This window comes from Streptomyces sp. NPDC050617 (assembly GCF_040654795.1).
Classification (GTDB): domain Bacteria; phylum Actinomycetota; class Actinomycetes; order Streptomycetales; family Streptomycetaceae; genus Streptomyces.
The window spans coordinates 1-55,474 of record NZ_JBFAIS010000017.1 but is presented as its reverse complement, the minus strand read 5'-3'; the positions used below and the strand labels follow the sequence as shown (position 1 = coordinate 55,474).

Sequence of the window (55,474 nt, the reverse complement as noted above, 5' to 3'; positions counted from 1 at the left end):
GGTCGCTGAGCCGGGTGGCGGCCTCGGCGAGCGCCAGGGCGGCGCGTTCGGCATCGGAGTAGTAGGGCGCCTCGTGCCAGGCCGCCAGCGCGAAGAGCCGTTCGTCGCTCATGCCGCCCTTCTTGGCGTTACGGGCGCCGCCGTCCACGCAGTAGCTGCAGCCGTTGATCTGGCTCACGCGCAGGTGCACCAGTTCCAGCGTCGCCTCCGGGACACCGCCCTGCTTCGCGGCCTTGGCCACGTCGAGCACGGCGGGCAGCGCCTCGGGGATGACCGTCGCGGGGTTCTTCATACGTGCCTGCATCGTCGTTCTCCTCTGCTCGTGCCTGATCTCGCTCGTCACATCCACCGGGGTGTGACCGTCACAGTGCTGACGGATCGCGACAGGAGAATGTGACTGATGCACGAGAACGACTTTCCGACGGACCGCTTGCCGGGGGACCGCTGGTCGGCAGACCGCTTGCCGGGGGACCGCTCGCCGACGGACCGCCTTCTGACCGACCACGTTCTTGAGGACCGCTTTCTGGCCGACCGCTTTCTTGCGGACCTCTTCGAGACGCACCGCGGCCGGCTGCGGGCGGTGGCGTACCGGATGCTCGGCTCGCTGGCCGAGGCGGACGACGCCGTGCAGGAGACCTGGCTGCGGCTGCACCGCTCCGACACCGGCGACGTGGCGAACCTCGGCGGGTGGCTGACGACCGTCGTCGGCCGGGTGTGCCTGGACATGCTGCGTACGCGCGCCTCGCGGGGCGAGCGGCCGCTGGACGTACGGGTGCCCGACCCGGTGGTGAGCGGCCCTGACGGGCCCGATCCCGAGCACCAGGCGCTGCTGGCCGACTCCGTCGGGCTCGCGCTGCTGGTCGTCCTCGAAACGCTGGGCCCCGCCGAACGGCTGGCCTTCGTCCTGCACGACATGTTCGCCGTGCCCTTCGACGAGATCGCGCCGATGGTCGGGCGCACCCCGGCCGCGGCGCGGCAGCTCGCCAGCCGGGCGCGCCGCCGGGTGCGGGGCACGGAAACGGCCCCCGACGCCGATCTCGCCCGTCAGCGGGAGGTCGTCGACGCGTTCCTCGCCGCCGCCCGGGACGGCGACTTCGACGCGCTGGTGGCGGTGCTCGACCCTGATGTCGTGCTGCGCGCGGACGCCGGCGCCGGCACCGGCGGTACGGCGGGCGGCTCGGGGGAGGTCCGGGGCGCGCGGTCGGTGGCGGGGCGGGCCCTCCTGTTCCGGCGGGCCTCCGCCCTCGATCCGCTGCCGGTGCTCGTCAACGGCGCCGCGGGGATCGTCTCGGTGCTGGACGGGCGGGCGGTGGCGGTCCTGGGCTTCACGGTCGCGCGGGGGAAGGTCGTGGAAATCGATATCCTCGCCGACCCCGAGCGGCTGCGCCTGCTCGATCCGGCCACCCTGGAGAACTGACGGGCCGCCTGTCCTCTGCGCCCGCGGTGACAGCGGGCGCGCCTTTATTAGGCGTATCCGGATAGGAGAAACCCTCCATACGGACCGCGCGAACTGCGTGACTTCCTGGTGATAAATCCGGTGAATTCCGCATTCCTCTTGCCTGTCCTGAATCGGCCGGTGAGGCTTGCGTCCCGATCCGCGTCGCGGACGGGATTTCCGGTCAACAGACCGACGCAGGAGGAGAATCACATGGCATGGACTGCCGGAGGTGGCACCATCGCACCAGGTGCCACCCAGGAATGGACTTTCGACTGGGGCGGCAACGGCGATGTCGGCCCGCAATTGATCCAGGCGCACCCGCTGAACCCCAACGGGTTGCTGTACACCATTGAGATCGGCGAGGTGCTGGTGGGAGCCCACCTCTCCTACCGGGCCAGGGTCCGCAACGCCGGCCCCCTGACCGTCTCGTTCAACTGGCGTGGCGGGGGCGTGTGACCATGGCGAAGATTCAGGTACTGCTCGACGAAGCGGGCAATGTGCTGGGCACCGCGCAGCAGCCGAGCGCGAGCGAGGGCGAGGCCGCACCGGAGCAGGTGGGGCTCGTCGCGGGAGCCGGACAGCAACTGGCCGAAGTGGAGGTCGCGGACGAGCTGTTGGAAGGCTCCTCGGCCGATCTCTACGCACATCTCAAGCAGAATTTCCTGGGCTGACACCGGCTCGCACCGCCGGATGACCATACGCATTTCATGAACCACGTGAATCATGCGGTGAATAGGAAACATCCGCACCTGGTGACGCCGTAACGGACGCCCCGCGCTCGGCTTGTGAACGAGCGCGGGGCGTTCGCCGCGCCCGCCCTCGCCGACCGGGCGACGCCGCCCATCGAGGACAGAAGCTGTCCTGTTTCACCTCTACTGTCGTTCTCGTCCACGCGACCGGAGGAGACCGGCAATGAGTCACGTCACCGCCAACCAGCCCGACGGCACCCCGACTTGGATCGATCTGAACGTCCCCGATCTGCGACGCGCCCTGGACTTCTACGCCGCGCTGTTCGGCTGGGAGTACACGGCCGGAACGCCGGAGACCGGGCACTACACCACCTGCCTGCTGCACGGCCGCCCGGTCGCCGGAATCCTGTCGGCGCCCGTGCCCGGCGCCGTCCGCCGCGCCTGGGACGTGTACTTCGCCACCGCGGACTGCGACGGCACGGCGGAGCGCGTCACCGCCGCGGGCGGCGCCCTCGTCGAGGAGCCGACGAACATCGCGAAGCAGGGGCGCGCGGCCATGGCCGTGGATCCGACCGGCGCCCGGTTCGGCCTCTGGCAGGGCCGCGCGCACCTCGGCTGCCAGATCGTCAACGAGCCCGGCGCGCTCGTCCGCAACGACCTGGTCACCCCGGACCCCGAGACCGCCCGCGCCTTCTACACCTCGGTGTTCGACTTCACGCTCGACGCCAACGAGGACCTTCCGGACCTGGACTTCACCTTCCTGCGCCGCCCGGACGGCCATGAGATCGGCGGCATCTTCGGCCTCCCCGAAGCCCCGGGATCCGCCTCCGCCGCCTCCGCCTGGGCGACCGTCTTCGAGGTCGCGGACACCGATGAGACGGTGCGGCGGGCCCGGGCGGCGGGCGGCGCGTCCGAGGAGCCGCAGGACAATCCGTACGGCCGGATCGCGACGGTCACCGACCCCTTCGGCACGGAGTTCTCGGTCATCACGAGGTTCCCGGCCGCCTGAGGAACGCGGCCGGCCCCCGCCGCCGGTCCCGGCCGATCGCCTTCCGGACAGGGGCGGCCGTCGCGACGACGAAGATCCCGAACAGGGTGATCGGCAGCAGCCCGACCGGGCGCAGCAGCCACGCGGGGTCTTCGCGCAGCCAGCGCCAGTTGATGACCCAGTTGCCCGCGACGTCCGTCGCCATCACCGCCGCCGCCAGCGGCGGCCCCCAGGTCCGTACGAGCAACGCCCCCGCCACGGCCAGCGGGTCGAGGACGACCAGGCTCAGGAAGTAGAGCTGCAGCGGCGCCGGCCCGAAGGAGGCGTAGACGTGGACGCCGCCGCGCACGATGTCGGCGAGGTGCGCGCAGGCCCCTTCGGCGAAGCCGAGCGCGTAGACGACGAGCGTCCACCGCACCCACCTCGGATGCCCGCCCCACCGCTGCCGCCACCACCCGTCCCCCGTCCCGGCGCCCTGATCCGAGCGCTCCCCCGGCCCGTTCCGCAGGCTCATGCCAGGACTTCCGCGCAGGCCGTACGGAGCCGGGCCGCGCCCTCCGCCAGTTCGGCGGGGCCGGCCGCCGCGGCGAAGCTCAGCCGGAGATACGCGCCGGTCGCCTCGGCGGCGAAGTACGGGCGGCCGGGGGCCGTCGCGACGCCCGCCCGGAGCGCGGCGGCCAGCAGCGCGTTCTCGTCCGTGCCGTCGGGCAGCCGCAGCCACAAGAAGCAGCCGCCTGAAGGGACATGATCGACCGTCACCTCCGGCAGCTCCTGGCGCACCGCGGTGAGCAGCGCCTCGCGCCGGGCCCGCAACTGGGCGGCGACGGTGCGCAGATGGCGCGGCCAGGCGGGCGAGCCGACGAGTTCGAGGACGGCTTCCTGCAAGGGGCGCGGGACGAAGAAGCTGTCCACGACCTGGGTGTCGCGCAGCCGCTCCAGGGCCGGGCCGCGGGCGACGAGGGCGCCCACCCGCATGCTGGGCGAGGTGACCTTGGTCAGCGAGGCGACGTGGACGACGATGCCGTCGGGGTCGTCCGCGCAGAGCGTGGGCGGCAGCGGCGGCGCCCCCTCGTGGACGAGGCGGCGCGCGAAGTCGTCCTCGACGACGAACGCCCCGGCCGCGCGGGCGGCCTGGACGACCTCGCGCCGCCGCTCCGCGCCGAGCATGGTGCCGGTCGGGTTCTGGAACAGCGGCTGGCAGACGAAGACGCGGGCGCCGCTCGCCCGGAACGCGGCGGCGAGCAGGTCGGTCCGTACGCCCTGGGCGTCGACCGGTACGGGCACCGGCCGTTGGCCGCAGGCGCGGGCGGCGGCGAGCACGCCGGGGTAGGTCGGGGACTCCACGAGCACGGGCGCGCCGGGCGGTGCGAGGGCGCGCAGGGCCACGGTCAGGGCGCTCTGGCCGCCGGCGGTGACGAGCACGTCGCCGGCGGCGACGGCGCCCGCCGGGCCGCCGATCTCGCGGGCGAACCAGGCCCGCAGCTCGCCGACGCCGTCGACCGGCGGCCGGTCCCACGCGCCGGGGCGGCGGCCGGCCCGCGCGAGGGCCGCGGACATGGCGCGCTCGGGCTGGAGGTCGGAGTGGAGGTAGCCGCCGTTGAGCTCGATGGCGCCGGGCGGCGGCACGGCGAGCGTGGCCAGCACCCCGGAGGCGCCGATGGAGCGCGGTATGTACTCGCCGCCGGTCTCGGCGCTGAGGGCCACCTCCTGCCAGGAGGTGTCGCCGGCGCGCCGCCCGCCGCTGTGCGGCCGGGCGGCCCGGTAGGCGCCGGCGCCGGGCCGGGTGACGACGAGCCCTTCGGCGGCGAGGGCGGCGAGCGCGCGGGTGACGGTCACGGGGCTGACGTGGAACCGCTCGACCAGCGCCCGACTGGACGGCAGCTTCTCACCTTCGCGATAGCGGTTGAGTTCATCGCGGAGGACTTGGGCCAGTTCAGCGACGCTGTTACGCTCGTGCATGACAGTACAAGATAGCGCTACTCGTCCAATTGCGATAGCAGTGAGCGGCGGCACCGTGCTCGCCGCCCTCGGGGTCGCCGCCTTCTCCCTCACCTTTCCCGCCACCGCCTGGGCCCTCGAAGGGCTCGGCCCGTGGTCCACGGTCGGCGCCCGGACCGCGCTGACCTCCCTCATCGCGATCGTCGCCCTGGCCGCGCGGCGCGTGCCGCCGCCCGCCCGCCGGCACTGGGGCGGGCTCCTCGTCGTCGCCGCCGGGGTGGTCGTCGGCTACCCGATACTGACCACGCTGGCCCTGGAGACGTCCACGTCGTCGCACGCCGCCGTGGTGGTGGGCCTGCTGCCGGTGACCACGGCCGCGTACTCGGCGCTGCGCACGGGGACGCGGCACTCGCGTACGTACTGGGGCGCGGCGCTGGCCGGGGCGGCCGTCGTCATCGCGTTCGCCCTCCAGCAGAGCGGCGGGGCCCTCTCGACGGCGGACCTCTATCTCTTCGCGGCCCTGCTGATCTGCGCGGCGGGCTACGCGGAGGGCGGCCGGCTGGCGCGGGAGATGCCGGGGTGGCAGGTCATCGGCTGGGCCCTGGTCCCGTGCCTGCCGGTGGGCCTGGCGTGCTCCGCCGTCGCGCTGTCCTTCGAACCGGCGCGTCTGACGGGGCACGTGGTGGCCGGGGTGGTGTGGCTGGCGGTGGGCTCGCACTGCTTCGGGCTCACGGTCTGGTACCGGGGCATGGCCGCCATCGGCGTCGCCAAGGCCAGCCAGCTCCAGCTCGCCCAGCCGCTCCTGACGCTCGTGGCGTCCGTGCTGCTGCTCGGCGAGCACCTGACCCCGGCGGCGCCGATCGCCGCCGTCGGGGTGCTGGTGTGCATCGTGGTGACGCAGCGCGCGAACAATCGTCCGGAGCGGGCGTGACGCGGCACCCGAGGCGCCGGGCGGAACCGGCGTCTCGCGGCGCGCCGAGCCGCCGCGACCGGCCCGGTCGCGGCGGCTCGGCGCCCCTCCGCGGCGGGCTGACCGGCGCTGTCCTGGCACAACGGCCCGAAGAGCCGATAGGCCCCGGCGTTCTCCTACCGAATACGCCTACGCCCCGTACAATTGCCGCCACTGACCGCATCCCTTCGGACGGAAGGTCGCCGCCGATGCGTGCGAGTGTGGGAGACCGGCTGGTGGTGCACGGCAGGATCGTGGGCCAGCACGACCGGGTCGTGGAGATCATCGAGGTGCTGGGCCCGGAAGGCGCCCCGCCCTACCGGGTCCGCGCCGAGGACGGGCACGAGGCGATCATGTCGCCGGGCCCGGACTCGGTCGTCCGGCACACGAACGAGCCGCAGCCGTAGGCCCTGTCGTCGAAATCCCGTCGTTCGCCCGGAGGGCGGGCTCCGCGGCGTCTGGTGCGTGCTCTCGCAAGGCGGAGGGTCATCCCTGTACTGGACGTACCGGGATGAACCCGACAACGCGGCGAGAGTGCGTGCCAGGCGTCGCGGAGCAGGCGGGATTTTGACGACAGGGCCTGGGCCGGGGCCGCGCCGCCCCGGTTCAGCGGGGCGGCCGCACCCGGTGCGGATAGTGGTCGGCGACCACTCGGGCCATCGCCCCGATCCGGTCGGCGACCACGTCCCGCGCGGTGAAGAAGACATTGCCGCGCACCTCCGGATACCGCCGGTCGAAGGTGAGGTGGCGGGAGAGCTCCGCCGGGTCCTGCCAGGGGGCGGGCTGCGCCGGATCGCCCGCCTTGTAGAGCGCCTCGCCGATGTAGAGGTGCACGCCGGTGCCGCGTACGGTCGCGGCCCACCAGGGCACGAGCTTGGCGTAGTCGGCGACGGCGAAGCCGATGTGCCAGTAGACCTGCGGGACGATGTAGTCGATCCAGCCCTCCAGGACCCACTTGCGGGTGTCGGCGCACAGGTCGTCGTAGGTCTGCACGCCGGCGCGGGTGTCCGAGCCGAGCGGGTCGGTGGCGCGGTTGCGCCATACCGCGAAGGGGCTGATGCCCAGCCGCGCGCGGCTGCCGCTCCGCCTGATCCGCTGCCCCGTCTCGCGCACCAGGCGGTCGATGTTGTCCCGCCGCCACGCGCCCCGGTCGGGGAAGTCCGCGCCGTGCCGCGCGTACGCGGCGTCGTCGTCGAAGACCTGGCCGGCGACGGGATAGGGGTAGAAGTAGTCGTCGAAGTGGACGCCGTCGACGTCGTAGCGGTCCACGGCGTCCAGCATCGCGTCCTCGACGAAGCGCCGGACCTCGGGCAGGCCGGGGTTGTAGTAGAGCTTGCCGCCGTAGGGCACCGCCCAGTCCGGGTGCAGCCGCACGGGGTGGCTCGCCGCGAGCTTGGCCGGGTCGGTGTGGTTGGCGACGCGGTACGGGTTGAACCAGGCGTGCAGCTCCAGCTCGCGGGCGTGCGCCTCGCGGACGGCGAAGCCCAGCGGGTCCCAGCCGGGGTCCCGGCCCTGGGTGCCCGTGAGGTACTGCGACCACGGTTCGTACGGGGAGGGCCAGAAGGCGTCCGCGGTGGGCCGCACCTGGAGGACCACGGCGTTGAGCCGCCGCCGGACGGCCGTGTCGAGGAGGGCGAGCAACTCGGCGCGCTGCTGCGCGACGCCGAGGCCGGGCCGGGAGGGCCAGTCGAGGTTGGCGACGGTGGCGAGCCACATGCCGCGGAACTGCCGCGCCCCGCGCGCCTCGGCGCCGCCCTTCGCCACCGCGTCCCCGGCGCCGAGCAGCAGGGCCGCCGAGCCCGCCGCGGCCGCCGTGAATCCCCTTCGCGTGATACGTCCCATCTGGCGCCCCCTGACTGCCGACCGGGTCACACCGTCCGGTATCAGCATGCCCGCCCCGGGCCCGTCGGCACCGCTGGGCGCGGGGTAACGTCTGCGCGGAGGCGTCCGTCGGCACCCCGGCGGCCGGCCGGTCGATGAGGATCAGCGAAGGGCACGAGGTGACGGACACGATGGCCGATATTGCACGCGTCGGAGTGGTGGGCTGCGGCCAGATGGGCGCCGGCATCGCGGAGGTATGCGCCCGGTCGGGGCTGGAGGTCATGGTCGCGGAGACCACCGGCGAGGCCCTGGAGCTGGGCCGCACCCGGCTGGTCAACTCCCTCGCCAAGGCCGCCGAGCGCGGCAAGATGACCGTGGCGGAGCGGGACGCGACGCTGGATCGGCTGAGCTTCACGACGGATCTGGGCGAGTTCGCCGACCGGGATCTGGTCATCGAGGCCGTCGTCGAGAACGAGCAGGTCAAGACGGAGATCTTCCAGGTCCTCGACCAGGTGGTCACGCGCCCGGACGCCATCCTCGCCTCCAACACCTCCTCGATCCCGCTGGTGAAGCTGGCCGTCGCGACCTCCCGGCCGGACCAGGTCATCGGCATCCACTTCTTCAACCCGGCCCCGGTGCAGAAGCTCGTCGAGCTGATCCCCGCGCTGACCACCGGCGAGGAGACCATCCAGCGGGCCGAGGCGCTCGTGGGGGACGTGCTGGGCAAGCACGCGATCCGGGCGCAGGACCGTTCCGGCTTCGTCGTGAACGCCCTGCTCATCCCCTACCTGCTCTCCGCGATCCGGATGTTCGAGTCGGGCATCGCCAGCCGTGAGGACATCGACAACGGCATGGAGCTGGGGTGCGCGCACCCCATGGGACCGCTGCGGCTGTCCGACCTGATCGGCCTGGACACGGTCGCCTCGGTCGCGGACTCGATGTACCAGGAGTTCAAGGAGCCGCTGTACGCCGCTCCCCCGCTGCTCCAGCGGATGGTGGACGCGGGCCGGCTCGGCCGCAAGACGGGGTCGGGCTTCTACCCGTACTGACCGTAGCGGACGGCCGTACTGGGCAGCCGCGTCGAGCGGCCGTGTCCGGCGGCCGGATCCCGGCTGGTTTCAGCGGCGCGCGCCCCTTGTTCACACGGGGCGCGCGCCGCTGACCCGCGACTGCACCCCGCACACGCTCCCGCCCCGCCTGGCCGCGCGGTTGACTCGGTTCGCCGGCACACCCACGTCCGCCGGCCATTCCTCGGATGATCTCCCGGAAGGGGTACGGACCGTGACCACCGATCCCGAGCAGGCCGTAGTGTCGGCGGAGCTCGCGGAAATCCGTCGGGACCTAGAGGTGGGCATCGCCCGCATCGACGGCCAACTGGCTCTCCTCGCCCTGCGCGGCGATCAGAGCGAGCAGGATCTGAGCACAGCGAACGTGCACATCAGGGCGTTGGAGCACGGCCGCTGGCCGCTGCCGTCGCTGGCCGCGCTCACCGGCCTGGCCGCCCTGGCGATCGCCTTGTGGCAAGCGCTCGGCCGATGAGCGCGGGGTGCGCCGCACGGGGGTGGGGCGCGGTGCACGCCGGTTCGCTCCGGCGCGCCGAATGCCTTTCAGCCGAGCCGCATATGGTGCAGCAGCAGAAGAGCGGCCGCCATATTGGCGGCCGGGACCTCACCACGCGCGATCAGGTCGGGTACCAGTTTCAACGGCACCCACTCGCGCCGGTCCGATTCGAAGCCGTCCTCGGGCTCCCCGGTGTAGACGGCCTCCGGAGCCCAGTAGATGTGGTGCCGGGCGTCGGTGAGGCCGTTGGACGGCTCTACCGTCATGAGGTGCCGCAGCGCGCCCGGTCGCCACCCGGTCTCCTCCTCCATTTCGCGCGCTGCCGCGGATTCGATGCCCTCGCCGTCCTCGACGACCCCGGCGGCCAGCTCCCAGCCCCAGTTGTCGGTGATGAAGCGGTGCCGCCACAGCAAGAGGACTTCGTTGGCCTCGTTGACGACCGTGGCGGCCGCGACGGGCCGCAGCCGGATCAGATAGTGGTCGAGGTGAGCGCCGTCGGGGAGTTCGACGTCTGCGAGGTTGACCCGGAACCACCGGTTCTCGTACACGGTCTGCTCCCTGAGATTCTTCCAACGCACGTGTGTGCCACCTTCCGTTCAGGTGGCCACCTGCCCGGCATGGCCCTCACAGGGGTACGCGCAGCGCCCCGTCGATCATTTCGGCGGCCTCGGTCGTCGCCGCGCACCCGCTCTCGATCAGGTGCTCGCGCACCGCCCTCAGCCGGTCCCTCAGCCGTTGTGATTCCATTCCGCGTGCCTGCTCGGTCATCTCCCTGGCGGTGGCCACCGCCTTGTCCGCGTCTCCTTGACGCAGTTCGATGTGCGTGAGCATGGCGAGCCGGTGCACACGGCCCCGGTCGTGGGCCGGGGAGTCGACCGCCTGGTCCGCGTGGACCCGGGCGGGTTCGAGGTCGCCGAGGCTCAAAAGCGCCTCGGCGACCTGCACATTGACCAGGCCGGGCTGTACGTACCCGGTCTCGACGGGCTCCTGGCCGGGGCGGATCCGCTCGGCCGCGGCCTCGGCGCGCCGGATGCAGGCGAGCGCCCCGGCTCCGTCGCCGAGCCGGGCGTACGCCTTGGCCTGCATCGCGTACAGGTCGGCGGCGAGCGCCGGGGTGATGTGCGCCCCGACGGCCCGCAGCGCCGACTCCGCGAAGGCCACCCCTTGCCGGTACTCACGCAGGAACAGAGCCTGATTGACGAGCAGGGCGACGACGTACGCGCCGAGCCCGCGGTCCCCGCTGGCCTTGGCGAGCCGCAGCGCCTGGTGGAAGTAGCGCTGCGCGAGTCCGTGCGCGTCGGAGTCGTACGCGCAGATGCCGGCGACGGCGACCAGCCCGCCGGTCGCCCGGTGCAGTTGGCGGCCGGTGGCGTCGGTGTAGCTGCCCCGCAGCAGCGGCGCCGTCTCGAAGTTGAGGAAGCCCACGACGCGCGCCCGCGTCGCGACGCCGCCGGTCTTGCGGTACATCTGTTCGTAATGCGCGCGGGCCGCCCGCAGCATCTCGATATCGGCCATGGTGACGCGGGTGAGGCCGTGCCGGGAGACGTCCGAGTCCTCGGGCGGGTTCTCCCACTCCCAGACCGGGATGACGGCCGGGGTGCCCGTGACGGCCGGCGCGCTGACGACGTGCGGCCGCTGCTGTTCGTCGGAGCGCCACAGGGCGGTGGCCCGTTCCACGAATCCGGAGAGCGGGGTGCTGGGGGCGCGCGGACCGCCGGGGGTGCCGAGCCCGATGTCGTCGAGGGTCAGCGCGCGGTGCAGCCGCTCGCCGAGCACCTCGCAGATCAGGTCGGGCACCTGGCCGCGCGGCCGCTGTCCCTTCAACCACCGTGCCACGGCGGTGTGTTCGTAGCGGAGCGACAGTCCCCGGTTCCGGCCCGCCGCGTTGACATGGGCGGCCAGACCGGCGTGGGAGATCCCTGCCTCGTCCAGCAGTGCGTCGAGCAGTGCGTTGGGCTCCATCTGCCCTCCTCTCGGGGGCCCCGGCCCAGCGGCCGGGGGCGCGAACGGCGTCCGGGGGCCGCGGGTGCGCCGCGGCGCGCCCGCCGTGCTCCGGGAATCGGCAGGGTCCGGTGGCCGCGCTGGGCCGCGACAGCCGGGTGCGAGGTCCGTTCGTACACGAGGGGGGAGGAGCCGACGCGCCCTGTCGTTCCGCTCGGTGAGGTCAGCGTAATCGAGCGGTCCTCGCACGGGGTGTGAAGTTTTTCCGCCGGAATATGTCGCGTGGTGCGGCGTGATCCGCGTACTGCCGGGCCGGATCGGGGCGGCGCCGGGTCAGCCGCCGCACCGGCCGGAGCCCGCCAGGTGGACCACCCCCGACCCCGTCGGCACCCGCTGCCGGTCGTTGCGGACCACGAGGAGGGCGGCGTCGTCGGAGAGTTGACCGCCGGTGTGCCGCAGCAGCGCGGCCCGTACGCCCGCGATGACCTCCGCGGGGACGATGGGCGCGCTCCGCGCGGCGCGGGCGAGGGCGGGGCCGAGGGGGAAGAACGCGCCCGTCTCGTCGCGGGCGTCCTCCACCCCGTCGGTGTGCAGCACGAGCGCGTCGCCGGTCGGCAGCGGCACGCCGTGCCCGACGGGCAGTTCGGCGGGGAGCGGGAACATCCCGAGGGGCGGCATCGTCTCCCCCATCGTCTCGACGGTGACGCGGCCGCCGCTCCCGGGCCGGGCGTGCAGCCGGTACGGCCAGGGGTGCCCGCAGTTGAGCGCGGCGACCTCGCCGTCCGGCCGGACCTCCAGCAGCAGCACGGTCACGAACTCCTCGGCGGCCGGATGGTGGTCGCCCTCGCCGGCGGCCGGGGGCTCGGCTCTGGCCCGCTCCCGCAGGTGCCGTTGCAGGGCACGCTCCAACCGGCGCAGCACACCGCCGAGTTCGGCCTCGTAGTGCGCCGCTTCCCGGAAGCTGCCGAGCATCGCGGCGACCGTGCCGAGCGCGGTGAGCCCGTGGCCGCGCACGTCGCCCATGACGACCCGTACGCCGTAGGGGGTGGCGAGCGCCGCGTAGAGGTCGCCGCCGATCAACGCCCCCTCGCTGGCGGAGAGATGGCCGGCCGCGAGGGCCAGCCCGTCGAGCCGCGACGGCGGGCTGCACAGCAGCGCCTCCTGCGCGGTGGCCGCCACCTCGCGGGCGCGGGCCAGCTCCGCGGTCAGCCGGCGGCGGCGGGCCGCGGCCAGCCAGCCGGCGCCGACGACGGCGAGGATCGCGCAGCAGGCGCCCAGTCTGCTGATGAGTTCGCCGCCGCTGACGGGCCCCAGCGGCACCAGCGGCACGAGGGCGAACAGCACGCACGCGCCGCCCAGGCCCAGGCACTGCCGGCGGCCGGTGCCGGCGCAGGCGATGGCCGGGGCGACCGCGAGGAACTGGACGGACTGCGCGCCGGACGAGGACAGCACGTCCCAGGCGAGCACGCCCAGCACCCACAGGCCGGGCAGCACGAAGACGAACAACCGTCGGCGGCGCGCCGCCCTCGGCCGCGCGCCGGCCGCCGTTCCATTACCGATCATGGTCGGCCCCCCTGGCAGCCAATGATGCGGTCGCCCGGACCCGGGTCCCCTCGCCGGGCCCCCGTATGCCCCGCGGCGCGCGGCACGCGCTCCCACGGCGTTCTCGGGTCCACCCCGTACGCCCGTACGGGGATGAGCCTCCGCCTTGCGAGAGCACGCGCCGTTCGCCGCGGGGTCCGTCCTTCGGACGGACGACGGGGTTCGACGACAGGGCCTGGAAGACCGATGGTTCAGCCCGGTGCGGGCCAGGACGACCCGCACGATTCTTGCGACCGTACGCGTCCATGTGACCACTTGGCGTAGAGATCTCACCCGATCGGGTGAGCTGTACGAGCGGGTTCGCGCGCGCGAAACGTCACGTTCCGTCGGTCGCGGGCCGGAGCGCCGGGCGCTCCACGGCGCTCAGGTGCGCTGTTCCCCGGCGTCCGAGGGCGGACGGCGGCGCGCCCCACGCGCGAGGGGCGCACCCGGCGGACCGGATGCGCCCCTCAGAGCCTGTGCGCAGTAGCCGCGCAGCGCGGTGTCACGCGCGACGTCACGCCCCGCGCAGCACCGCGCCCGTCCGCTCCAGCGCCGAGGCGACGGCCGCGTCGCGCGCGGCGGTGGCCTCCTCCGCGGTCAGGGTGCGGTCCGCCGCGCGGAAGCGCAGCGCGTAGGCCAGGGACTTCCTGCCCTCGCCGAGCTGCTCGCCGGTGAAGACGTCGAACAGTCGCAGCGATTCGAGGAGTTCGCCCGCGCCCGCGCGCAGCGCCGACTCGACGTCGGCCGCGGCGACCCGGTCGTCGACGACCAGCGCGACGTCCTGGGTGGCCACCGGGAACGTGGAGACGTGCGGGGCGCGCACCACGCCCGTACCGGCCTGCTCCAGGCGGTCCAGGTCGATCTCCATCGCGCAGGTGCGCTCGGGCAGGCCCAGCGCCTTGACCACGCGGGGGTGCAGCTCACCGGCGTTGCCGACGAGCACCTCCGCGCCGTCCACGACGGCGAGCAGCACGGCGCAGCGGCCCGGGTGGAACGGCGCGTGCTGGTCCTGACGGACGATCAGCTCGACGCCCGCCTCGCGGGCGACGGTGCGGCCCGCCTCGATGGCGTCCGCCCACGTCGCGGGGCGGCCCTTGCCCCACCAGCCGGCCTGCTCGCGCGCACCGGCGAGCACCACTGCGGCCCGGCGCGGCTGCGCGGGCAGCGCGGCGTTCAGGGCGGCGATCTCCTCGTCGGTGGGGCGGCGGTCGACGGGCAGCCGGACCGCGGGCGCCTCGTGGCCGGTGGGCCGGAAGACCAGCCCGGTCTCGAAGAGCGCGAGGTCGTGCTCGCCGCGGCCGTCGTTGCGGCGCAGGGCGGTGAGCAGCCCCGGCAGCAGCGTGGTGCGCAGCGCCGGCTCGCTCTCGGAGAGCGGGTTGACCAGCCGGATCACGGTGCGGCGCGGGTCGTCGGCCTCCAGTCCCAGCTGGTCGAGGACGTCCTCGCCCAGGAAGGGGTAGTTGAGCGCCTCGACGAACCCGGCGCCGGCCAGCGCGCGGCCGACCCGGCGGTGCAGCCGCTGCCGCTCGGTCAGCCCGCGGCCGGCGGGCGGCTGCGGCAGCGTGGAGGGCAGGTTCTCGTAGCCCTCCAGCCGGATGACCTCTTCGGCGAGGTCGTTCGGGTCGCCGAGGTCGGGCCGCCAGCTGGGCACGGTGACGACGAGCTCGTCCTGCCCGTAGACGTCGCAGCCGACCTCCTGGAGGCGGCGCACGACGGTCTCCCGGCCGTACTCCACGCCCGCCACCCGGTCCGGGTGGTTCGCGGCGATGCTGATGGTGCGGGGTCCGCTGGGCGCGACGACCTCGGTGACGCCGGCCTCGGCGGTGCCGCCCGCGAGCAGCACCATCAGGTCGACGGTGCGCTGCGCGGCCGCGGACGTGGCGTTCGGGTCGACGCCGCGCTCGAAGCGCCGGGCCGCCTCGGAGGACAGCTTGTGGCGGCGGGCCGTACGGGCGATGGAGAGCGCGTCGAAGTGCGCGGCCTCCACCACGATGTCGGTGGTGCCCCTGCTCTCGCCGGTCTCGGGGTCGCCGGTGACGTCCGCGATCTCGGTGTCGGCCCCGCCCATGACGCCGGCGAGCCCGATGGGGCCGCTGTCGTCGGTGATGACGAGGTCGTCGGCGTCCAGGACGCGCTGGGCGCCGTCGAGGGTGGTGAGCTTCTCCCCCTGCTGGGCGCGGCGCACGCCGATCGGCCCGTCGAGCCGGGACCGGTCGTAGGCGTGCAGCGGCTGGCCGAGTTCGAGCATCACGTAGTTGGTGACGTCGACGGCGAGCGAGATCGGGCGCATGCCGGCCTTCTGGAGGCGGCGCTGGAGCCAGATCGGGGAGCGGGCGTCGGGGTCGAGCCCGGTGACGGTGCGCGCGGTGAAGCGGTCGCAGCCGGCCGGGTCCGAGATTTTCACGAGGTAGCCGTACGAGTTGGGCGGCGGCACGTCGAGGAGGGCCGGGTCGCGCAGCGGCAGCCCGTAGGCGATGGCGGCCTCGCGGGCGACGCCGCGCAGGGAGAGGCAGTCGCCGCGGTTGGCGGTGACGGCGATGTCCAGGACCTCGTCGACCAGTTCGAGCAGCGCGATGGCGTCGGTGCCGACCTCGTACTCCGGCGGCAGCACGATGATGCCGCCGGTGCCGTCGTCGCCCATGTCGAGCTCGTCGCCGGAGCAGATCATGCCGTGCGAGACCTTGCCGTACGTCTTGCGCGCGGCGATCTTGAAGTCGCCGGGCAGCACGGCGCCGGGCAGCACGACGACGACCTTGTCGCCGACCGCGAAGTTGCGGGCGCCGCAGACGATCTCCTGCGGCTCGCCGGTGCCGTTGGCCGTGCCGACGTCGACCGTGCAGAAGCGGATGGGCTTCTTGAAGCCCTCCAGCTCCTCGATGGTCAGCACCTTGCCGACGACCAGCGGGCCCTTGAGGCCGGCGCCGAGCTGCTCGACGGTCTCGACCTCAAGACCGGTGGCGACGAGCTTGGCCTGCACGTCGCGGCCGGTCTCGGCGGCCGGCAGGTCGACGTACTCGCGCAGCCAGGAAAGCGGGATACGCATCAGATCTCCATCCCGAACGGCCTGGTGAAGCGCACGTCACCCTCGATCATGTCTCGCATGTCCTCCACGCTGTGGCGGAACATCAGCATCCGCTCAATACCGAATCCGAAGGCGAAGCCGCTGTACTTCCGCGGGTCCACGCCGCAGGCGGTCAGCACCCGCGGGTTGACCATGCCGCAGCCGCCCAGCTCGATCCAGCCCTCGCTGCCGCACGTGCGGCAGGGGCGGTCGGGGTCCCCGACCGAGGCGCCGCGGCAGACGTAGCACTCCATGTCCATCTCGGCGGACGGCTCGGTGAACGGGAAGTAGTTCGGCCGCAGCCGGGTGGACATCCCTTCCCCGAAGAGCGCCCGCACCATGTGGTCCAGGGTGCCCTTGAGGTCGGCCATGGTCAGGCCCTCGTCGATGGCGAGCAGCTCGACCTGATGGAAGACCGGGGTGTGGGTGGCGTCCAGCTCGTCCGTGCGGAACGTACGCCCCGGGCAGACGACGTAGATGGGCGGCTCACGGTCGATCATCGAGCGGATCTGCACCGGCGAGGTGTGCGTGCGCAGCACGACGCCGGACTCCTCGCCCGCGGGCCCCTCGGCGCCGTCGGCCGTCCGCACGAAGAACGTGTCCTGCATCTCGCGCGCGGGGTGGTCCGGCGGAAAGTTCAGCGCGTCGAAGTTGAACCACTCGGCCTCGGCCTCGGGCCCCTCGGCGACCTCGTAGCCCATCGCGACGAAGACGTCCTCGATGCGCTCGGAGAGCGTCGTGATCGGGTGCCGGGCGCCGGCGAGGGCGCGGTCGTGCGGCAGCGTGACGTCCACCGCCTCCTCGACCAGCACACGCGCGTCGCGCTCCGCCTCCAGCTCCTCCTGGCGGGCCGCGAACGCCTTGTTCACCGCGGCGCGGGCCTGGCCGACCCGCTTCCCCGCGTCCGCCTTGGCGTGCGGCGGCAGCGCGCCGATCTCGCGGTTGGCGAGGGCCAGCGGCGAGCGGTCGCCGCTGTGGGCGGACTTCACCTCGCGCAGGGCGTCGAGGTCGGCGGCCGCGGCGATCGCGGCTACCGCCTCGTCGCGCATCCGCTCGATCTCTTCCGGTTTCAGGGCCTCGACCTCGACCGGGTCATACGACTTATTGGGTGCGGACATCTCTTCCCGTGCTTCCGATTGGCTGCGCTTCGCTTCGCCTCGGCTCTTGACAAGTGCTGTGGATGCCGAGCGGGTGCGCCGCTTAGCCCGACGACATTGATGCCAAAGGTGCCAAAGGTCGAGTCTAAAGGGCGCGGCTGGAGGGTGGGCCCGTGGGCCGCTCAGGCCAGGAAGGCCGGGGCGCCGACGGGCAGCGTAAATCGGAACTCGGCGCCGCCGCCGCGGGCCCTGCCGACCGTGATCGAGCCGCCGTGCGCCTCGACGATGCCCTTGACGATGTACAGCCCGAGGCCGGTGCCGCCGCGCTTGCTGCCGCGCCAGAAGCGGGTGAAGACGCGGCCCACCGACTCGTCGGGGATGCCGGGGCCCTCATCGCTCACGGTGACCGCTGTCCTCTCCACGACGGGGGCCCCCGGGTGGGCCCGCGCCACCACTGGTGACACCTCTATCGTGACCGTTCCCTCGCCGTGCCGCACCGCGTTTTCCAGCAGGTTGCCGAGCACCTGATCGATCTTGTCGGGGTCCGCCCAGAGCGCGGGCAGCGGCTCCCGGACCCGGATCAGGAACCGGTCGGTGCGCTGGCCCGCGGTGGTGTGCGCCTGTACGTGCCGGCGGACGGCGGCGGCGATGTCGACGGGCTGCTTGCGGACCTCCAGCCGGCCCGAGTCGATCCGGGAGATGTCCAGGAGCTCGGCGATGAGCCGGGTGACGCGGTTGGCGTCGGCGTCGACGGTCTCCAGCATCAGCCGCTTCTGGTCGTCCGTGAACCGCTCCCACTTGGCGAGCAGCGTCGCCGTGAACCCCTTGACGGAGGTCAGCGGGGAGCGCAGCTCATGGGCGACGGTGGCGATCAGCTCGGCGTGGCTGCGCTCGGTGCGGCGGCGCGCCTCGGTGCCGCGCAGCTGGACGACGAGGCGGCGCACCGGGCCGGTGGGCCGGTCGCGTACGTACCGGGCGGAGACCAGGACCTCGCGGCCGCCGGGCAGCAGCAGATTCCGCTCGGGCTGCCCGGCGCGGATGGCGAGCCCGCCGTACGGGTCGGTCAGCGCCCACCAGCGGCGGCCTTCGAGGTCTTCGAGCGGCAGGGCGCTCTCCAGCGGCCGGCCGATCGCCTCGGCGGGCGGCAGCTCGGTGATACGGGCGGCGGCGGCGTTGAAGCAGGTGACCTTGCCGGTCTCGTCCGCGACGACCAGCCCGTCCGGCAGGTCGTCGGGGTCGAGCCCGAGGGCGGCGAGCCCGTCGGGGCCGAGGCCGTCGCCGAGGTCCCCGCAGGCGCTCCGGGGGACGGGCGGGCAGGCGCCGGCCGTGCTGCCGCCGGAGGTCCTGACATCCATCGCCGCACCCCCCTTCGGGCCCCCGAGGACGCCAACCCTACTAGGTGGATGTGACGGAGCGGCACCCTCCGGAAGCACGCTGCGCACGAGCCGAAGCGTAGAGGCAGACGGCGGCCGCCGTAGCGAGGTTGAGGCTCTCGGCCCGGCCGTGGATCGGTACGCGCACCACCTCGTCCGCGAGTGCGCGGGTCTCCTCCGGCAGCCCCCACGCCTCGTTGCCGAAGATCCAGGCGGTGGGCCCGCCCATCGCGCCGCCGTCCAGTTCCCCGTCGAGGTCCCGCTCGCCCGCGCCGTCGGCGGCGAGCACCCGCACCCCGGCGTCCGCGAGGCCCCGCACGGCCCGCTCCACGGGGACGCCGACGGCGACCGGGAGGTGGAAGAGGGAGCCGACGGAGGCCCGTACGGACTTGGGGTTGTAGAGGTCCACGGAGGCGTCGGTGAGCACCACGGCGTCGGCGCCCGCGGCGTCCGCGCAGCGCAGCACCGTGCCGGCGTTGCCGGGGTCGCGTACGTTCGCGAGCACGGCCACCAGCTGGGGGCGGGCCGCGAGGATCTCCTCGAAGGGCGAGTCGAGGAAGCGGCAGACGCCGACGATGCCCTGCGGGGTGACGGTCTGGGAGATGTCGGCGAGGGTCTCGGCGTCGGCGGTGTGCACGCGGGCGCCGGCGGCGTGCGCGGCCTCGACGATCGCGGCGTAGCGCTCGGCGGCGTCGGGGGTCGCGAACAGCTCGGTCAGGGTGGGCTCGCCGTCGCCCCGGTGCGCCACCGCCTCGCGCACGGCCTGCGGGCCCTCGGCGATGAACCGGCGTTCCTTGCCCCGGAAGTTGCGGCGGGCCAGCCGCCGGGCGGCGGCGACGCGCGGGGAGCGCGGGGAGATCAGCTCGGGGGTGCCCATGGGCGGCGGCTCACTTCTTGTGCGGCGGCGGGTTCGGGTGGGGCGGGGCGGGCTCAGACAGCAGCGGACCCGCAGGCCGGGGCCTGCGGGTCCGCTCAGCTCAGCGCGGTGCGCGGCTCGACCGCGACGTGCCTGGGGTCGCTGTTCAGGCGGCCTTCGGGGCGTTGACGTCGCTCGGAAGCGCCTTCTGGGCGACCTCGACGAGCGCGGCGAACGCGTTGGCGTCGTTGACCGCGAGCTCGGCCAGGATCTTGCGGTCCACCTCGATGTTGGCGGCCTTCAGACCTTGGATGAGGCGGTTGTACGTCATGCCGTTCTGGCGGGCAGCGGCGTTGATGCGCTGGATCCACAGCTGACGGAAGTCGCCCTTGCGCTTCTTGCGGTCGTTGTAGTTGTAGACCAGGGAGTGGGTGACCTGCTCCTTGGCCTTGCGGTACAGGCGCGAGCGCTGGCCCCGGTAGCCGCTGGCCTGCTCCAGGATCGCCCGGCGCTTCTTGTGGGCGTTGACTGCCCGCTTGACGCGTGCCACTTGTTAACTCCTTGTAGCGGGGCCGCGGTCGTCTCTCACGCGGCCCGAAAACGAATAGGTCCCGGTATTCGGCCCAGCACGCCCCACATCAGGGGCGCGCGGGTCACTTGCCGAGAAGCTTCTTGATCTTCTTGGCGTCGCCCGGGGCCATCTCGGCGTTGCCGGTGAGGCGACGCGTCAGCTTGGACGACTTGTGCTCAAGCAGGTGGCGCTTGCCGGCGCGCTCCCGCATCACCTTGCCGGAGCCGGTGATCTTGAAGCGCTTGCTGGCACCGCTGTGCGTCTTGTTCTTCGGCATGCGCCGTACTCTCCTCGTCGGTGGCGCTCCCCCGGCCGGCGGGCCGGCGTGCGGGAGCGTCAGATGTTTCGGTCGGTGTGCGGGGCCGCTGCCCCGGCACGGCCGGGGCGCTCGGCCCCCGCCTCACGCCTCGGCGGGCTCCTCGGCGGACGCCTGGGCCGGTTCCGCGACGGCGTCGTCGCGGTCCTGGTGCGCGGCGCCGCGGCGCTCCGCCTTGCGGGCGTCGGCCAGCTCGCGGGCCTCGGCCATCGCCTCGGTCTTCTTCTTGTGCGGGCCGAGAACCATGATCATGTTTCGGCCGTCCTGCTTCGGATTCGACTCCACGAAGCCGAGGTCCTGGACGTCCTCCGCGAGCCGCTGCAGCAGCCGGAAGCCGAGTTCCGGACGGGACTGCTCGCGACCACGGAACATGATCGTGATCTTGACCTTGTCGCCCTGCTTGAGGAACCGGACGACGTGACCCTTCTTGGTGTCATAGTCGTGCGGGTCGATCTTCGGCCGGAGCTTCATCTCCTTGATGACCGTGTGCGCCTGGTTCTTGCGCGCCTCACGGGCCTTCATGGCCGACTCGTACTTGAACTTCCCGTAGTCCATGAGCTTGCAGACCGGCGGGCGAGCGGTCGCCGCCACCTCGACGAGGTCGAGGTCGTACTCCTGCGCAAGCTCCAGGGCCTTGGCAAGCGGCACAATGCCTACCTGCTCGCCGCTGGGACCGACGAGTCGCACTTCCGGGACTCGAATCCGGTCGTTGATGCGGGGCTCGGCGCTGATGGGGCCTCCTCGGTTGCACCACGCGACCGCCTGGCGGACAGCCGCGTAACGTCTGTTTCGGTATGACCAGCCCATCGTTACTCGTGACGCACAAAACGCCCCGGACGGGACACAGGCGGGCTCCTCACAAACCGGAACACCGCCGCGTTTCACCGCGGGGCGCATCGGGCGGTTCCACATCGTCCGTACGGAACGATGGGCACTGCCGGACCGGTGACCTGCCGTCCCGGAGGTCGGTCAGGTGGGAGATCGGAGCCTCCACTTGTGGGCCGGTCACATGAGTGTCCGGCCGGTCACCGCCTACGATACCGCATCCGCGCGCACAAGGCCGCGCCGTACGCTGGAGCGCACCGTCCAGCAGGAAGAAGCGGAAGAACCACCATGAGCGACGCCACCCCCGCCCCCACGCCCGCCGAGTCCGGCCCCCCGAGCGAGGCGCCGGACTTCGGGGCCATGACCCGCGACATCGCGGACGTGCCCGCGGTCGAGGTGATCACCACGGTCGCCGTGCACCTGATGAGCTCCGCCGCCGTGAACCTGGGCCTGGCCGAGGAGGGCGACAAGCACAAGGACCTGGACGAGGCGCGCAAGCTGATCCAGGCGCTCGCCGGGCTGGTCACCGCGAGCGCCACCGAGATCAGCTCCTTCCACGCGGGGCCGCTGCGCGACGGCCTCAAGTCGCTGCAGCTGGCGTTCCGCGAGGCGTCCGTGGTGCCGGACGAGCCGGGCCAGGGGCCGGGCGAGAAGTACACGGGCCCCGTCTTCGGCTGAGCGGGACGCGTCCCTTCACGCGCCCCGCGCGACCGGGCTCAGGTCGCCGACCGCTCGTCGGCGACCAGCTTGGGCTCCTGCGGCGGGTGCGTCACCTGGTGCACCACCGCGGCGATCGCGCCGCCCACCAGCGGCGCGACGATGAACAGCCACAGCTGGGAGAGCGCGTCGCCGCCCGCGAAGAGGGCCGGGCCCAGACTCCGGGCCGGGTTCACCGAGGTGCCGGTCAGCGGGATGCCGACGAGGTGGATCACGGCGAGGGCGATGCCGATCGGCAGGCCGTCGAAGCCGACGACCGCGACCCGGTGCGTCACCGCGAGCACCACGAAGACCAGCAGGAACGTGAGGATCACCTCGGCCAGGAAGGCGCCGCCGAGGCTGATGTGGACGGCCGAGCGGCTGCCCCAGCCGTTGCTGCCGAACGTCTCGTCGGTCTTGAGCCCCGGCACGGTCTGGGCGAGCCAGTACAGCAGGCCCGCGCCCACGATGCCGCCGACGAGCTGCGCGATCCAGTACTCGATGGCGGTGCGGCCCGTAATGCGCCGGGCCAGCAGCATGCCGAGGGTGACCGCCGGGTTCACGTGGGCGCCCGAGACCGGACCCAGCGCGTACGCCACGGCCAAAAGGACGAAGCCGAAGGAGAGCGCGATGCCCAGGACTCCGATGTAGTCGGCGCCCAGGACCGCGGCTCCGACGCCGAAGAACACCAGCAGCAGCGTGCCGATGAACTCCGATACGACAGTTCTCGTCTCCATGACGTCCTCCAGGCGGTGGATCTTGAACTGTCCCTGCATTGTCGGACGGTCCGGCCGGTTCCGCCTGTCGGAGCCCAGCGCCTGGATCAGCGGCTGAACAGCACCTCGCTCTGGTGCGCGGCCCCCGGCGGCAGCAGCGCCAGGTCCAGTCCCCGTACGAGCCGGGCGCGCAGCACCTCGTCCGCCGCCAGGGCCTCGGCGACCCGCCCGGCCACCTCGCGCGCGGGCGCGTCAGGGGCGAGGGCGAGCGCCAGGGTCCCGTCGCCGTCCCCGGCCGCGGACAGCCCGGCGCTCAGCACGCCGGGCTCGGCCTCCAGCACGGCGCGCAGCGCGTCGGCCACCGCCGGATCGGCGAGCGGGTCGGTGCTGGTACGCCCCTCCGCGAGGGCGAGCAGCGCGGGGCCCGCCAGCGGGTAGGTGACCGGTCCGGCCAGGTCGAGGACGATCGTGTCGGCCTTCTCGTGGGCGGCGGCCCGCAGCGCCTGGTGCATCGGCACCGCCACGGGCCGCGCGTCGGCCCGCCAGCGCGCCAGGCTCCCGGTGGACGTGAAGGCCGGCAGCGCCCGCCGTCCGCCGGGCGCCTCCAGCGTCGGCACGGCCATGTCGCTGGTCTTCTCCCGCCGCAGCCCGTCGGCCCCGGTCTCCGTCTCCCCCAGCACCGCCACGACGGGGACGAGCACCCGCGCCCCGGCCAGCGCCGCCAGTACCCGCGGCTCCGCGGACGGGTCCCGCGACCAGGCGTCGAGCGCCTCGGCGAGAGCGGCGTCGGCGGAGCCGTCGTCGTCGGAGAAACCAGGGTCGGGAATGTTCTTGAGCGCCACGCGTCGAGACTATCCGGGGCCACGGACCGGCCCGGCCCCGGGCCGGGGTACGGGACGGTCCCGTACCGCCGTCAGTACCTCCCGAACGGGTCCCGGTCGCGCCGCTGGCCGCCGCGCCAGAGGAAGACGGCGGCCACGAGCAGGAGCGCGCCCGCCGTCGCGGCGGCGACGGCGAGGAGGTCGGGGTCCTTGCCGTCGTGGTCGGGGTGGCCGGCGCGGGGGCCGGGGCCGAAGTAGCGCCGGGCCCCTCCGGAGGCCAGGGGCGTCTTCGACTCGGGGGTCACGCGGTCGCCGGCCGCGATGGCGGCGGCGGGGTCGACGAGCCCCGCGCCCAGCGCGTCGCTGCGGCCGCCCGCGGGGGCGTCCAGCGCGGTTTCGGTGAGCAGCCGGCGGATCTGGAGCGGGCTGAGGTCCGGGTGCGCGGCGCGGACGAGGGCGACGGCGCCGGAGACGAAGGCGGACGCCGCGCTGGTGCCCCACCCCTCGTAGTAGTGCCGGTCCGGGTCGGCGATGACGACGTCGACGCCGGGCGCGCTGACCGTGGAGTACCAGCGGCGGGTGGAGAAGGAGGCGCGGGTGCCGTACCGGTCGACGGCGGTCACAGCGATCACGCCGGGGTAGGCGGCCGGGTAGGAGACGTGGTCGCCGCTCTCGCCGCCGTTGCCGGCCGAGGCGACGACGACGGCGCCCTTGCTCAGCGCGTACTGGACGGCCTCGTCCTCGCGCGGCTCGGGGTGCGCGGAGTCGCTGTCGTCGCCGAGCGACAGGTTGATCACGTCCGCGCCGTGGTCGGCGGCCCAGCGGATGCCGTCGGCGAGCGCGCCGCCGCGGATCGAGCGGGCCTCCTTGCGGGCCGGGTCGCCGTCCTCCAGGATCACCCGGACGGGAAGGATCTTCACCTCGGGGGCGACGCCCAGGATGCCGTCGTCGTCGCCCGGTCCGTGGCCGCGGCCGGCGACGATGCCGGCCATGGCGGTGCCGTGCCGGGCCCAGGACCGGTCGCCGCTGCGCGCGCCGAAGCCGATGAGGTCCTTGCCGGGCAGGACCTGGCCCGCGAGGTCGGGGTGGCTGTCGTCGACGCCGGTGTCGAGGATGGCGACGGTGATGCCCTTGCCCTTGGTGGTGCGCCACGCGTCCTGCGCATGGACAGCGTCGAGCCCCCATTCCTGGTCGCGTATGGCGTCGGCGTGCGCGGGGGGCGCTGCCGTCAGCGTGGGCAGGACGGCCAGCGCGGCGGCCGCCAGCGCGAGGAGCGCACGGCGGGGCCCCGGCCGCCGCGGCGCGCGGCGCGCTGTCACTTGGACGCCTCCTCGGCGGCTTTCTTCACGCCTTTGACAAAGGCGTGTTCCACCTGCTCGCAGACGCCCTTGGCGTCGTGCCCGAGCCCCGCCTGCGCCGCGACCGACGTCGCACCCGGGGTGACGGCCCGGATCGCGGGCTGCGGGTCGGCGGCCTTCCGGCCGTCGGCGAACCCCGTCACCGCGTACAGCACCACCGGGGTGTCGGTACGGATCTTGATCTGCCAGGAGGCCCGCTGCGCGTCGCCGAACCCGGCCGCCGCCGTGTCCTTCGCCGCGTACGGACGGGGCAGCAGATCCCGCCGCTCCGAAAGCCCCTCGTCCTCGAACCGCCGTTGCAGAGCGCCCATCTGCCCCGCGTCGGCCTTGGTGACGAGCAGCCCGACCGTCGTCACGCTGGTCGTCGTCGCGTCGGCGTATGTGGCGCGCAGCAGCCGCGCGCAGCCGACGGGCGCCAGCGCCTTGGCCAGCAGCGGGTCGAACGCCCCGGCGCAGCCGCTGTCCGGCGCGACCGCGATCCGCCGCCAGGTGCGGTCCGCGCCGCCGGGGCCCGCGCCGTCGCCGCGCAGCGCGGGCGGGAAGATCGCGTCCACGGGGGCCGTGCGCCACCGTGCGCCGCCCTGCTCGTACATGACCTCGGCGGCCGACTCGGCGCCCGCCTCGCCGCCCAGCAGGCTGCCCGCCGCGGCGCCGCCGAGGAGGCCGAGGCCGAGCACGAGGCAGAGGACGGCCACGAGCGCGCGCAGCCGGCCGCGGCCGTGCGGCTGCCGCTCGCCGGATCCGTGGCCCGGGGGGACGGGAACGCCGGGGGCGAAGGCGGGCACCGGGTGCTCCGAGCGGTACCAGGGGGGTGTGGGCATGTGCTCCGCGCGTTCCGGGTGCGTGCTGGCAGGCCGCGCCGCGGCCCCGGCCGGGGCGGGTGCGGCGGGTGGCCGCGCGGGGGGCGGCGGGGGTGGTGGGGACGGGGAGCCCAGCACGCCTCGCGCCTCGGTGCTCAACTGCGCTCCCCCTCGCGAGCGGCCCGCCGTACCGTCCGACGGCCTTGGTGGACAGGCCGGTTCGCAGGCGGGGAGCACCCCGCTGACCTGCCGGTCGCCATGTGTGACGCCACTCTACGGGGCGTCGGCCGCCCTGCGCACGGGCCATGCCTCTACCCAGCGGTAACGCCTTCTGGCAAGCTGCGGCCATGTCCGCCGCCATATCCGCAGCAGCTTCCGACCGGGCCCGGCTCGACCGGGCCACCGCTCATCTCGACGCTCCCGTCGCCGTCGTGGACCTGGCCGCGTTCGACGCCAACGCCGCCGATCTGGCGCGGCGGGCGCGGGGCAAGCCGATCCGGGTGGCGAGCAAGTCGGTGCGGTGCCGGGCGCTGCTGGAACGGGTGCTGGCGCGCGAGGGGTTCGCCGGGATCATGAGCTATACGCTCGCGGAGTCGCTGTGGCTGGCGCGGTCCGGCTTCGAGGACATCCTCCTCGCCTATCCGTCGGCCGACCGGGAGGCGTTCGGGCAGTTGGCCGGCGACCCGAAGCTCGCGGACGCGGTGACGGTGATGGTGGACGACGTCCGCCAGCTCGATCTGATCGACGCGGCACGGGCCGGCGGTCGCGAGGAGATCCGGGTCTGCCTGGAACTGGACACCTCGCTGCGGCTGCTGGGCGGCCGGATTCGGATCGGCGCGCTCCGCTCGCCTCTGCGCACCCCCGCCCAACTGGCCGAGCTGGCCCGCGCGATCGGCCGCCGCCCCGGCTTCCGGCTGGTGGGCCTGATGGCGTACGAGGCCCATGTGGCGGGCGTCGGCGACCGGCTCGCCGGGCGGCCGGTGCGGTCGCGGGCCATCCGGCTGATGCAGGCCGCCGCGCGCAAGGAGCTGGCCGCGCGGCGGGCCGAGGTCGTACGGGCGGTGCGCGCGGTCGCCCCGGACCTGGAGTTCGTCAACGGCGGCGGCACGGGCAGCGTCCAGCACACCGCCGCGGAGGACGCGGTCACCGAGGTCGCGGCGGGGTCCGGGCTGTACGTGCCGCGGCTGTTCGACACCTACACGTCCTTCCGGGGCCGCCCGGCCGCGCTCTACGCGCTGCCGGTGGTGCGGCGGCCCGGCGTGGGCGTGGTGACGGTGCTGGGCGGCGGCTACCCGGCGTCGGGCGCCGCGGGCGCGGACCGGCTGCCGACGCCGTATCTCCCGGCCGGGCTGCGGCTGACCCCGATGGAGGGCGCGGGCGAGGTGCAGACGCCGCTGCTGGGGCAGCCCGCGGACGACCTGCTGGTCGGCGACAAGGTGTGGTTCCGGCACGCGAAGGCCGGCGAGCTGTGCGAGCGCTTCGAGGCGCTGCACCTGATCGACGGGGACCGGATCGTGGAGACGGCCCCCACCTACCGCGGTGAGGGCCGTACGTTCCTGTGACCGCCCGGCCCCCGAAGGGCCGGGCGGCGGCGGGCTCTAGAGGTGCGCCCGGTCGTGCTGGTCCGGGACGACGGTGCCGTCGGCGCGCCTGACCGGGCCGCCCGTGCCGTCCGTGTTGACGTACGCCGTGGTCGAGCACGGGTACGTACCGGACTTGGCCGGCATCGGGTCGATGAACATCGGCTGGGCGACCCAGCGGTGGTCGGCGTCGTCGTAGGCCCGGCACATCAGCTCGCCCTGGTTGCGGTTGATGGCCAGGTGCGCGCCGGTGGCGTCGTTCACGAACGTCACGTCCGTGTTGGCGTCGCCGCCGCCCAGCGCGATGCGGTGCGCCGGGTCCTGGAGGCGCCACGCCTCGGCGCCCTTCTTCTTGAAGATCTCCTGGTTGATCCAGCAGCGCTTGCCGTCCATGAACGGGATCGCGTCGCCGCCGGTGCCCTTGACGTCGCCGCAGGCGCGGATGCCGGTGGTCATCTTGCCGTGGCTGGTGAGGCTGCGGATGCCGATGGTGTGCTTGCGGTCCAGGCCGACGCCGCCCGACCACGCCTGGGCGATGGGCTCGGAGGAGGCGGAGACGATGTAGACGTCGAAGCCGGCCGCCTTGAGCGTGCGGATCAGGTCCTTCTGCTGGTCGTAGTAGCGGACGTACCCGGCGATCTTGTGGGTGCCGACCGTCTGCGTGGAGCCGATCGGGGCGGCCAGCGCCTCGGTACGGGCCTGCTTCGCGTACGAGGTCAGCGCGGCGGGGCGCTGCCCGGCGAACAGCTGCGGGACCCAGGCGTACGAGGGCACCGTCCGCCGGTGGTTCCACTCGCCGGCGAAGGCTGCCTTGCCGCTCATCGTGCGGGACTCGGCGCGGATCTCCATGATCTCGTCCGCGCAGGCGGTGTTCCGCGAGGTGTGCAGCGGCTTCCCGACCGGTACGGACGTGCCGCAGGCTCTCGTCAGATCGCGGGCGGCGCCCGGCGTCATCCACTTGCTGGTGGCCCGCCAGCTCGCCGGCCGCAGGATCTTGTCGTGCTTGAGCGCCCAGGCCAGCGTGGCGTCGGTGACGTCGTTCTTGACGACGGTGTTGTCCCAGTCGAACGCGGCGACCGGCCGCGGCCCGCCGTGGCCGGAACACCGGCCGCGCTCGTCGATCATCCGCTGGAGCTTGTGCCGGTTGTCGCCGAACCACGTGAGGTTCTTGTCCAGCTGCGGGCAGTTCCTGTGCGCCGAACGGGCGGCGGCGTTGTCTGAGGTGCTGGGCGTGGCGGGGGCGGCGGTGGCGGGCACCGCGGCGGCGAGGGCCGAGGCGGCGGCGAGCGAGGCGACGAGAGCGTGCTTGGTGCGCATGCGTCCTCCAGGACGTGGGGGGCCAGGACTGACACCGAAAACCGGCCGAACAGCCGGTTTTCGGTGTTGATCATGGACCTTACATGGGCGTTACATAAGCGCCCGCGATTCCGCCGTCGACGAGGAATTCGGCCGCGTTGACGAAGGAGGAATCGTCGCTCGCGAGGAAGGCGACGGCGGCGGCGATCTCCTCGGGCTCCGCGAAGCGGCCCACGGGCACGTGGACGAGGCGGCGCGCGGCGCGCTCGGGGTCCTTGGCGAACAGTTCCTTCAGGAGCGGGGTGTTGACCGGGCCGGGGCAGAGCGCGTTGACGCGGATGCCCTCGCGGGCGAACTGCACGCCCAGTTCGCGGGACATGGACAGCACGCCGCCCTTGGACGCGGTGTAGCTGATCTGGGAGGTGGCGGCGCCCATCACGGCCACGAAGGAGGCGGTGTTGATGATGGAGCCGCGGCCCTGCTCGCGCATATAGGGGAGCGCGGCCTTGCAGCAGAGGTAGACGGAGGTGAGGTTGACCTCCTGGACACGCTTCCAGGCGTCGAGGCCGGTGGTGAGGATGGAGTCGTCGTCGGGCGGCGAGATGCCCGCGTTGTTGAAGGCGACGTCGACCGAACCGTAGGTGGCGTGGGCGGTCCTGAAGACCGCCTCGACCTGCTCGGGGTCGGTCACGTCGACCTTGGTGAAGAGGCCGCCGACCTCCTCGGCCGCCGCCTTGCCGGCGCCCTCGTCGATGTCGGCGACGACGACGTTCGCGCCCTCGGACGCGAGGCGGCGCGCGGTGGCCAGCCCGATGCCGCTGCCGGCTCCGGTGATGACGGCGGTACGGCCCACCAGGCGGCGGCAGACGGGGCTCTGGTCGCTCACTTGCTTTTCCTCCATCGCGGTCAGGCGTCGGTGTTCAGGAAGACGTTCTTGGTCTCGGTGAAGGCGGCGAGGGCGTCCGGGCCCAGTTCCCGGCCGAGGCCGGACTGCTTGTAGCCGCCGAACGGGGTGGAGTAGCGGACGCTGCTGTGCGAGTTGACGGACAGGTTGCCCGCCGCGACGGCGCGCGAGACGCGCAGCGCGCGGCCCACGTCGCGGGTCCAGATCGAGCCGGAGAGGCCGTAGTCGGTGGCGTTGGCGAGGCGGACGGCGTCGGCCTCGTCCTCGAAGGGGAGGACGACGGCGACGGGCCCGAAGATCTCCTCGGTCGCCGCCCGGTCGTCCGGCGCGCCCTCCAGGACGGTCGCCGGGTACCAGAACCCCTTGCCCTGGGGGGCCTCGCCCCGGATGGCGGCGGGCGCGGACTCGGGTACGTACGACCGTACGCGCTCCCGGTGCGCGGCCGAGATCAGCGGGCCCATCCGGGTGGCGGCGTCGGCCGGGTCGCCGACGGTGAAGGCGCGGACCGCGGGCTCCAGCAGCTCCATGAAGCGGTCGTAGACCTCGTGCTGGACGAGGACGCGGCTGCGGGCGCAGCAGTCCTGGCCGGTGTTGTCGAGGAAGGAGCCGGGGGCGGCAGCGGCGGCCTGTTCGAGGTCGGCGTCGGCGAAGACGATGTTGGGGCTCTTGCCGCCGAGTTCGAGGGTCACCCGCTTCACCCGTGCGGCGCACTCGGCCATGATCTGCTTGCCGACGGCGGTGGAGCCGGTGAAGACGACCTTGGCGACGCCGGGGTGGCGGACCAGGGCCGAGCCCGCGACGGGCCCGGCGCCCGGCAGGACCTGGAAGAGCCCTTCGGGGAGCCCGGCCTCCAGGGCGAGTTCGGCCAGCCGGAGCGCGGTGAGCGGGGTGGTCTCGGCGGGTTTGAGGAGGACGGCGTTGCCCGCGGCGAGCGCGGGGGCCGTGCCCCAGGCGGCGATCGGCAGGGGGAAGTTCCACGGGGCGATGACGGCGATGACGCCGAGCGGCTCGTGGAAGGTGACGTTCAGCCCGCCGGCGACGGGGATCTGGGCGCCGGCCAGCCGCTCCGCGCCGCCCGCCGCGTAGTCGAGGAGGTCGCGGACGTTGCCTGCCTCCCAGCGGGCGTTGCCGATGGGGTGGCCGGCCTCCTGGACCTCCAGCCGGGCCAGTTCCTCGATGTGCGCGTCGACGGCCGCGGCGAAGCGGCGCAGCTGCCGGGCGCGGTCGCCGGGGGCGAGGGCCGCCCAGGCGCGCTGGGCGCGCTGGGCCCGTACGACGGCGGCGTCGACGTCCTCGGCGGTGGAGGCGAGGACGGTGGCGATGACCTCTTCGGTGGCGGGGTTGACTACCTGGTGCTCGTGCACGTCGTTCCGTTTCCTCACATGCGCTCGAAGGAGCGGAATCGCTCCCAGTCCGTCACGGCGGTGTCGTAGGCGTCCTGTTCCACGCGCGCCATGTTGAGGTAGTGCTCGACCACCTCGTCGCCGAAGGCGGCGCGGGCGAGGGGGCTGGCGGACCACAGGCCGGCGGCCTCGCGCAGGGTCACGGGGACGTGTTGGGCGTCGCCCGCGTAGGCGTTGCCGGTGCACGCCTCGGGGAGTTCCAGCTCCGCCTCTATGCCGTGCAGTCCGGCGGCGATCATGCCGGCGACGGCGAGGTAGGGGTTGACGTCGCCGCCGGGCAGCCGGTTCTCGAAGCGGTGGGCGTGGCCGCGGCCGACGACGCGCAGCGCGCAGGAGCGGTTGTCGGGGCCCCAGGCGACGGCGGTCGGGGCGAAGGAGCCGGGGCGGAACCGCTTGTAGGAGTTGATGTTGGGCGCGTACAGCAGGGTGAAGTCGCGGAGCGCGGCGAGCTGTCCGGCGAGGAAGTGCTCCATGGTCCGCGACATGCCGTACGGGCCGTCGTCGGCGGCCATGACGGGCCGTCCGGCCTCGTCGCGGAGCGAGAGGTGGATGTGGCAGGAGTTGCCCTCGCGCTCGTCGTACTTGGCCATGAAGGTGAGCGCCCGGCCCTCCTGGGCGGCGATCTCCTTGGCGCCGGTCTTGTAGACGGAGTGCTGATCGCAGGTGGTGAGGGCCTCGTCGTAGCGGAAGGCGATCTCGTGCTGGCCGAGGTTGCACTCGCCCTTCGCGGACTCCACGGTCATGCCGGCCGCGCCCATCTCGTTGCGGATGCGGCGCAGCAGGGGTTCGACGCGGCCGGTGCCGAGCACGGAGTAGTCGACGTTGTACTGGTTGGCGGGGTGCATGCCGCGGTAGCCGCGGGTCCAGGCGTCCTCGTAGGTGTCGTTGAAGACCATGAACTCCAGCTCCGTGCCCGCGTATGCGCTCCAGGCGCTGCCCGTGCGATCGAGCCCCGCCTGGCGGAGGCGGTCGAGCTGGCGGCGGAGGATCTGCCGGGGCGAGGCGGCGACGGGCGAGCCGTCGTGCCACACGAGGTCGGCGGTGACCAGGGCGGTCGCCGGGTTCCAGGGGGTGCGGCGCAGGGTGGAGGTGTCGGGGCGCATTGCGAAGTCGCCGTAGCCGCGGTCCCAGGAGGACATGGCGTAGCCGTCGACGGTGTTCATGTCGGTGTCGACGGCGAGGAGGTAGTTGCAGCCCTCGGTGCCGTGCTCCAGCGCGTCGTCGAGGAAGAAGCGGGCGGCGAACCGCTTGCCCTGGAGCCGTCCTTGCATATCGGTGAAGGCGAGGACGACAGTGTCGATCTCCCCGGTGTCGACGAGCCGGCGCAGCTCGTCGACGGGGAGCGGGGGCGTGCGGTCTGCCACGGGATGGCCTCCTGTCTGCGCAACCGGAGTCATAAGGTAGGGCCGTAGACCATTGGTTGGGAAGGGGGCTCGATGGACGGCGCCGAGGATCGTCTCGCGGCGGTGCTGCGGCCGGTGCGGGCGGGCAACGGCTTCGAGGAGGCGCTGGAGCAGATACTCCAGGTCGTCCGGCTGGGCCTGGTGCCGCACGGCGAGCGGCTGCCGGCCGAGCGCGAGCTGGCCGAGCGGCTGCACATCAGCCGGGTGACGCTGCGCGAGGTGCTGAAGGTGCTTCAGGACCAGGGGCTGGTGGAGAGCCGGCGCGGCCGGTACGGCGGCACGTTCGTACGGGCCCGCGCCGGGTCGACCGGCCAGGAGGAGCTGCGGCGGCGACTGGTGGCGGTGGACGTCGAGGACACGCTGCGCTTCCGGGAGGTGCTGGAGGTGGGCGCGGCCGGGCTGTGCGCGTCCCACGGGCCGGCGCCGGAGCAGGCGGCGCGGCTGCGGTCGGCGCTGGACGCGACGCACGACGCGCCGCTGGCGGACTACCGGCGGCTCGACACGATGCTGCATCTGACGCTGGCGGACGTCTCGGGGTCGGCGACGCTGGCCGCGCAGTACGCGGCGGTCCGGGCGACGGTCAACGACCTGCTGGACTGCATCCCGCTGCTGGTACGGAACTTGGAGCACTCGCAGCGGCAGCACGCGGCGCTGGTGGAGGCGGTGCTGGACGGGGACGCGGACGGCGCGCGCGAGGTGATGCGGGAGCACTGCCGCGGGACGGCGGCGCTGCTGCGGGGGTTTCTCGCGTAGGGCGGCGTGGGTACGTCCCGGCGGATTGCAGGGCGCAAGAGGGTTGCTTTCCGGTCGCCACCACGGCAAAGGTATGGCCTCAAACCTTAACCCTCGCAGGCAGGAGCCGTTCATGCCCGATCGGTCCGAGCGCACGGAGCCCCCCACCGCACCGCCTGCCGCCCGCTCCCCCGCCGACGCGGAGCCGAAGACCTATCTGGAGAAGCGCGCGCTGCGCCGCGGCAGCGCCGGCCCGCTGCTGCTGACCGGCCTCGGCGTCGCCTACGTCGTCTCCGGCGACTACTCGGGCTGGAACTTCGGCCTGGCGCAGGGCGGCTTCGGCGGGCTCGCGGTCGCCGCCGTGCTGATGGGCCTGATGTACACCTGCATGGTCTTCTCGCTCGCCGAACTGGCCTCCGTACTGCCCACCGCGGGCGGCGGCTACGGCTTCGCCCGCCGCGCGCTCGGCCCCTGGGGCGGCTTCCTGACCGGCACCGCGATCCTCATCGAGTACGTGCTGGCGCCCGCCGCCATCTCCATCTTCATCGGCGACTACGTGGAGTCCCTGCACCTGTTCGGCCTCACCTCCGGCTGGCCCGTCTGCCTCGCCTGCTTCGCCGTCTTCATCGGCATCCACCTGTGGGGCGTCGGCGAGGCGCTGCGCTTCAGCTTCGTCGTCACCGGCATCGCCGTCGCCGCCCTCCTCGTCTTCGCCGTCGGCGCGTTCACCGCCTTCGACGCGGGCCGCCTGACCGACATCCCGGTGCACACGGACGCCCTGGGCGCGGGCTCCTGGCTGCCGTTCGGGATTCTGGGCATCTGGTCGGCGTTCCCGTTCGGCATGTGGTTCTTCCTGGGCGTGGAGGGCGTGCCGCTGGCCGCCGAGGAGACCCGGGACCCCGCGCGTACGCTGCCCAAGGCGATGGCCGCCTCGATCTGCGTACTGCTGCTCCTCGCGCTGCTCACCTTCCTCGCCTCGACGGGCGCGGGCGGCGCGAACGCCATGAAGGACGCGGGCAATCCGCTGGTGGCGGCCCTCCAGCCGGACGGGCACGCCACCACGCTCAGCCGGATCGTCAACTACGCGGGCCTGGCGGGCCTGGTGGCGTCCTTCTTCTCGCTGATCTACGCCGGTTCGCGCCAGCTCTTCGCGCTCTCGCGGGCCGGCTACCTCCCCCGCTTCCTCTCCCTCACCAGCCGCCGCAAGGCCCCGTACCTGGGGCTGCTGGTGCCCGGCGTGCTCGGCTTCGCGCTGGCCGCGGCGACCGGGGACGGCGCGCGGATGCTCAACGCCGCGGTGTTCGGGGCCACCATCTCGTACGCGCTGATGTCGCTCTCGCACATCGTGCTGCGCCGCCGCGAGCCGGGGCTGACGCGCCCGTACCGCACCCCCGGCGGCATGCTCACCTCGTCGATCGCCTTCGTGCTGGCGTGTTCGGCGCTGGCGGCGACGTTCCTGGTGGACAAGGACGCGGCGTTCATCGCGCTGGGGGTGTACGCGGTGGCCCTGTGCTATTTCGCCCTCTACTCCCGGCACCGGCTGGTGGCGTCGGCTCCGGAGGAGGAGTTCGCGGCGCTGGCGGCGGCGGAAGCGGAACTCGACCGTACGTAAACCCGTAGTTGGAGGACATCCGTGACCACCCCCCTGATCGGCGTCAGCACCTACTTGGAGGACCCCGTGCGCTGGGGCGTGTGGCAGCTGCCGGCGGCGGTGCTGCCCGTCGGGTACCACCGGCTCGTACAGCGCGCGGGCGGGCTCGCGGTGCTGCTGCCGCCGGACGCCCCGGCGGCAGCGGACGCGGTGGTGGCGCGCCTGGACGGCCTGGTGATCTCGGGCGGGCCGGACGTGGACCCGGAGCGGTACGGGGCCGAGCGGCGCCCCGAGACCGGGCCGCCCACGCCGGAGCGCGACGCCTGGGAACTCGCCCTGATCGATGCCGCGCTGGAGCGGGGCACGCCGCTGCTGGGCATCTGCCGGGGGCTCCAGCTCCTCAACGTGGCGCTGGGCGGCACCCTCGTACAGCATCTGCCGGACGCGGTCGGGCACGGCGGCCACAGCGGGCCGCCCGGAGTCTTCGCGCGGCACGGCGTGAAGCCGGTGCCCGGCACCCTGCTCGCGGCGGCGGTCCCGGAGGAGGTGTCCGTGCCGACCTTCCACCACCAGGCGGCGGACCGGCTGGGGACGGGGCTCGTGCCCAGCGCGTACGCCGAGGACGGCACGGTGGAGGCGGTGGAGCTGCCGGGGGCGCGGGGTTTCACGCTGGCGGTGCAGTGGCATCCGGAGGCGGGCGACGACGTGCGGGTGATGTCCGCGCTGGTACGGGCGGCCGGGTGATGTCCGCGCTGGTGGCGGCGGCCGGGGGCTGATCCACTGGGAGGCGGCGGCCGTCTCCTTTCGGCCACCGCCCCCGGGGCGCGCGGCCCCGGGCCCCGGACCAGCGCGAGGAGGACGCCGTGACGGACCCGGGCACCCCACCCCCGCCCCACCGGCTGATGGACATCGCGACCGGGCTCTGGGCGGCGAAGGCGCTCGCCGTCGCCACCCGGATGGACCTGTTCTCCGACCTCTCCGCCGCCCCCGGCCTGCCGGTCGCCGAGGTGGCCGCCCGGCACGGCATCGCGGAGCGCCCGGCGGAGCTGCTGCTCACGGCCTGCGCCGGGCTGGACCTGCTGGTCCGCGAGGGCGAGGGGTACGCGAACACCCCGGAGGCCGAGACCTATCTGGTGCGCGGCCGGCCGGACTACTTCGGCGACCTGCTGCTCTCCCTCGACCGGCGGTACGCGGGCTGGATGCGGCTGGACGAGGCCGTGGCCGGAAACGTCCCCACCAACTTCGATCCGCGCGCCAAGGAGTCGATGTTCGACGAACAGGACGCGGCGCTGAAGAAGACGTTCTGGGCGTCGATGTACGCGCTGTCGGCGCCGAGCGCCCGAGCGCTCGGCGCGGCCCTTGACCTCGGCGGGGTCCGGCGGCTGCTGGACGTCGGGGGCGGCGGCGCCGCGTACGACATCGAGCTCTGCCGCCGCTACCCGCGGCTGCGCGCCACCGTCCTCGACCTGCCGTTCGTCTGCGAGCTGACCCGCGAACGCGTCGAGGAGGCCGGCCTCGCCGACCGCGTCGCCCTGGCGCCGGGCGACTTCCTGCGCGACGCCGCCCTGCCCGCCGGGCACGACGCGGTGCTGCTCTCGCAGATCATGCACAACTGGGACGAGCCGACCAACCGCTCCATCCTGCGCAAGTGCCACGCCGCGCTGCCGCCCGGCGGCCTGATCGTCATCAGCGAACTGCTGGTCGACGACGCCAAGGACGGCCCGCTGCTGCCCGCCCTGATGAGCCTCAACATGCTGGTGAGCACCTGGGGCCGGAACTACACGCCCGGCGAGTACGGCCAGTGGCTGACGGACGCCGGCTTCACGGACGTACGCACCGTCCGCTTCTCGGCGCCGGGCGCGGACGGCGCGGTGGTGGCGGTGAAGGCGTAGCCGCCCCTCGAAGGGCCCCGTCAGCCGCTCCCCCGCGTCAGCCCCAGCAGGTCGCGGGCCGGGCCCGCCGGGCGTTGGCCGGTGGGCCAGACCGCGCGGAGGTCGCGGCTGAGGCGGACCGTGTCGACGGGGATCTCGACGAGGCGGTGGGCGGCGAGTTCCTCGCCGACGGCGAGTTCGCTGAGGACCGAGGGGCCGGCGCCGCTGACGACGGCGGCCTTCGCGGCGGTGGTGGAGGCGAGTTCGAGGAGGGGGGCGGTCAGTCCGCCGTGGTCGGCGAGGGCAGCGTCGAGGACCTGGCGGGTGCCGGAGCCCCGCTCGCGGAGGATCAGCGGGGCGGCGGCGAGTTCGGCCGGGTCCAGCGAGGTGCGGCGGCGGGCCCAGGGGTGGGCGGGGGCGACGACCACGACGAGGTGGTCATGGCCGATGACGGCGCCGTCGAGGCCGGGGGGCACCCGCAGCCCCTCGACGAAGCCGATGTCGGCGGCGCCACTGAGGGTGCGTTCGGCGACGGCCGCGGAGTTCCCGGCGAAGAGGGAGACGGCGGTGTCCGGGCGGCTGCCGCGCAGCGCGATCAGCCAGCCGGGCAGCAGGTATTCGGCGATCGTCATGCTGGCGGCCACCCGCAGCCGCGAGTCGCGCCGCCCGCGCAGCGCCTGCGCGCCCGCGTCGAACGCCTCGGCGGCCTCCACAATGCGACGCGCCCAGTCCGTGACGAGCGCCCCGGACGGGGTGAGGGTCGAGCCGCGCGGCGAGCGCTCCACGAGGGAGACGCCGAGCATCCGCTCCATGGAGCGGATGCGGCTGCTGGCGGCGGGCTGGGTGACGCCGAGTTCGCGGGCCGCGCGGCCGAGGCTGCCGAGGCGGGCGACCGCGAGGAGCAGTTGCAGCGCGGCGAGGTCGGGCACCCGGTGCGCGAGCAGGCCGGTGCGGGGATGCGGCTGCGGGTCGGCGGCGCCCTGCCTCGTACCGCCGTCCCGCCCGGTGTCCGCCTGCCCGTCGCCCATAAAGCCAGTTTATGCCCTCATAGAGAGAAGATCCCTGGTGGGCGGTGCCGGGGCGGAGCATCTTGGTGCCATGACCACTATCGCGCAGCCGCGCTCCCGCCCCCTTGCCGAGAACCGCCCCCGCGGGTCCGTCCGCATGCTCGGACCCAACTGGTACGCGTCGGTGATGGGGACGGCGATCGTCGCGAACGCGGGCGCCGTCCTGCCGCTCCACTTCTGGGGGCTGCGGGTGGCGTACCAGGTCGTCTGGGCGCTGGGCGCGGTGCTGCTGGTCGTGCTGTTCGTCGGGCGCGGCGCGCACTGGGCGCGCCACGCCGACCAGGCGCGCAAGCACCTCCTCGACCCGGCCGTCGCGCCGTTCTACGGCTGTCTGTCGATGGGGATGCTCGCCGTCGGCGCGGGCAGCCTGTCGGTGGGCTCGGACGTCATCGGCGTCTCGGCGGGGGTCGCCGTCGACACGGTGCTGTGGATCGCGGGCACCGTCGTCGGGGTCGTCGCCGCGTCCGCCATCCCGTATCTGATGGTGACCCGGCACAAGGTCGACGCGGGCACGGCGTCCCCGGTGTGGATCCTGCCGGTGGTCGCCCCGATGGTCTCCGCGGCCTGCGGCCCGGCGCTGATCGCCCACCTGCCGGCGGGCCAGTGGCGGGAGGCGATGCTGCTGGGCTGCTACGCGATGTTCGGGCTCTCCCTGCTCGCCACCTTCATCATGCTGCCGATCATCTTCGCCCGCCTCGTCCACCAGGGGCCGCTGCCGCTGGCCCTGACCCCGACGATGTTCCTGGTGCTCGGTCCGCTGGGCCAGTCGACGACCGCCGTCAACAACCTCGCCGACGCCGCGCACGGCGCGATCGACGGCACGTACGCGCACGCCATGCTGCCCTTCGCGGTGCTGTACGGCGTGCCGGTGATGGGGTTCGCGCTGCTGTGGCTGGCGATCGCCGCGGCGACGGTGGTCCGCGCGTTCCGGAACGGCATGACGTTCTCGATGACCTGGTGGGGCTTCACCTTCCCCGTCGGCACCTGTGTGACGGGCGCGGCCGGGCTGGCCAAGCACACCGGGCTGGACTTCTACAACTGGCTGGCGGTGGCGCTGTTCGCCGTGCTGGTCGTGGCGTGGCTGGTGGCCGGGGTGCGGACGCTGCGCGGGGTGCTCAGCGGCGCGCTGCTCGCAGTGCCGCGCTGAGGACGGCGGGCGCCTCGGCCAGCGAGGGCCCGTACCAGGTGAGATGACGACCGCTGACGAGGGCGACGGGCAAGGCCGCGGGGAAGGCTTCCGGCCCGTCGTCCGACGTGAAGCGGTACGGCTCGTCCGGGAGCACCACGAGATCCGGGCCGGCCGCGCACAGCTCCTCGACCGGGACGCGCGGGTAGCGCTCGGCGTGCTGCGCGTAGGCGTTGTCGACGCCGAGCCGGGACAGCACATCGCCCGCGAAGGTGTCGCGGCCGAGCACCATCCAGGGCCGCCGCCAGATCGGCACCGCGGCCCGCAGCCGTACGGGCGTGCCGGCCGTGTCCCGCCAGACGGCCTCGGCGCGGTCCAGCCACCGCGGCCGGTCCAGCCCGCAGCCGTCCACGAGGACCCGCTCCAGCTCGCTGAACGCCTGCTCCAGGGTGCGTACTTCGGTGACCATGACGCGCAGGCCCGCGGCGCGCAGCGCGGCCAGGTCCGGTTCCCGGTTCTCCTCCTCGTTGGCGATGACGAGGTCGGGGGCGAGCGCGGCGATCCGGTCGGTGTCGGGGTTCTTCGTGCCGCCGACGCGGGTGACGTCCAGGTCGGCGGGGTGGCTGCACCAGTCGGTGGCCCCGACGAGGAGGCCGGGCGCGGTGGCGGCCACGGCTTCGGTGAGCGAGGGCACGAGGGACACCACGCGCCGTACGGCAGTGCGACTGGTCATCGCCTCAGCGTAGGGCCGACCCGGCCGTACGGTCTGCCCCCGGTATCGCCCCCGCCGTACGGTCATCGGGGCCGGCGAAGCGCTCTACGGTCAGCGGTTGCGCAGCGCCGTGCTGACGGTCTGTCCGGCCTGGGTCAGGGGCTCCACGAGCCGCGCGAGCTGCCCCGCCGAACCGGTCACGGCGCAGACGGACGCCACGACGGCGTCGTCCGCGCCGAACAGCGGGACCGCCGCGCAGAACACGCCCGGCATGATCTCCGCGTGGTCGAAGGCGATGCCCTTGTCCCTGATGGCGGCGGCGGTACGGGCCCAGGAGCTCGGCGGCGGGCCCGGCGGCAGGTCGGGCCGGGCGCCGGCGACGAGCACCTTGCCCGCGGCCGTCGACCACGGGTACATCGCGCCGGGCCGCTGCGGCGCCGGTTCGTCGGCGTGTCCGCCGACCCCGGCGACGACCATGGTGCGGCCCTCGCGCAGCACGCAGAGGCCCACCGTCGCGCCTGTGGTGTCGGCGAGGTGCCGTACGGGCGCGCGGGCCGCGCCGAGCAGGGCGGGGTGGGGCTGCCAGCGCCTGCCGAGGCGGAAGATGCGCGAGCCCATGCGGTAGCGGTCGCGGATCCGTTCGACGGCCCCGAGCTCGACGAGCTGGGACAGCAGCCGGTGGGCGGTGGCCTTCGGCAGGCCGCTGTCGTCGGCCAGCCGGGTCAGCCCGGCCTCCCCCGCCCGTTCCACCGCTTCCAGCAGGGAGAACGCGCCTTCCAGAACTCCGCGTCCCCCGACGGTTGTCCTCATGTCCGGCCGCTCCAGTTCGGGGAGCCGGCCGGTGCTGCTGAACGACAAGGTTCTCTCCCCCCGTGCGCGCCCGCCCGCTCGCGGCGGCACGCATCAATACCACTGAATTGGCCTCCGGCGGCCGCCGCCAGCCCGAAACCGGCCAATGGCCCGAGTGACGGTCGGTCCCGGGAGCGGTGGATGGTGCGCTCCCGGGGCCGTGCGCGGTACCGCCGTTGTACCCCGGCCGCGGCGGACGCCCCCGCGCCCGTGGCGGCCGGGCGTCATATCCCGGCGAACGGTGTGCCCCCGTCGGGAAATACCGTCCCGACACCGGGTCGCCTTTTTCTCGCGCCCGGCACTCGTCCCCCTTTTTAAACGGTCAGTCGCTTTCCGCTCACCACGCACCGGACGCGGCCGGAGCCGAGCGGACAGGCCCGTACGGGAAGGTGAGGCGAATGCGTTCCCGGCGGCCGTTCAACGGCCCGGAGCGCCTGGGTTCCGGCTGCGAAAGCGGCGCCCGCCGTGGCCGTACCGCGCCGCTTCATCATGTCGCGACCTTCTCCGCCTGCGTCGATATTTCCGCGAGGAGCTCGCCGCGCACAAGCCGGTTTCCACTGAGCGGACCCTTAGCCAAAGAATACGCATCATTCCGCCGTCACCTGTCAAGCAGCCTTTGCGCATTCATAGTTGAATGTTTACCGACCTCAATCCCGTGTACAGCGGGGCGGCCGGAAAGGGATTCCCGCCGGAGAACGCCGCCGGTACGGCGAAAAGCCCCGCCCCCGGTACGAGACCGGGGACGGGGCCCTTGCGCCAGTCGCCGCGCGGGAGGCGCGAGCGGCCGGAACCGTTACGAGCCGACGGGCGCCAGCTTGTCGACGATGCCGGGGTGGTCGTCCATCCACTTGCGGGCGGACGCCTTCTCGTGGCCCTTGCCGCCCTTCTGGATCTGGTCCTCCAGGGAAGCGAGGTCCTTGTCGTCCATGTGGAAGTTCTTCAGCCAGCCGTTGAGCTCCGGGAAGTCCTTGCCGAAGGCCTTCTTGCCGACGACGTGGATCTTCTCGCCCTTGCCCCAGGCGCCCTTCGGGTCCTTGAGCTTCTTCAGGTCGTACTTGTTGTACGCCCAGTGCGGGGACCACAGCGGGACGACGATCGGCTTGTGCTGTGCGATCGAGCGGTCCAGGTCGGCGAGCATCGTGGCCGTCGAGGACGACACCAGCTTGTAGTCGCTGTCGAGACCGTAGGCCGGCATCACCTTGTCCTTGAGGATGCCCATCTCACCGGCGCTGGACTCGATGCCGGTGATCTTGCCGCCGAACTCGCTCGCCTTGTCCTTGAGGTCGTCAAGCGTGTTGACGTCCTTCATGTAGGACGGCACGGTCAGCTCCAGCGACGTCGGCCCGTACCAGGCGCCGATATCGGAGAGTCTGTCCCCGTACTTGTCCATGTACTGCTTGTGCGTGGTCGGCAGCCAGGAGTCGAACTGGACGTCCATCTGCCCCTGCGCCAGGGACGTGTACAGCGGACCGGGGTCGAGCTGCTTCACGTTCGGCTTGTAGCCGCGATCCTCCAGGATGTTCTCCCAGAGGTACGTGGAGGCGATGGCCTCGTCCCACGGGAAGTACCCCATGTTGACGGCCTTGCCGGCCTCCTTGCCCTTGGCCGTCTGGCCCTTGCCCTTGGGTAGCGGCGCGAGGGTGTCCGCGACCTTCGGGTTCTTCTTGAGCCAGGTGCGGACGCCGTCCTGCTCCTTGCCCTTGCCCGCCGACTGGATGGTGTTCTCCAGGCTGGACAGCTGCTTCTCGTCCATCTTGAAGTTCTTCAGCCAGCCCGCGACCGTCGGGTCCTTGGACTCGAAGCCCTTCGCGGCGACGGTGTGCAGCTCGTCGCCCTTGCCCCAGGCGTTCTTGGTGTCCTTGAGCTTCTTCAGGTCGTACTTGCTGTACGCCCAGTGCGGCGACCACAGCGGAACGACGATCGGCTTCTTCGCCGAGATCTGGCGGTCCAGGTCGGCGAGCATCGTCGCGGTCGACGAGGAGACGATCTTGTACTCGCCGTCGAGCCCGTACGCCGGAAGGACCTTGTCCTTGAGCAGGCCCATCTCGCCGGCGCTGGACTCGATGCCGGTGATCTTGCCGCCGAACTCGCCGGCCTTGCCCTTGAGGTCATCAAGCGTGTTGATGTCCTTCATGTAGGCCGGGACGGTCAGCTCCAGCGTCGTCGGCCCGTACCAGGCGCCGAGGTCCGTCATCTGGGAGCCGTACTTCGCCCAGTACGCCTTGTGCGTCGTCGGCAGCCAGGCGTCGGTCTGGAAGTCGATGTCGCCCTTGGCGATGCCGGAGTAGAGCGGGCCGGGGTCGAGCTGCTTCACGTTCGGCTTGTAGCCGCGCTGCTCCAGCAGCTCCTTCCACAGGAACGTGGAGGCGATGCCCTCGTCCCAGGGGATGTAGCCCATGTTGATCTGCTTGCCGTGGCCGACGTTCGTCGAGGCCGAGGCGCTCGGCTTGTCGTCGTTCTGGGCGAGGTTCATGCCGCCCGCTATGAGCGCGAGGACCACGACGCCGACGGTCGCGACCGCCGTGCCGGGCCGGTAGTGCAGGAACTTCGCGCCGCGCATGGCGGCCGCGGCCTTGGCCAGGGCGCGCCGGCCGAGCGGGGAGACCCGCTGGTTGAGCGCGCCGGTCATGCGGTCCAGGTACATGGCGAGGATGACGACGGCCAGGCCGCTCTCCACACCGCCGCCGATGTTGACCTGGGTGACCGCGGCGTAGACCTGCTCGCCGAGGCCGCCCGCACCGGCCATGCCCGCGATGACGACCATGGACAGCGCCAGCATGATGACCTGGTTGATGCCGGCCATGATGGTCGGCAGCGCCAGCGGCAGCTGGACCCGTACGAGCGTGTCGCGCGGGGTCGTGCCGAACGCCTCGGCGGCCTCCACCAGCTCGCCGTCCACCTGCCGGATGCCGAGCTCGGTCATCCGGACGCCGGGCGGCATCGAGAAGATGATGGTCGCGATCAGACCCGGCATCGGGCCGATCGAGAAGAACATCACGCCGGGGATCAGGTAGACGAAGGCGGGCATCGTCTGCATGAGGTCCAGTACGGGCCGCAGCACACCGCTGACGGTGCGGTTGCGGGCCGACCAGATGCCCAGCGGCACCGCGATCAGGATCGTGATGATGGACGCGACGAGCACCAGCGAGAGCGTCGACATCGCGTCGTCCCACAGCTGGAGCGAGTCGATCAGCGCGAAGCCGATGAACGCGAGGACCGCGGGGACCAGGCCGCGCAGCCAGAACGCGATGACCGCGAAGATGCCGGCCATCAGCAGCGGCTCGGGCGCGCCCAGCACCTTGTCGACGCCGTCGTACATCCCCGTCAGCACCTTGCTGACGAAGTCGAACAGCCACTCCATGTGGGTCTGGAGCCACTTGACTGCGTCCTCGACCCAGTTGCCGAAGTTGAGTCTAGGCACCGGCGATCACCTTCGCCTTGGCCTCGCCGCTCGGCGGTTCCTCGGTCGGCGCGGTGTGGGGCTGCTCGCCGAGCACCGACAGCAGCCGCTCGCGGGTCACGACGCCGGCCAGCGCGCCGTCGGCGCCGGTGACGGCGACCGCGTCGCCGCTGCTGGAGCAGGGCGTGAACAGCTCGGCTATCGGCGTCTCGGTGGTGACCGTGGCGGGCGCGGCGTCCAGGACGTCCTGATCGGTGCGGACCGTGCTGCCGTTTCCGGCGCGGGCGCCCTTGGCGGTGCTCGGCTCGGCCATGATCGAACCGGCGGTGAGCACCCGGGACCGGTCGACGTCCTGGATGAAGGACGCGACGTAGTCGTTGGCGGGGCGCACGAGGATGTCCTCGGCGGTGCCGTTCTGGACGATCCGGCCGTCGCGCATGACGGCTATTCGGTCACCCAGCCGCATGGCCTCGTTGAGGTCATGGGTGATGAAGATGATCGTCTTCTTGAGCCGGGCCTGCAGCTCCAGCAGCTGGTCCTGCATGTCACGGCGGATCAGCGGGTCGAGCGCGCTGAAGGACTCGTCCATCAGGAGCAGGTCGGCGTCGGTGGCGAGCGCGCGGGCCAGGCCCACACGCTGCTGCATACCGCCGGACAGCTCGTCGGGCCAGGACTTCTCCCAGCCCTTGAGGCCCGCCAGCTCCAGTGCCTCGACGGCGCGGCGGTCGCGCTCCTCGCGCGGGACGCCCTGCACCTCGAGGCCGTAGGCCGCGTTCTCCATCACGCTGCGGTGCGGGAAGAGCGCGAAGTGCTGGAAGACCATGCTGATCTTCTGCGAGCGCACCTTGCGCAGCTCGCGCGGGGTCAGTTCGGTCAGGTCCTGCCCGTCGAAGAGGACGCGTCCGCTGGTCGGCTCCGAAAGCCCGTTCAGCATGCGCAGCAGCGTGGACTTACCGGACCCGGACAGACCCATGACAACGAAGATGTGGCCGGCCTCGACAGAGAACGAGGCATCGATCACGGCCGCGGTGGTGCCGTCGGAACGCAGCTCTTCGCGGCTGGTGCCGCCTTCGAGCCGTTTCACGGCGGCTTCGGGTCGTCTGCCGAACACTTTGTACAAGTGCTCGGCTTGCAGCCTGGACACATACACCTCTCGAGTTGAACTCAAAACGACCCGCCTCCCCCGTGGGCGGGTCGTGGAGCGGTGCGGATTCGGCCGCGCGTCCGATCAGCAGTAGTAGTTGAAACTGCTACCGGGTCCGCTCCGATTGCGCGCCTGCCCCCACTCGGGTGAAGCAAACCGGACCGTGACCCAGTTCACATTTCCTTCACATTCGCCGGATGCGGCATCATCGACGGGTGACGCGACGCCTGATGCTCCTCGACACCGCCTCCCTCTACTACCGCGCCTACTTCGGAGTGCCGGAATCCGTCAGGGCCCCGGACGGCACCCCCGTCAACGCGGTGCGCGGCCTCCTCGACTTCATCACCCGGCTCGTCCAGGACCACCGCCCGGACGCCCTGGTCGCCTGCATGGACTTCGACTGGCGGCCGCAGTGGCGGGTGGACCTCATCCCCTCCTACAAGGCGCACCGGGTCGCCGAGGAGGTCGCGAGCGGCCCCGACGCCGAGGAGACCCCCGACACGCTGGCCCCGCAGGTGCCGGTGATCGAGGACGTGCTGGACGCGGTGGGCATCGCCCGCGTCGGCGCCGAGGGGTACGAGGCCGACGACGTGATCGGCACGCTGGCCGGGCAGGCGCACGGGCCGGTCGCGATCGTCACGGGCGACCGGGACCTCTACCAGCTGGTGGACGACCGGCGCGGCATCCGCATCCTCTACCCGGTCAAGGGCGTGGGCACGCTGCAGCTCGTGGACGAGGCGCTGCTGCGGGAGAAGTACGGGGTCGACGGCCCCGGCTATGTCGATCTCGCGCTGCTGCGCGGCGACCCCAGCGACGGCCTGCCGGGGGTGCCCGGCATCGGCGAGAAGACCGCCGCCAAGCTGCTCGCGGCCCATGGCGACCTCGCCGGGATCATGGCCGCCGTCGACGATCCGGGCTCCAAGCTCACCCCCTCGCAGCGCAAGCGGCTGGACGGGGCCCGGCCCTATATCGCGGTCGCGCCGAAGGTGGTGCGGGTCGCCTCGGACGTGCCGCTGCCGGAGTTCGACGCCACGCTGCCGCGCGAGCCGCGCGACCCCGAGGCGCTGGCGGAGCTGACCGCCCGCTGGGGGCTGGGCGGATCGGCCCAGCGGTTGCTCTCCACTCTGCACGGCTGAACTGTTAAGTTAGGTACAACTAACTAGCAGCGTGTCAGGGGAGTCGACGTGGCAGCAGAACGCCCGGTCCGCAAAAAGCCGCAGCAGAACCGCGCCCAGGTCATCCGAACCGAACGCCTCACCCCCCACATGGTGCGGGTGGTGCTCGGCGGCGACGGCCTGTCGGAGTTCGCCGCAGGCGAGTTCACCGACCACTACATCAAGATCGTGTTCCCACTCGACGGCGTCGAGTACCCCGAGCCCTTCGACATGGCCCAGATCCGCGCCGACATGCCGCGCGACAAGTGGCCGGTCGTACGGACGTACACCGTGCGCAGCTGGGACCCGGCCGCCCGCGAGCTGACGGTGGACTTCGTCGTCCACGGCGACGAGGGCGTCGCCGGCCCCTGGGCCGTACGCGCCCGCCCCGGCGAGGAGATCTACTTCATGGGCCCCGGCGGCGCCTACGCCCCCGGCGAGGACGCCGGCTGGCATCTGCTCGCGGGCGACGAGAGCGCGCTGCCGGCCATCGCCGCGGCCCTGGAGCGGATGCCCGCGGGCGTGCCCGTACGGGCCTTCATCGAGGTCGCCGACGCCGCGGAGCAGCAGGACCTGAAGCTGCCCGCCAACGCCGAGGTCGTCTGGCTGCACCGCGGCACGGCCGCCGTCGGCGCGCAGCTGGTCGAGGCCGTGCGCGGGCTGGAGTTCCCGGCCGGGGACGTCCAGGCGTTCGTGCACGGCGAGGCGGGGTTCGTGAAGGAGCTCCGGCGCTACCTGCGCGTCGAGCGCGAGGTCCCGCGCGAGCGCCTGTCGATCTCCGGCTACTGGCGCAGCGGCCACGACGAGGACGGCTGGCAGGCGTCCAAGCGCGAGTGGAACCAGCAGGTGGAAGCCGAGCAGGAGACCGCCGCGCCCGCGTCCTGACCGGCGACGGACCGGCGGATCGACGGACGGCCGACGGCGGCAGGCCCCGAACGGGACCTGCCGCCGTCGTGCGCGTGCCGCGCTCGTGAGCCGCTACCCCACCGACGAGTACGCCACCACTCCCCGCAGCAGCCCGTCCACCGCCCGGCGGGCGTTGCGGGCGACGGTGCTGCCGGCGGGCGCGGCGGCCGCGATCTGGCCGAGGACGTCGATGAGCTGCTTGCACCAGCGGACGAAGTCGCCGGCCGGCATCTCGATCTCACGCAGCACCTCGTCGAGGCCGTGCCCGGAGGCCCAGCGGTACGCGGCCCAGGCGAACCCCAGGTCGGGCTCGCGCTGCCCCACCCCCTCGGCCTGGTTGATCTTGTGCTCCTCCTCCAGGGCGTCGAGCCGGCCCCAGATGCGGACCATCTCGCCCAGGGCGCGCTTCGCGTCGCCCGTGGGGAGCTTCGGCGGCATCGCGTCGTCGGCGGCGCGCGCCTCGTACACGAGCGCGGAGGCGCAGGCGGCGAGCTCGGCGGGGCGCAGCCCCTCCCACACGCCGTCGCGCAGGCACTCGGAGGCCAGCAGGTCCAGCTCGCCGTAGAGGCGGGAGAGCCGGCGGCCGTCCTCGGTGACCTCGTCGCCCCGCAGATAGCCGAGGCCGGTCAGGAGCGCGCAGATCCGGTCGAAGGTGCGCGCGATGGTGTTCGTACGGCCCTCGATGCGCCGCTCCAGCTGGCGGGTGTCGCGCTGGAGGCGGTCGTAGCGCTCGGCCCAGCGCGCGTGGTCCTCACGCTCGTCGCAGCCGTGGCACGGATGCGCCCGGATCGCGGCGCGCAGCCGCAGGATCTCGGTGTCGTCCGCGGCCTCCGACCGCTTCTTGCGGTGCCGCCCCGGCTCGATGTGCCCGGCCTTGGTGCGCAGCGCGGAGGCGAGGTCCCGGCGGGACTGGGGGCTGCGCGGGTTGAAGGACTTGGGGATCCGCATCCGCTCCAGCGCCTCGACCGGCACCGGGAAGTCGATCGCGGCCAGCCGCTTGACCTGCCGCTCCGCGGTGAGGACGAGCGGCCGCGGCCCGTCGTGGTGCTCGAAGCCGCGGTGCCGGTCCGTACGCCCGGCGGCCAGGCCCGGATCCAGGACCAGTGCGAGGCCCGCGTACTTGCCGGTCGGCACGTGGATCACATCGCCCGGCTTGAGCTTCTCCAGCGCCGCCGCCGCGGCGACCCGGCGCTGCGTGGCGCCCTGCTTGGCCAGCTCCGTCTCGCGGTCCTTGAGCTCGCGGCGCAACCGCATATAGGCGTCGAAGTCGCCCAAGTGACAGGTCATGGAGGCGCGGTAGCCCTCCATCCCCTCTTCGTTCTTCTGCACCTGGCGGGAGATCCCGACGACCGACTTGTCGGCCTGGAACTGCGCGAACGACGTCTCCAGCAGCTCCCGCGACCGGTGCCGCCCGAACTGCGAGACCAGGTTGACGGCCATGTTGTACGAGGGCTTGAAGGACGAGCGCAGCGGGTACGTGCGCGTGCCGGCCAGCCCCGCGAGGCCGGCCGGGTCCATGGCCCGCTGCCAGAGCACGACCGCATGCCCCTCGACGTCGATGCCGCGCCGCCCGGCGCGGCCCGTCAGCTGCGTGTACTCGCCGGGGGTGATGTCGGCGTGCTGCTCGCCGTTCCACTTGACGAGCTTCTCCAGCACCACCGAACGCGCCGGCATGTTGATGCCGAGCGCGAGCGTCTCGGTGGCGAAGACCGCCTTGACCAGGCCCTTGACGAACAGCTCCTCGACGACCTCCTTGAACGTCGGCAGCATGCCCGCGTGGTGCGCGGCGATGCCCCGCTCCAGCGCCTCCAGCCACTCGAAGTAGCCCAGGACGTGCAGGTCCTCGTCGGGGATGGCGGCGGTGCGCTCCTCCACGATCGAGCGGACCCGGGCGCGCGCCGCGTCGTCGTTGAGCCGCAGCCCCGCGTACAGGCACTGCTGGACGGCGGCCTCGCAGCCGGCGCGGCTGAAGATGAAGGTGATGGCGGGCAGCAGCCCGTCCGCGTCGAGGCGCTCGATGACCTCGGCCCTGCTGGGCGTCCAGATCCGGCTGCGCTGGCGGCGCTCGCGCTCGCGGTCCGCCTCGCGCAGATTCTTGCCGCGGCGGCGATCACGGCCGCCGAAGGGGCGGCTGTTCTCCATTCTCGCCAGCCGTACGAGGTCGGGGTTGACCTCGCGTCTGCCGCCGCTCCTGCCGCCCCCCGAGGTGTCGCGCTCCTCGAAGAGGTCGTACATCCGGCGGCCGGCCAGCACGTGCTGCCACAGCGGCACGGGCCGGTGCTCGGAGACGATGACCTCGGTGTCGCCCCGCACGGTGTCCAGCCAGTCGCCGAACTCCTCCGCGTTGGAGACCGTCGCCGACAGGGAGACCAAGGTCACCGACTCCGGGAGGTGGATGATGACCTCCTCCCAGACGGCGCCGCGGAAGCGGTCCGAGAGGTAGTGCACCTCGTCCATCACCACATAGCCGAGGCCGATCAGCGACTGGGAGCCCGCGTACAGCATGTTGCGGAGCACCTCGGTGGTCATCACGACCACCGGAGCCTCGGAGTTGACGCTGTTGTCGCCGGTCAGCAGGCCGACCTTGTCCGCGCCGTAGCGCTTGACGAGGTCGCTGTACTTCTGGTTCGAGAGCGCCTTGATGGGCGTGGTGTAGAAGCATTTCCGGCCCTGCGTGAGGGCCAGGTGGACGGCGAACTCGCCCACGATGGTCTTGCCCGAGCCCGTGGGGGCGGCGACCAGCACGCCTTTGCCGGCCTCAAGGGCCTCGCAGGCTTCGATCTGGAAGGGGTCCAGCTCGAAGTCGTACATCTCGCGGAAGGGCGCGAGTGCGGTGGCCAGGTCGGCGGCGCGCAGCCGGGCAGCGGCGTAGCGCTCAGCTGGGGACATGTCGTCGGTCATCTTGAGTACGAGCCTACCGGCCGCCTCCGACAGTGACGCGATCTTTATCGGGCCCCCGTTCCCCCGACGGCCCGCCGGCCCCCGTCAGCGCGGAGGGCCGCGGGCCGCGCCGCGTGGGCGCCGCACCCGCGGCCCTGGAGCCGGGAAGAAGCCGGATCAGGTGGCGTCGTCGTAGCCGCCCCGCCGCGTCGGCTCGACGCCCGTACCACTGTCGGCGTCGCCGCCCGACTGGCCGGGCAGCGCCTTGCCGGCCCGTACCGGCTCGATCTCGCCGACGTCCTGCGGCGTCAGGTCGAGGTCGGACGCCTCGTCGGGGTCGAGGTCGGCGTCGGGGTTGGCCGCCCGCTTCCGCTTGTCGTTGAAGAGCGCAATGAACACGGCGATGAAGTAGAGCATGACGATCGGGATCGCCAGCATCAGCATCGAGAAGGGGTCCACGCTCGGTGTGGCGACGGCCGCGAAGACCGTGACGCCCATGATCATGCCGCGCCACCAGCCGAGCATCCGGCGGCCGGTGAGAATGCCGCCGAAGTTGAGCATCACCAGCAGCAGCGGCAGCTCGAAGGAGAGGCCGAAGACGACCACCAGGCGGGTGATGAAGTCGATCAGCTCGTCGAGGGGCAGCAGGTTGTCCACGTCCGACGGCGTGAACTCGATGAGGACCGTGGACGCGGCGGGCATGATCTTGTACGCGAAGAAGCCGCCGGCCGCGAAGAGCGGGGCGCCCGCGGCGACGAAGCTCAGGGCGTACTTCTTCTCGGTGCGGTGCAGCCCCGGCGCGAGGAAGGCCCAGAGCTGGTACAGCCAGACCGGGCTCGCCACCACGAGGCCGGACATCAGCGACACCTTGACCATCAGCGAGAACGGCCCCATGAGGCCGGACATCGTGATGTTGCCGCAGGTCTGCCGCTTGTCCTTGGTCGCGAGCTCCGCGAACGAGACCTTGCAGCCGATCGCATCCTCGATCGGCTGCTTGAAGAGCTCGACGATGTCCTTGTAGTAGAAGGCCGCGACCACCGCGATGACCACGATCGCGAGCACGGCCTTGCCGAGACGGTTCCGCAGCTCGCGCAAGTGCTCCGCGAGCGGCATCCGCCCCTCGGGGTCCTTCTGCTTCTTGCGGGCAGACTTGAGCAACCCACGTCCCTATCTCGTGCGTCCGGCGGCAGCGCTGGGGCGGCCGCCTCGAAGTCGGCCCTCGGTCAGCGCTGCGTCGTGCTGTCGGTCGGCTCGGCCACCGGGCGGGCGCCGGTCACGTCGCCGGGAGCGGCCTTGATCGTACGGGGCGGCTGGGCGGCGTCGTGCGGCGGGTCGGCCGGGGCGGCCGACTTGTCCTGCCCCTCCGACTTCATGGCCTTGGCCTCGCTCTTGAGAATTCGCGCGGACTTGCCGAGCGATCGCGCCATGTCCGGAAGCTTCTTCGCGCCGAACAGCAGGATCACGACGACAAGAATGAGGATGATCTCGGGGGCACCGAGCCTGCCAAACATAAGCGTTACCTTCTCACCGAGGCGGCATGGAATGGGTCTGTGGGGCCAGTCGGACAGGCGTCCGGCTCCGCCGTACTGGCAGCGATCGTAACGCGCGGGGGTGAACGCCGGGCAATCCCCGTGCGTACTCCGGATTCCGCCTCCCGCCGCGGAATCAGCGCCACCGGCATCTCAGCGTACCGTCCGCGGCAGCCGCACAGCAGTACGCGACGCTCACTCCGGGCGCAGAACCTGCGAGGTGTGGGAGGCGTGCGAGGCAAGCGGGGCGGCCGCCCGTTCGAGGTCCTCGGCGGCCTGGGAGATGCGCCGCGAGGCCGTGTCGACCTGCCGGGCCAGCCGCCGCACTTCGGTGAAGACGCGCATCGCGAGGACGCCGAGCACGGCGATCCCGCAGAAGCCGAGAACGATCGCGGTCATGGGCCAGAGCATGGGGAGGAGCCTAACGGGCGGGGCGGGACGGGCGCTCACACGGTGGAGTGCAGCCGCAGGGTCGAGACGCCGCCGCCGGTGAGCAGCTCGATGATCCGCTCACCGGCCGGCTTGCGGACCGCGACGCCGCAGTCGGGGCAGGTAAAGGAGTAGAACGTGGTGCGCCGGCTGGCGCCGATCGCCAGGCGCAGCGCCCCGGCGCCCAGCTCGAAGCAGCCCCGGCAGTCGGGGCAGGCGGCCCTGAAGAGCACCGCCGCCGTCGTCATCGCCGTCATCACGACCCCTTCTCCGACTTTGCCGACCTCTGCGATTCCTGTAATCCCCGCGGCTCCCGCACCACGCGCGTCACTCGCCGTACGCCGCGAGGGCCTCGCGGGCCGCGGCGCGCGCGCTGTCGGCCAGCCCCCGCGGGGAGACGATCCGCCCGTCCCCGCCGAGCCGCAGCGCCAGCCGGCGCAGCGACGCGGGTTCCGGGGTGCGCAAGGTGATCCGCAGGCCGCCGTCGGGCAGCTCCTCCGCGCTGTCGTGCGGGTAGTACTCGGCGACCCACCGGCCGCCCGGCCCCACCTCGGCGACCACCTCGGGGTCCTCGGCGGCGGGCTGCACCAGCCCTTCGGAGAGATCACGCAGCTCCACGGGGGGCGGGTCGCTCGGCTCGTCCAGGAGCTTGATCTCCGCGACCCGGTCCAGGCGGAAGGTGCGCCGCGCCTCGGAGAGCCGGCACCACGCCTCCACGTACGTATGGCCGACGGCGAACAGCCGGATCGGGTCGACCTCGCGCTCGGTGAGCTCGTCGCGGGCCGGCGAGTAGTAGCGCAGCCACAGCCGGCGGCGCTCGGCGATGGCCCGGTCGACGTCCGCGAAGACGCCGCCCTCGGACTCGAAGGTGACCGAGAGCCGGGAGCTGGCCCCGGCCGCCTCGCCGGCCGCGGTCTCCAGCTTGGCGGTGGCGCGCAGCAGCGCCTGCCGGTCGCCCTCCCGCAGACCGGGCAAGGTGGCGACGGCGCGCGCGGCGACCAGCAGCGCCGTGGCCTCGTCCGCCGCGAGCCGCAGCGGCTCCGCGACGTCGTCGGGGTTGTGCCACCAGATGCGGTCCCCGTCGGTGTCGATGTCCAGGAGGTCGCCGCCGCGGAAGCTGGTGCCGCACATGGGGAGCACGTCGAGGTCGGAGATCAGCTCGTCCTCGGAGATGCCGAAGGCGCGGGCGACGTCGGTGACGCGCGCGCCGGGGCGCTCGCGCAGATACGTCACCAGCGAGAGCATCCGGCGGGTCTGGTCGATGGCGTTGGCCATGTCGCTGTGTGTACCTCTCAGCCCTTGGCGACGGCGCGCAGCCGGTCGATGACGTCGGCCCGCAGCTCGGCGGGTTCCAGCACGATCACATCGGGGCCGAACTCGACGAGCCAGGCATCCAGTCCATGTCCGTACGGAACCTCCAGCTCGTCCCAGCCGTCTGTCAGGGCGTGGGTGGCGAGGGCCTTGGCGCGCAGCGGGTAGCCGTGTCCGGCACGCAGCTTGATGCGGGCCGTCGCGGTGGCGTTCTCGCCGGCCCAGCTCTCCACCGTCTCGCGGACGGTCACGTGATCGGGTACGGGAGCGGTGAAGGCGGCGGCACGGGAGCGGACCTTACCGGTGATGCGCGAGAGCCGGAAGACCCGCTCCGCGCCGCGGTCGCGGTCCCAGCCCGCCAGATACCAGTGACCGCGGCAGAACTCCAGCGTCCACGGCTCGACCTGGCGCTGCTCGGGACGGGCGGCGTTCGCCTTGCGGTAGTCGAAGACGACGGGCCGGCGGTCGCGGGCGGCCAGCATCAACGGCTCGAAAGCGGCCTCGTGGGCGGCGATCCGCGGTTCGAGGGCGCCCGGACTCTCGTACGGGTCCGCGTCGGCGAGCGGCATCCCGGCGGCGCGCAGCTTCTGGAGCGCGCCACTGGCCGCCCCCGCCAGCCGGGCCTGCTGCCAGACCTTCGCGGCGAGACCCAGCGCCGCGGCCTCCTCGGCGTCGAGGGTGATGGCGGGCAGGCGGTTGCTGTCGCGGCGGGCGAGATAGCCGGTGTCGCCGTCGACCATGTCGACCGTCTCGATGATCAGACCGAGCTCGCGCAGGTCCTCCTTGTCCCGCTCGAACATCCGGTTGAAGGACTCGTCGCCGCCGGCCGCCATGGCGCCGGACCGTAGGGCCGCACCGGCCCCCGCTCCCCCGCCGTTGCCCGGACCGAACGCCTCCAGATAGGCCTCGATGGAGCTCCGCAGCTCCCGCTTGCTGAGCGGGCGGCGGGTCCCCAGCAGGCACAGCGCCAGATTCATCAGCCGCTCGGCCTTGGCAATCGCCATCGACGCCCTCTCTCCTCGTGCTCCCGACCGCTGACCGTACCGCTCGCGGTACGTGCCGCAAAAGCCGAGGGCCCATGCCGGCCAGGCATGGGCCCTCGGTCCGCGGCGACGAGGCTCAGACGGAGACCAGGTCGCAGAGGAAGATCAGCGTCTCGCCCGGCGCGATCCGGCCACCGCCGGCGCCCCGGTCGCCGTACGCGAGGTGCGCGGGGATCGTCAGCCGGCGGCGCCCGCCGACCTTCATGCCCTGCACGCCCTGGTCCCAGCCGGGGATGACCTGGCCGGCGCCGAGCTGGAACTGGAGCGGCGTACCGCGGTTCCAGCTCGCGTCGAACTCCTCACCGGTGGAGAAGGAAACGCCGACGTAGTGCACGGAGACGTTGTCCCCGGCCTTGGCGACGGCGCCGTCGCCCTCCCACACGTCCACGATCTCCAGCTCGGCGGGGGCCGGACCGTCCGGGAAGTCGATCTCGGGCTTGTCGATGTTCACGAAATTTCTCCTACGGAAAGACACGTTCTGTCAGCCGGGCAATTCTGGCAGACCATGGCGCGAATGCGCTGATCAGACCCCTCCACGGGGCCGCCCCGGATCAGGCCTTGCCGAGAATGTCGACGACGAAGACGAGCGAGGCCCCCTTGGGGATGTCGCTGCCCTGCGGCGGGTTGTCACCGTAGGCGAGCTTCGCCGGCAGGGCCAGCAGGACCCGGTCCCCCACGTGCTTGCCGACCAGGCCCTTGTCCCAGCCCTGCACGACAGAGCCCGTACCGATCTGGAAAGCCGTCGCGCCGCCGTGGTCCCAGGACGAGTCGAACTTCTTGCCGCCGTCCCACGTGACACCGGTGTACTGGGCGATGAGCCCGTCACCGGCCTTGACCTCCGCGCCCTTGCCCTTGATCAGCACCTGCTGCTTGAGCTCCGAAGGGGCCTTCTCGCCCTTGGGCATGGTGATCGTCGCGGCCTTCTGCGACTCGGCCTTCACCTCGGGCATCCCGTCGTCCGGCTTGGCCTGGTCGCCCTTGGCCTCGCTCTTCGGGTCCATCTTCTGCGCGCCCGCGATGTCGAAGACCCAGACCAGGCCGTCCTCGGGCTTGAGGACCTCCTTGTTGATCCCCTTGCCGACGAGCGCGTTCGCCGTGCCCTCGACCTCGACGCGGCTGCCGGCCTGCTGCCCGACGAGCGCGTCGAAGACCTTCGGCGGCAGCGCCGCCTGCTGCTGGGCCTGCTGCGCGCCCTGCTGGTTCATCTGCAACAGGATCTGGCGGCGCGGACCCTTGCTGTCCTGCTGCGGCTGGCCCTGCTGCGGCTCCCAGCTGTTGCCCAGGCTCTTCTTGTCCTTCATCGTCTGACCGGCGAAGTCGAAGCGGACGAAGTCGTCCTTCGCGACCTTCGGGCCGTCGCCCTTGCTGATGGTCTTCACCACGAGCTTGTCGGACGGCTTGGCGTCCTTGGGCGCGGAGATCTCGGGCTTCTCCCCGAACTTCCCCGACACCTTGGCCACGGCTTTGTCGTCCGACGAGCCGCCGTCGTCCGAGCCGCACGCGGCGGCGGTGAGCAGCAGGGCGGGGACGGCCAGCGCCACGGCGAAGCGGCGCGTTTTCTTCGTGTGGTTCATCAGTCCAACTCGGGCTAGTGGGGGTGGCGGGGAACGCCCGCCACTCTACGGCCTGCGTCCCGCCTATCAACCCTGCCGGACACGGCTGTGGGGCGGGGGGGGGGGGCCCCCGGCCCCCCCCCCCCCCCCCCCGCCCCCCGCCCCCCCCCCCCCCCCGGGGCCCCAAGGGGGA

General features: G+C 72.8%; 53 protein-coding genes (1 of these 53 cut by a window edge). 17 read left to right on the top strand and 36 right to left on the bottom strand.

The window, feature by feature from the left end:
- Window positions 1-304: the 5' portion of a carboxymuconolactone decarboxylase family protein gene (locus tag AB0I49_RS22570; protein ID WP_363228827.1), read on the bottom strand. 152 nt of this gene lie to the left of the window's left edge; 304 of the gene's 456 nt are visible here — the first part of the coding sequence; its start codon is at window positions 302-304; the stop codon falls past the left edge of the window.
- 96 nt (window positions 305-400) lie between these two features.
- Here AB0I49_RS22570 and AB0I49_RS22565 point away from each other — a divergent pair, with 96 nt between their 5' ends.
- From AB0I49_RS22565 to AB0I49_RS22550, 4 genes are all read left to right on the top strand, one after another.
- Window positions 401-1,417, top strand: coding sequence for a sigma-70 family RNA polymerase sigma factor (locus AB0I49_RS22565; RefSeq protein ID WP_363228826.1), 1,017 nt, complete (start codon window positions 401-403; stop codon window positions 1,415-1,417).
- Window positions 1,418-1,648: 231 nt separating this feature from the next.
- Complete coding sequence (locus AB0I49_RS22560; RefSeq protein ID WP_363228825.1) at window positions 1,649-1,894, top strand: hypothetical protein; 246 nt, start codon at window positions 1,649-1,651, stop codon at window positions 1,892-1,894.
- Between the two features lie 2 nt (window positions 1,895-1,896).
- Window positions 1,897-2,109, top strand: coding sequence for a hypothetical protein (locus AB0I49_RS22555; RefSeq protein ID WP_363228824.1), 213 nt, complete (start codon window positions 1,897-1,899; stop codon window positions 2,107-2,109).
- Between the two features lie 241 nt (window positions 2,110-2,350).
- On the top strand, window positions 2,351-3,136 hold the full coding sequence (locus tag AB0I49_RS22550) for a VOC family protein (protein ID WP_363228823.1): 786 nt from the start codon (window positions 2,351-2,353) through the stop codon (window positions 3,134-3,136).
- Here AB0I49_RS22550 and AB0I49_RS22545 read toward each other — a convergent pair.
- Both AB0I49_RS22545 and AB0I49_RS22540 read right to left on the bottom strand, forming a co-directional pair.
- The gene (locus AB0I49_RS22545; protein ID WP_363228822.1) at window positions 3,114-3,629 is read right to left on the bottom strand and encodes a hypothetical protein; all 516 of its coding nucleotides are present in this window, start codon (window positions 3,627-3,629) and stop codon (window positions 3,114-3,116) included. The two genes, AB0I49_RS22550 and AB0I49_RS22545, sit on opposite strands and share 23 nt — an antisense overlap.
- The gene (locus AB0I49_RS22540; protein WP_363228821.1) at window positions 3,626-5,074 is read right to left on the bottom strand and encodes a PLP-dependent aminotransferase family protein; all 1,449 of its coding nucleotides are present in this window, start codon (window positions 5,072-5,074) and stop codon (window positions 3,626-3,628) included. Before AB0I49_RS22540 ends, AB0I49_RS22545 begins: the two co-directional genes overlap by 4 nt.
- Between AB0I49_RS22540 and AB0I49_RS22535 the strand changes: the two genes are divergently transcribed.
- Together AB0I49_RS22535 and AB0I49_RS22530 are read left to right on the top strand one after the other, a co-directional pair.
- The gene (locus AB0I49_RS22535; RefSeq protein ID WP_363228820.1) at window positions 5,073-5,984 is read left to right on the top strand and encodes a DMT family transporter; all 912 of its coding nucleotides are present in this window, start codon (window positions 5,073-5,075) and stop codon (window positions 5,982-5,984) included. The genes AB0I49_RS22540 and AB0I49_RS22535 overlap by 2 nt on opposite strands.
- 227 nt (window positions 5,985-6,211) lie before the next feature.
- Window positions 6,212-6,409: a DUF1918 domain-containing protein gene (locus AB0I49_RS22530; RefSeq protein ID WP_363228819.1), complete on the top strand. Its 198-nt coding sequence runs from the start codon at window positions 6,212-6,214 to the stop codon at window positions 6,407-6,409.
- Window positions 6,410-6,608: 199 nt separating this feature from the next.
- On the opposite strand, the gene AB0I49_RS22525 is transcribed toward AB0I49_RS22530, so the two are convergent.
- On the bottom strand, window positions 6,609-7,844 hold the full coding sequence (locus AB0I49_RS22525) for a family 10 glycosylhydrolase (RefSeq protein WP_363228818.1): 1,236 nt from the start codon (window positions 7,842-7,844) through the stop codon (window positions 6,609-6,611).
- Between the two features lie 170 nt (window positions 7,845-8,014).
- Here AB0I49_RS22525 and AB0I49_RS22520 point away from each other — a divergent pair, with 170 nt between their 5' ends.
- Together AB0I49_RS22520 and AB0I49_RS22515 are read left to right on the top strand one after the other, a co-directional pair.
- On the top strand, window positions 8,015-8,872 hold the full coding sequence (locus AB0I49_RS22520; protein ID WP_363228817.1) for a 3-hydroxybutyryl-CoA dehydrogenase: 858 nt from the start codon (window positions 8,015-8,017) through the stop codon (window positions 8,870-8,872).
- Window positions 8,873-9,104: 232 nt separating this feature from the next.
- Window positions 9,105-9,362 (top strand): hypothetical protein, encoded by a 258-nt coding sequence (locus AB0I49_RS22515; protein ID WP_363228816.1) that lies wholly within the window; start codon window positions 9,105-9,107, stop codon window positions 9,360-9,362.
- A 68-nt stretch (window positions 9,363-9,430) separates the two neighbouring features.
- On the opposite strand, the gene AB0I49_RS22510 is transcribed toward AB0I49_RS22515, so the two are convergent.
- The 10 genes from AB0I49_RS22510 to infC form a co-directional block, all read right to left on the bottom strand.
- The gene (locus AB0I49_RS22510; RefSeq protein ID WP_363228815.1) at window positions 9,431-9,961 is read right to left on the bottom strand and encodes an NUDIX hydrolase; all 531 of its coding nucleotides are present in this window, start codon (window positions 9,959-9,961) and stop codon (window positions 9,431-9,433) included.
- Window positions 9,962-10,007: 46 nt separating this feature from the next.
- On the bottom strand, window positions 10,008-11,345 hold the full coding sequence (locus tag AB0I49_RS22505; protein WP_363228814.1) for a transcriptional regulator: 1,338 nt from the start codon (window positions 11,343-11,345) through the stop codon (window positions 10,008-10,010).
- Window positions 11,346-11,657: 312 nt separating this feature from the next.
- Window positions 11,658-12,887 (bottom strand): PP2C family protein-serine/threonine phosphatase, encoded by a 1,230-nt coding sequence (locus AB0I49_RS22500; RefSeq protein ID WP_363228813.1) that lies wholly within the window; start codon window positions 12,885-12,887, stop codon window positions 11,658-11,660.
- Between the two features lie 535 nt (window positions 12,888-13,422).
- The gene (pheT, locus tag AB0I49_RS22495) at window positions 13,423-15,951 is read right to left on the bottom strand and encodes a phenylalanine--tRNA ligase subunit beta (protein ID WP_363228812.1); all 2,529 of its coding nucleotides are present in this window, start codon (window positions 15,949-15,951) and stop codon (window positions 13,423-13,425) included.
- The gene (gene pheS, locus AB0I49_RS22490) at window positions 15,951-17,087 is read right to left on the bottom strand and encodes a phenylalanine--tRNA ligase subunit alpha (protein ID WP_363228811.1); all 1,137 of its coding nucleotides are present in this window, start codon (window positions 17,085-17,087) and stop codon (window positions 15,951-15,953) included. Before pheS ends, pheT begins: the two co-directional genes overlap by 1 nt.
- Before the next feature lie 161 nt (window positions 17,088-17,248).
- On the bottom strand, window positions 17,249-18,421 hold the full coding sequence (locus tag AB0I49_RS22485; protein WP_363228810.1) for an ATP-binding protein: 1,173 nt from the start codon (window positions 18,419-18,421) through the stop codon (window positions 17,249-17,251).
- A 40-nt stretch (window positions 18,422-18,461) separates the two neighbouring features.
- A complete protein-coding gene (locus AB0I49_RS22480) occupies window positions 18,462-19,316 on the bottom strand; it encodes an RNA methyltransferase (protein ID WP_363228809.1) in 855 nt (284 codons plus the stop codon).
- Window positions 19,317-19,461: 145 nt separating this feature from the next.
- Complete coding sequence (gene rplT, locus AB0I49_RS22475) at window positions 19,462-19,845, bottom strand: 50S ribosomal protein L20 (RefSeq protein ID WP_018103794.1); 384 nt, start codon at window positions 19,843-19,845, stop codon at window positions 19,462-19,464.
- A gap of 103 nt (window positions 19,846-19,948) precedes the next feature.
- Window positions 19,949-20,143 (bottom strand): 50S ribosomal protein L35, encoded by a 195-nt coding sequence (gene rpmI / locus AB0I49_RS22470; protein WP_071964711.1) that lies wholly within the window; start codon window positions 20,141-20,143, stop codon window positions 19,949-19,951.
- 123 nt (window positions 20,144-20,266) lie between these two features.
- Window positions 20,267-20,989: a translation initiation factor IF-3 gene (infC, locus tag AB0I49_RS22465; protein WP_363228808.1), complete on the bottom strand. Its 723-nt coding sequence runs from the start codon at window positions 20,987-20,989 to the stop codon at window positions 20,267-20,269.
- A gap of 306 nt (window positions 20,990-21,295) precedes the next feature.
- Here infC and AB0I49_RS22460 point away from each other — a divergent pair, with 306 nt between their 5' ends.
- Window positions 21,296-21,685 carry a DUF1844 domain-containing protein gene (locus tag AB0I49_RS22460; protein ID WP_363228807.1) on the top strand — a complete coding sequence of 130 codons (390 nt, stop codon included), beginning with the start codon at window positions 21,296-21,298 and terminating at the stop codon, window positions 21,683-21,685.
- A 38-nt stretch (window positions 21,686-21,723) separates the two neighbouring features.
- Here the strand turns inward: AB0I49_RS22460 and AB0I49_RS22455 are convergent, their stop codons facing one another.
- The 4 genes from AB0I49_RS22455 to AB0I49_RS22440 all read right to left on the bottom strand — a co-directional run bounded on the left by AB0I49_RS22455 (window position 21,724) and on the right by AB0I49_RS22440 (window position 25,419).
- A complete protein-coding gene (locus AB0I49_RS22455) occupies window positions 21,724-22,440 on the bottom strand; it encodes an MIP family channel protein (protein WP_363228929.1) in 717 nt (238 codons plus the stop codon).
- Between the two features lie 86 nt (window positions 22,441-22,526).
- On the bottom strand, window positions 22,527-23,261 hold the full coding sequence (locus tag AB0I49_RS22450; RefSeq protein ID WP_363228806.1) for an SseB family protein: 735 nt from the start codon (window positions 23,259-23,261) through the stop codon (window positions 22,527-22,529).
- A 71-nt stretch (window positions 23,262-23,332) separates the two neighbouring features.
- Window positions 23,333-24,505, bottom strand: coding sequence for a type VII secretion-associated serine protease mycosin (gene mycP, locus AB0I49_RS22445; protein ID WP_363228928.1), 1,173 nt, complete (start codon window positions 24,503-24,505; stop codon window positions 23,333-23,335).
- A 50-nt stretch (window positions 24,506-24,555) separates the two neighbouring features.
- Entirely contained in the window at window positions 24,556-25,419 is an 864-nt protein-coding gene (locus AB0I49_RS22440; protein ID WP_363228805.1) for a hypothetical protein, read from the bottom strand.
- A 338-nt stretch (window positions 25,420-25,757) separates the two neighbouring features.
- Here AB0I49_RS22440 and AB0I49_RS22435 point away from each other — a divergent pair, with 338 nt between their 5' ends.
- Window positions 25,758-26,960, top strand: a complete 1,203-nt coding sequence (locus AB0I49_RS22435) for an amino acid deaminase/aldolase (RefSeq protein WP_363228927.1) — start codon at window positions 25,758-25,760, stop codon at window positions 26,958-26,960.
- 36 nt (window positions 26,961-26,996) lie between these two features.
- Here AB0I49_RS22435 and AB0I49_RS22430 read toward each other — a convergent pair whose 3' ends face one another.
- The 4 genes from AB0I49_RS22430 to AB0I49_RS22415 form a co-directional block, all read right to left on the bottom strand.
- Window positions 26,997-28,295: a haloacid dehalogenase-like hydrolase gene (locus tag AB0I49_RS22430; RefSeq protein ID WP_363228804.1), complete on the bottom strand. Its 1,299-nt coding sequence runs from the start codon at window positions 28,293-28,295 to the stop codon at window positions 26,997-26,999.
- Between the two features lie 79 nt (window positions 28,296-28,374).
- On the bottom strand, window positions 28,375-29,160 hold the full coding sequence (locus AB0I49_RS22425) for a 3-oxoacyl-ACP reductase (protein WP_363228803.1): 786 nt from the start codon (window positions 29,158-29,160) through the stop codon (window positions 28,375-28,377).
- A gap of 20 nt (window positions 29,161-29,180) precedes the next feature.
- On the bottom strand, window positions 29,181-30,542 hold the full coding sequence (locus AB0I49_RS22420; protein WP_363228802.1) for an aldehyde dehydrogenase family protein: 1,362 nt from the start codon (window positions 30,540-30,542) through the stop codon (window positions 29,181-29,183).
- A gap of 14 nt (window positions 30,543-30,556) precedes the next feature.
- Window positions 30,557-31,945: a glutamine synthetase family protein gene (locus tag AB0I49_RS22415; protein ID WP_363228801.1), complete on the bottom strand. Its 1,389-nt coding sequence runs from the start codon at window positions 31,943-31,945 to the stop codon at window positions 30,557-30,559.
- A gap of 72 nt (window positions 31,946-32,017) precedes the next feature.
- On the opposite strand from AB0I49_RS22415, the gene AB0I49_RS22410 reads away from it, so the two are divergent.
- The 4 genes from AB0I49_RS22410 to AB0I49_RS22395 all read left to right on the top strand — a co-directional run bounded on the left by AB0I49_RS22410 (window position 32,018) and on the right by AB0I49_RS22395 (window position 36,199).
- Window positions 32,018-32,737 (top strand): FCD domain-containing protein, encoded by a 720-nt coding sequence (locus tag AB0I49_RS22410; RefSeq protein WP_363228800.1) that lies wholly within the window; start codon window positions 32,018-32,020, stop codon window positions 32,735-32,737.
- A 112-nt stretch (window positions 32,738-32,849) separates the two neighbouring features.
- Window positions 32,850-34,328, top strand: a complete 1,479-nt coding sequence (gene eat, locus AB0I49_RS22405; protein WP_363228799.1) for an ethanolamine permease — start codon at window positions 32,850-32,852, stop codon at window positions 34,326-34,328.
- A gap of 21 nt (window positions 34,329-34,349) precedes the next feature.
- Window positions 34,350-35,051: a gamma-glutamyl-gamma-aminobutyrate hydrolase family protein gene (locus tag AB0I49_RS22400; RefSeq protein ID WP_363228798.1), complete on the top strand. Its 702-nt coding sequence runs from the start codon at window positions 34,350-34,352 to the stop codon at window positions 35,049-35,051.
- Between the two features lie 119 nt (window positions 35,052-35,170).
- Window positions 35,171-36,199, top strand: a complete 1,029-nt coding sequence (locus AB0I49_RS22395; RefSeq protein ID WP_363228797.1) for a methyltransferase — start codon at window positions 35,171-35,173, stop codon at window positions 36,197-36,199.
- Between the two features lie 20 nt (window positions 36,200-36,219).
- Here the strand turns inward: AB0I49_RS22395 and AB0I49_RS22390 are convergent, their stop codons facing one another.
- Window positions 36,220-37,206, bottom strand: coding sequence for a LysR family transcriptional regulator (locus AB0I49_RS22390; RefSeq protein WP_363228795.1), 987 nt, complete (start codon window positions 37,204-37,206; stop codon window positions 36,220-36,222).
- Window positions 37,207-37,276: 70 nt separating this feature from the next.
- Between AB0I49_RS22390 and AB0I49_RS22385 the strand changes: the two genes are divergently transcribed.
- Window positions 37,277-38,392 carry a TDT family transporter gene (locus AB0I49_RS22385; RefSeq protein WP_363228794.1) on the top strand — a complete coding sequence of 372 codons (1,116 nt, stop codon included), beginning with the start codon at window positions 37,277-37,279 and terminating at the stop codon, window positions 38,390-38,392.
- Here the strand turns inward: AB0I49_RS22385 and AB0I49_RS22380 are convergent.
- The 4 genes from AB0I49_RS22380 to AB0I49_RS22365 form a co-directional block, all read right to left on the bottom strand.
- Window positions 38,361-39,104, bottom strand: coding sequence for a helical backbone metal receptor (locus AB0I49_RS22380; RefSeq protein ID WP_363228793.1), 744 nt, complete (start codon window positions 39,102-39,104; stop codon window positions 38,361-38,363). The two genes, AB0I49_RS22385 and AB0I49_RS22380, sit on opposite strands and share 32 nt — an antisense overlap.
- A 90-nt stretch (window positions 39,105-39,194) precedes the next feature.
- Window positions 39,195-39,941 (bottom strand): helix-turn-helix domain-containing protein, encoded by a 747-nt coding sequence (locus tag AB0I49_RS22375; protein ID WP_363228792.1) that lies wholly within the window; start codon window positions 39,939-39,941, stop codon window positions 39,195-39,197.
- Window positions 39,942-40,725: 784 nt separating this feature from the next.
- Window positions 40,726-43,353 (bottom strand): ABC transporter permease/substrate binding protein, encoded by a 2,628-nt coding sequence (locus tag AB0I49_RS22370; protein ID WP_363228791.1) that lies wholly within the window; start codon window positions 43,351-43,353, stop codon window positions 40,726-40,728.
- Window positions 43,346-44,476, bottom strand: coding sequence for a glycine betaine/L-proline ABC transporter ATP-binding protein (locus tag AB0I49_RS22365; RefSeq protein WP_363228790.1), 1,131 nt, complete (start codon window positions 44,474-44,476; stop codon window positions 43,346-43,348). The genes AB0I49_RS22370 and AB0I49_RS22365 overlap by 8 nt, the downstream gene beginning before the upstream one ends.
- A gap of 230 nt (window positions 44,477-44,706) precedes the next feature.
- Here AB0I49_RS22365 and AB0I49_RS22360 point away from each other — a divergent pair, with 230 nt between their 5' ends.
- Both AB0I49_RS22360 and AB0I49_RS22355 read left to right on the top strand, forming a co-directional pair.
- Entirely contained in the window at window positions 44,707-45,612 is a 906-nt protein-coding gene (locus AB0I49_RS22360; RefSeq protein WP_363228926.1) for a 5'-3' exonuclease, read from the top strand.
- A gap of 48 nt (window positions 45,613-45,660) precedes the next feature.
- Window positions 45,661-46,515 carry a siderophore-interacting protein gene (locus AB0I49_RS22355; RefSeq protein WP_363228789.1) on the top strand — a complete coding sequence of 285 codons (855 nt, stop codon included), beginning with the start codon at window positions 45,661-45,663 and terminating at the stop codon, window positions 46,513-46,515.
- Window positions 46,516-46,608: 93 nt separating this feature from the next.
- Here the strand turns inward: AB0I49_RS22355 and AB0I49_RS22350 are convergent, their stop codons facing one another.
- The 9 genes from AB0I49_RS22350 to AB0I49_RS22310 form a co-directional block, all read right to left on the bottom strand.
- Window positions 46,609-49,437, bottom strand: coding sequence for a DEAD/DEAH box helicase (locus tag AB0I49_RS22350; protein ID WP_363228788.1), 2,829 nt, complete (start codon window positions 49,435-49,437; stop codon window positions 46,609-46,611).
- Between the two features lie 156 nt (window positions 49,438-49,593).
- A complete protein-coding gene (gene tatC, locus AB0I49_RS22345; protein ID WP_363228787.1) occupies window positions 49,594-50,574 on the bottom strand; it encodes a twin-arginine translocase subunit TatC in 981 nt (326 codons plus the stop codon).
- Window positions 50,575-50,639: 65 nt separating this feature from the next.
- Window positions 50,640-50,927, bottom strand: a complete 288-nt coding sequence (gene tatA, locus AB0I49_RS22340) for a Sec-independent protein translocase subunit TatA (RefSeq protein WP_363228786.1) — start codon at window positions 50,925-50,927, stop codon at window positions 50,640-50,642.
- Window positions 50,928-51,140: 213 nt separating this feature from the next.
- Window positions 51,141-51,356 carry a hypothetical protein gene (locus AB0I49_RS22335; protein ID WP_363228785.1) on the bottom strand — a complete coding sequence of 72 codons (216 nt, stop codon included), beginning with the start codon at window positions 51,354-51,356 and terminating at the stop codon, window positions 51,141-51,143.
- Window positions 51,357-51,391: 35 nt separating this feature from the next.
- On the bottom strand, window positions 51,392-51,631 hold the full coding sequence (locus tag AB0I49_RS22330) for a hypothetical protein (protein WP_363228784.1): 240 nt from the start codon (window positions 51,629-51,631) through the stop codon (window positions 51,392-51,394).
- Between the two features lie 70 nt (window positions 51,632-51,701).
- The gene (locus AB0I49_RS22325; protein ID WP_363228783.1) at window positions 51,702-52,649 is read right to left on the bottom strand and encodes a WYL domain-containing protein; all 948 of its coding nucleotides are present in this window, start codon (window positions 52,647-52,649) and stop codon (window positions 51,702-51,704) included.
- A gap of 17 nt (window positions 52,650-52,666) precedes the next feature.
- Window positions 52,667-53,689, bottom strand: a complete 1,023-nt coding sequence (locus AB0I49_RS22320) for a WYL domain-containing protein (RefSeq protein ID WP_363228782.1) — start codon at window positions 53,687-53,689, stop codon at window positions 52,667-52,669.
- A 115-nt stretch (window positions 53,690-53,804) separates the two neighbouring features.
- Complete coding sequence (locus AB0I49_RS22315) at window positions 53,805-54,179, bottom strand: FKBP-type peptidyl-prolyl cis-trans isomerase (protein WP_363228781.1); 375 nt, start codon at window positions 54,177-54,179, stop codon at window positions 53,805-53,807.
- Window positions 54,180-54,279: 100 nt separating this feature from the next.
- The gene (locus AB0I49_RS22310) at window positions 54,280-55,302 is read right to left on the bottom strand and encodes an FKBP-type peptidyl-prolyl cis-trans isomerase (RefSeq protein WP_363228780.1); all 1,023 of its coding nucleotides are present in this window, start codon (window positions 55,300-55,302) and stop codon (window positions 54,280-54,282) included.
- Window positions 55,303-55,474 lie beyond the last annotated feature (172 nt).

Excerpts from the sequence above, each read along its gene's own strand:
- rpmI (WP_071964711.1), bottom strand. The coding sequence starts at position 20,143 with ATGCCGAAGAACAAGACGCACAGCGGTGCCAGCAAGCGCTTCAAGATC.
- AB0I49_RS22520 (WP_363228817.1), top strand. The coding sequence starts at position 8,015 with ATGGCCGATATTGCACGCGTCGGAGTGGTGGGCTGCGGCCAGATGGGC.
- AB0I49_RS22410 (WP_363228800.1), top strand. The coding sequence starts at position 32,018 with ATGGACGGCGCCGAGGATCGTCTCGCGGCGGTGCTGCGGCCGGTGCGG.
- eat (WP_363228799.1), top strand. The coding sequence starts at position 32,850 with ATGCCCGATCGGTCCGAGCGCACGGAGCCCCCCACCGCACCGCCTGCC.
- pheS (WP_363228811.1), bottom strand. The coding sequence starts at position 17,087 with ATGTCCGCACCCAATAAGTCGTATGACCCGGTCGAGGTCGAGGCCCTG.
- AB0I49_RS22545 (WP_363228822.1), bottom strand. The coding sequence starts at position 3,629 with ATGAGCCTGCGGAACGGGCCGGGGGAGCGCTCGGATCAGGGCGCCGGG.
- AB0I49_RS22320 (WP_363228782.1), bottom strand. The coding sequence starts at position 53,689 with ATGGCGATTGCCAAGGCCGAGCGGCTGATGAATCTGGCGCTGTGCCTG.
- AB0I49_RS22565 (WP_363228826.1), top strand. The coding sequence starts at position 401 with ATGCACGAGAACGACTTTCCGACGGACCGCTTGCCGGGGGACCGCTGG.
- AB0I49_RS22480 (WP_363228809.1), bottom strand. The coding sequence starts at position 19,316 with ATGGGCACCCCCGAGCTGATCTCCCCGCGCTCCCCGCGCGTCGCCGCC.
- AB0I49_RS22485 (WP_363228810.1), bottom strand. The coding sequence starts at position 18,421 with ATGGATGTCAGGACCTCCGGCGGCAGCACGGCCGGCGCCTGCCCGCCC.
- AB0I49_RS22325 (WP_363228783.1), bottom strand. The coding sequence starts at position 52,649 with ATGGCCAACGCCATCGACCAGACCCGCCGGATGCTCTCGCTGGTGACG.
- AB0I49_RS22500 (WP_363228813.1), bottom strand. The coding sequence starts at position 12,887 with ATGATCGGTAATGGAACGGCGGCCGGCGCGCGGCCGAGGGCGGCGCGC.
- AB0I49_RS22455 (WP_363228929.1), bottom strand. The coding sequence starts at position 22,440 with ATGGAGACGAGAACTGTCGTATCGGAGTTCATCGGCACGCTGCTGCTG.
- AB0I49_RS22505 (WP_363228814.1), bottom strand. The coding sequence starts at position 11,345 with ATGGAGCCCAACGCACTGCTCGACGCACTGCTGGACGAGGCAGGGATC.
- AB0I49_RS22360 (WP_363228926.1), top strand. The coding sequence starts at position 44,707 with ATGCTCCTCGACACCGCCTCCCTCTACTACCGCGCCTACTTCGGAGTG.
- AB0I49_RS22550 (WP_363228823.1), top strand. The coding sequence starts at position 2,351 with ATGAGTCACGTCACCGCCAACCAGCCCGACGGCACCCCGACTTGGATC.
- tatA (WP_363228786.1), bottom strand. The coding sequence starts at position 50,927 with ATGTTTGGCAGGCTCGGTGCCCCCGAGATCATCCTCATTCTTGTCGTC.
- AB0I49_RS22535 (WP_363228820.1), top strand. The coding sequence starts at position 5,073 with ATGACAGTACAAGATAGCGCTACTCGTCCAATTGCGATAGCAGTGAGC.
- AB0I49_RS22540 (WP_363228821.1), bottom strand. The coding sequence starts at position 5,074 with ATGCACGAGCGTAACAGCGTCGCTGAACTGGCCCAAGTCCTCCGCGAT.
- pheT (WP_363228812.1), bottom strand. The coding sequence starts at position 15,951 with ATGCGTATCCCGCTTTCCTGGCTGCGCGAGTACGTCGACCTGCCGGCC.
- AB0I49_RS22385 (WP_363228794.1), top strand. The coding sequence starts at position 37,277 with ATGACCACTATCGCGCAGCCGCGCTCCCGCCCCCTTGCCGAGAACCGC.
- AB0I49_RS22560 (WP_363228825.1), top strand. The coding sequence starts at position 1,649 with ATGGCATGGACTGCCGGAGGTGGCACCATCGCACCAGGTGCCACCCAG.
- AB0I49_RS22460 (WP_363228807.1), top strand. The coding sequence starts at position 21,296 with ATGAGCGACGCCACCCCCGCCCCCACGCCCGCCGAGTCCGGCCCCCCG.
- AB0I49_RS22350 (WP_363228788.1), bottom strand. The coding sequence starts at position 49,437 with ATGACCGACGACATGTCCCCAGCTGAGCGCTACGCCGCTGCCCGGCTG.
- AB0I49_RS22430 (WP_363228804.1), bottom strand. The coding sequence starts at position 28,295 with ATGCGCACCAAGCACGCTCTCGTCGCCTCGCTCGCCGCCGCCTCGGCC.
- AB0I49_RS22525 (WP_363228818.1), bottom strand. The coding sequence starts at position 7,844 with ATGGGACGTATCACGCGAAGGGGATTCACGGCGGCCGCGGCGGGCTCG.
- AB0I49_RS22390 (WP_363228795.1), bottom strand. The coding sequence starts at position 37,206 with ATGGGCGACGGGCAGGCGGACACCGGGCGGGACGGCGGTACGAGGCAG.
- AB0I49_RS22380 (WP_363228793.1), bottom strand. The coding sequence starts at position 39,104 with ATGACCAGTCGCACTGCCGTACGGCGCGTGGTGTCCCTCGTGCCCTCG.
- AB0I49_RS22335 (WP_363228785.1), bottom strand. The coding sequence starts at position 51,356 with ATGCTCTGGCCCATGACCGCGATCGTTCTCGGCTTCTGCGGGATCGCC.
- infC (WP_363228808.1), bottom strand. The coding sequence starts at position 20,989 with ATGGGCTGGTCATACCGAAACAGACGTTACGCGGCTGTCCGCCAGGCG.
- AB0I49_RS22530 (WP_363228819.1), top strand. The coding sequence starts at position 6,212 with ATGCGTGCGAGTGTGGGAGACCGGCTGGTGGTGCACGGCAGGATCGTG.
- AB0I49_RS22555 (WP_363228824.1), top strand. The coding sequence starts at position 1,897 with ATGGCGAAGATTCAGGTACTGCTCGACGAAGCGGGCAATGTGCTGGGC.
- AB0I49_RS22330 (WP_363228784.1), bottom strand. The coding sequence starts at position 51,631 with ATGACGGCGATGACGACGGCGGCGGTGCTCTTCAGGGCCGCCTGCCCC.
- AB0I49_RS22440 (WP_363228805.1), bottom strand. The coding sequence starts at position 25,419 with ATGCCCACACCCCCCTGGTACCGCTCGGAGCACCCGGTGCCCGCCTTC.
- AB0I49_RS22310 (WP_363228780.1), bottom strand. The coding sequence starts at position 55,302 with ATGAACCACACGAAGAAAACGCGCCGCTTCGCCGTGGCGCTGGCCGTC.